The 54,382-nt window shown below is 65.6% G+C and carries 53 protein-coding genes and 1 rRNA gene; 23 read left to right on the top strand and 31 right to left on the bottom strand.

Translation table 11 applies throughout. The features are described from left to right. The 6 genes from AC3FKH_RS32610 to AC3FKH_RS32635 all read right to left on the bottom strand — a co-directional run. Positions 1-1,511 (bottom strand): methyl-accepting chemotaxis protein (locus AC3FKH_RS32610; protein ID WP_488679733.1); only part of this gene is annotated, 1,511 nt, incomplete at its 3' end. 51 nt (positions 1,512-1,562) lie between these two features. Then, complete coding sequence (locus AC3FKH_RS32615) at positions 1,563-3,209, bottom strand: methyl-accepting chemotaxis protein (RefSeq protein WP_488679775.1); 1,647 nt, start codon at positions 3,207-3,209, stop codon at positions 1,563-1,565. A 156-nt stretch (positions 3,210-3,365) separates the two neighbouring features. After that, positions 3,366-3,842, bottom strand: a complete 477-nt coding sequence (locus AC3FKH_RS32620; protein ID WP_488679734.1) for a chemotaxis protein CheW — start codon at positions 3,840-3,842, stop codon at positions 3,366-3,368. A gap of 166 nt (positions 3,843-4,008) precedes the next feature. Continuing rightward, on the bottom strand, positions 4,009-4,377 hold the full coding sequence (locus tag AC3FKH_RS32625; protein WP_488679776.1) for a response regulator: 369 nt from the start codon (positions 4,375-4,377) through the stop codon (positions 4,009-4,011). Between the two features lie 227 nt (positions 4,378-4,604). After that, entirely contained in the window at positions 4,605-6,584 is a 1,980-nt protein-coding gene (locus tag AC3FKH_RS32630) for a putative bifunctional diguanylate cyclase/phosphodiesterase (protein WP_488679735.1), read from the bottom strand. Between the two features lie 110 nt (positions 6,585-6,694). After that, positions 6,695-8,395, bottom strand: coding sequence for a methyl-accepting chemotaxis protein (locus AC3FKH_RS32635; RefSeq protein WP_488679777.1), 1,701 nt, complete (start codon positions 8,393-8,395; stop codon positions 6,695-6,697). Positions 8,396-8,920: 525 nt separating this feature from the next. Between AC3FKH_RS32635 and AC3FKH_RS32640 the strand changes: the two genes are divergently transcribed. Further along, a complete protein-coding gene (locus AC3FKH_RS32640; protein ID WP_488679736.1) occupies positions 8,921-9,229 on the top strand; it encodes an H-NS histone family protein in 309 nt (102 codons plus the stop codon). Positions 9,230-9,346: 117 nt separating this feature from the next. On the opposite strand, the gene galE is transcribed toward AC3FKH_RS32640, so the two are convergent. Together galE and AC3FKH_RS32650 are read right to left on the bottom strand one after the other, a co-directional pair. Continuing rightward, positions 9,347-10,366 carry a UDP-glucose 4-epimerase GalE gene (gene galE, locus AC3FKH_RS32645; RefSeq protein WP_488679737.1) on the bottom strand — a complete coding sequence of 340 codons (1,020 nt, stop codon included), beginning with the start codon at positions 10,364-10,366 and terminating at the stop codon, positions 9,347-9,349. Positions 10,367-10,512: 146 nt separating this feature from the next. Further along, positions 10,513-11,535 (bottom strand): tyrosine-type recombinase/integrase, encoded by a 1,023-nt coding sequence (locus AC3FKH_RS32650; protein WP_488679738.1) that lies wholly within the window; start codon positions 11,533-11,535, stop codon positions 10,513-10,515. A 198-nt stretch (positions 11,536-11,733) separates the two neighbouring features. On the opposite strand from AC3FKH_RS32650, the gene AC3FKH_RS32655 reads away from it, so the two are divergent. Further along, positions 11,734-12,168 carry a nuclear transport factor 2 family protein gene (locus AC3FKH_RS32655; protein WP_488679739.1) on the top strand — a complete coding sequence of 145 codons (435 nt, stop codon included), beginning with the start codon at positions 11,734-11,736 and terminating at the stop codon, positions 12,166-12,168. 37 nt (positions 12,169-12,205) lie between these two features. Then, positions 12,206-13,204 (top strand): NAD(P)H-dependent flavin oxidoreductase, encoded by a 999-nt coding sequence (locus AC3FKH_RS32660; protein WP_483712561.1) that lies wholly within the window; start codon positions 12,206-12,208, stop codon positions 13,202-13,204. Between the two features lie 28 nt (positions 13,205-13,232). On the opposite strand, the gene AC3FKH_RS32665 is transcribed toward AC3FKH_RS32660, so the two are convergent. Continuing rightward, positions 13,233-13,823: a PadR family transcriptional regulator gene (locus AC3FKH_RS32665; protein ID WP_488679740.1), complete on the bottom strand. Its 591-nt coding sequence runs from the start codon at positions 13,821-13,823 to the stop codon at positions 13,233-13,235. A 326-nt stretch (positions 13,824-14,149) separates the two neighbouring features. Between AC3FKH_RS32665 and AC3FKH_RS32670 the strand changes: the two genes are divergently transcribed. Then, on the top strand, positions 14,150-14,374 hold the full coding sequence (locus AC3FKH_RS32670; RefSeq protein WP_488679741.1) for a hypothetical protein: 225 nt from the start codon (positions 14,150-14,152) through the stop codon (positions 14,372-14,374). Between the two features lie 140 nt (positions 14,375-14,514). Here the strand turns inward: AC3FKH_RS32670 and AC3FKH_RS32675 are convergent, their stop codons facing one another. Further along, positions 14,515-15,000, bottom strand: a complete 486-nt coding sequence (locus tag AC3FKH_RS32675; protein WP_488679742.1) for a SixA phosphatase family protein — start codon at positions 14,998-15,000, stop codon at positions 14,515-14,517. Positions 15,001-15,181: 181 nt separating this feature from the next. On the opposite strand from AC3FKH_RS32675, the gene AC3FKH_RS32680 reads away from it, so the two are divergent. After that, complete coding sequence (locus AC3FKH_RS32680; protein WP_488679743.1) at positions 15,182-15,838, top strand: dienelactone hydrolase family protein; 657 nt, start codon at positions 15,182-15,184, stop codon at positions 15,836-15,838. 377 nt (positions 15,839-16,215) lie between these two features. On the opposite strand, the gene AC3FKH_RS32685 is transcribed toward AC3FKH_RS32680, so the two are convergent. Continuing rightward, the gene (locus AC3FKH_RS32685) at positions 16,216-16,827 is read right to left on the bottom strand and encodes a LysR family transcriptional regulator (RefSeq protein ID WP_488679744.1); all 612 of its coding nucleotides are present in this window, start codon (positions 16,825-16,827) and stop codon (positions 16,216-16,218) included. A gap of 257 nt (positions 16,828-17,084) precedes the next feature. On the opposite strand from AC3FKH_RS32685, the gene AC3FKH_RS32690 reads away from it, so the two are divergent. Further along, on the top strand, positions 17,085-17,276 hold the full coding sequence (locus AC3FKH_RS32690; protein ID WP_488679745.1) for a hypothetical protein: 192 nt from the start codon (positions 17,085-17,087) through the stop codon (positions 17,274-17,276). A gap of 14 nt (positions 17,277-17,290) precedes the next feature. Here the strand turns inward: AC3FKH_RS32690 and AC3FKH_RS32695 are convergent, their stop codons facing one another. The 3 genes from AC3FKH_RS32695 to AC3FKH_RS32705 form a co-directional block, all read right to left on the bottom strand. Beyond that, the gene (locus tag AC3FKH_RS32695) at positions 17,291-18,526 is read right to left on the bottom strand and encodes an MFS transporter (RefSeq protein WP_488679746.1); all 1,236 of its coding nucleotides are present in this window, start codon (positions 18,524-18,526) and stop codon (positions 17,291-17,293) included. Continuing rightward, entirely contained in the window at positions 18,523-19,785 is a 1,263-nt protein-coding gene (locus AC3FKH_RS32700; RefSeq protein WP_488679747.1) for a radical SAM protein, read from the bottom strand. Before AC3FKH_RS32700 ends, AC3FKH_RS32695 begins: the two co-directional genes overlap by 4 nt. 62 nt (positions 19,786-19,847) lie before the next feature. Further along, positions 19,848-19,988: a hypothetical protein gene (locus AC3FKH_RS32705; protein ID WP_483712575.1), complete on the bottom strand. Its 141-nt coding sequence runs from the start codon at positions 19,986-19,988 to the stop codon at positions 19,848-19,850. 403 nt (positions 19,989-20,391) lie between these two features. Here AC3FKH_RS32705 and AC3FKH_RS32710 point away from each other — a divergent pair. Next, a protein-coding gene (locus AC3FKH_RS32710) for an IS3 family transposase (protein ID WP_488679748.1) occupies positions 20,392-21,761 on the top strand; the annotation gives its coding sequence in 2 pieces (ribosomal slippage) (positions 20,392-20,869 and positions 20,869-21,761; 1,371 coding nt in all). Between the two features lie 82 nt (positions 21,762-21,843). Here AC3FKH_RS32710 and AC3FKH_RS32715 read toward each other — a convergent pair. The 5 genes from AC3FKH_RS32715 to AC3FKH_RS32735 all read right to left on the bottom strand — a co-directional run bounded on the left by AC3FKH_RS32715 (position 21,844) and on the right by AC3FKH_RS32735 (position 26,397). After that, complete coding sequence (locus tag AC3FKH_RS32715; protein ID WP_488679749.1) at positions 21,844-22,851, bottom strand: Bug family tripartite tricarboxylate transporter substrate binding protein; 1,008 nt, start codon at positions 22,849-22,851, stop codon at positions 21,844-21,846. Positions 22,852-23,047: 196 nt separating this feature from the next. Continuing rightward, on the bottom strand, positions 23,048-23,779 hold the full coding sequence (locus AC3FKH_RS32720; protein ID WP_488679750.1) for an SDR family NAD(P)-dependent oxidoreductase: 732 nt from the start codon (positions 23,777-23,779) through the stop codon (positions 23,048-23,050). A 70-nt stretch (positions 23,780-23,849) separates the two neighbouring features. Then, on the bottom strand, positions 23,850-25,052 hold the full coding sequence (gene pcaF, locus AC3FKH_RS32725; protein WP_488679751.1) for a 3-oxoadipyl-CoA thiolase: 1,203 nt from the start codon (positions 25,050-25,052) through the stop codon (positions 23,850-23,852). A gap of 28 nt (positions 25,053-25,080) precedes the next feature. Continuing rightward, on the bottom strand, positions 25,081-25,719 hold the full coding sequence (locus AC3FKH_RS32730) for a 3-oxoacid CoA-transferase subunit B (protein ID WP_488679752.1): 639 nt from the start codon (positions 25,717-25,719) through the stop codon (positions 25,081-25,083). Between the two features lie 18 nt (positions 25,720-25,737). Further along, entirely contained in the window at positions 25,738-26,397 is a 660-nt protein-coding gene (locus tag AC3FKH_RS32735; RefSeq protein ID WP_488679753.1) for a 3-oxoacid CoA-transferase subunit A, read from the bottom strand. 508 nt (positions 26,398-26,905) lie between these two features. Between AC3FKH_RS32735 and AC3FKH_RS32740 the strand changes: the two genes are divergently transcribed. Then, positions 26,906-27,133 carry a hypothetical protein gene (locus AC3FKH_RS32740; protein ID WP_488679754.1) on the top strand — a complete coding sequence of 76 codons (228 nt, stop codon included), beginning with the start codon at positions 26,906-26,908 and terminating at the stop codon, positions 27,131-27,133. Positions 27,134-27,163: 30 nt separating this feature from the next. Here the strand turns inward: AC3FKH_RS32740 and AC3FKH_RS32745 are convergent, their stop codons facing one another. The 3 genes from AC3FKH_RS32745 to AC3FKH_RS32755 all read right to left on the bottom strand — a co-directional run bounded on the left by AC3FKH_RS32745 (position 27,164) and on the right by AC3FKH_RS32755 (position 32,665). After that, on the bottom strand, positions 27,164-30,226 hold the full coding sequence (locus tag AC3FKH_RS32745) for an AAA family ATPase (protein ID WP_488679755.1): 3,063 nt from the start codon (positions 30,224-30,226) through the stop codon (positions 27,164-27,166). Then, a complete protein-coding gene (locus tag AC3FKH_RS32750; RefSeq protein ID WP_488679756.1) occupies positions 30,223-31,368 on the bottom strand; it encodes an exonuclease SbcCD subunit D in 1,146 nt (381 codons plus the stop codon). The genes AC3FKH_RS32745 and AC3FKH_RS32750 overlap by 4 nt, the downstream gene beginning before the upstream one ends. Before the next feature lie 106 nt (positions 31,369-31,474). After that, positions 31,475-32,665: an FIST signal transduction protein gene (locus AC3FKH_RS32755; protein ID WP_488679757.1), complete on the bottom strand. Its 1,191-nt coding sequence runs from the start codon at positions 32,663-32,665 to the stop codon at positions 31,475-31,477. A gap of 168 nt (positions 32,666-32,833) precedes the next feature. Here AC3FKH_RS32755 and AC3FKH_RS32760 point away from each other — a divergent pair, with 168 nt between their 5' ends. Beyond that, complete coding sequence (locus tag AC3FKH_RS32760) at positions 32,834-33,178, top strand: YgiW/YdeI family stress tolerance OB fold protein (RefSeq protein WP_488679758.1); 345 nt, start codon at positions 32,834-32,836, stop codon at positions 33,176-33,178. Positions 33,179-33,220: 42 nt separating this feature from the next. Here AC3FKH_RS32760 and AC3FKH_RS32765 read toward each other — a convergent pair whose 3' ends face one another. Beyond that, positions 33,221-33,427 carry a dodecin gene (locus tag AC3FKH_RS32765; RefSeq protein WP_483733197.1) on the bottom strand — a complete coding sequence of 69 codons (207 nt, stop codon included), beginning with the start codon at positions 33,425-33,427 and terminating at the stop codon, positions 33,221-33,223. A gap of 203 nt (positions 33,428-33,630) precedes the next feature. Between AC3FKH_RS32765 and AC3FKH_RS32770 the strand changes: the two genes are divergently transcribed. From AC3FKH_RS32770 to AC3FKH_RS32780, 3 genes are all read left to right on the top strand, one after another. Then, positions 33,631-34,299 (top strand): phospholipase D family nuclease, encoded by a 669-nt coding sequence (locus AC3FKH_RS32770; protein ID WP_483712592.1) that lies wholly within the window; start codon positions 33,631-33,633, stop codon positions 34,297-34,299. A gap of 76 nt (positions 34,300-34,375) precedes the next feature. Beyond that, on the top strand, positions 34,376-35,089 hold the full coding sequence (locus tag AC3FKH_RS32775; RefSeq protein ID WP_488679759.1) for a dienelactone hydrolase family protein: 714 nt from the start codon (positions 34,376-34,378) through the stop codon (positions 35,087-35,089). A 115-nt stretch (positions 35,090-35,204) separates the two neighbouring features. Beyond that, positions 35,205-36,749, top strand: a complete 1,545-nt coding sequence (locus tag AC3FKH_RS32780) for an acyl-CoA synthetase (RefSeq protein ID WP_488679760.1) — start codon at positions 35,205-35,207, stop codon at positions 36,747-36,749. Positions 36,750-37,311: 562 nt separating this feature from the next. Here AC3FKH_RS32780 and AC3FKH_RS32785 read toward each other — a convergent pair. After that, positions 37,312-37,962: an outer membrane lipoprotein gene (locus AC3FKH_RS32785; RefSeq protein ID WP_488679761.1), complete on the bottom strand. Its 651-nt coding sequence runs from the start codon at positions 37,960-37,962 to the stop codon at positions 37,312-37,314. A 134-nt stretch (positions 37,963-38,096) separates the two neighbouring features. Further along, positions 38,097-38,552, bottom strand: coding sequence for a MarR family winged helix-turn-helix transcriptional regulator (locus AC3FKH_RS32790; protein ID WP_488679762.1), 456 nt, complete (start codon positions 38,550-38,552; stop codon positions 38,097-38,099). Positions 38,553-38,773: 221 nt separating this feature from the next. On the opposite strand from AC3FKH_RS32790, the gene AC3FKH_RS32795 reads away from it, so the two are divergent. Together AC3FKH_RS32795 and AC3FKH_RS32800 are read left to right on the top strand one after the other, a co-directional pair. Then, positions 38,774-39,337 (top strand): YggT family protein, encoded by a 564-nt coding sequence (locus tag AC3FKH_RS32795; protein ID WP_483733202.1) that lies wholly within the window; start codon positions 38,774-38,776, stop codon positions 39,335-39,337. A gap of 159 nt (positions 39,338-39,496) precedes the next feature. Further along, a complete protein-coding gene (locus AC3FKH_RS32800) occupies positions 39,497-39,820 on the top strand; it encodes a hypothetical protein (RefSeq protein ID WP_488679763.1) in 324 nt (107 codons plus the stop codon). 40 nt (positions 39,821-39,860) lie between these two features. Here the strand turns inward: AC3FKH_RS32800 and AC3FKH_RS32805 are convergent, their stop codons facing one another. After that, on the bottom strand, positions 39,861-40,787 hold the full coding sequence (locus tag AC3FKH_RS32805; RefSeq protein WP_483733204.1) for a LysR family transcriptional regulator: 927 nt from the start codon (positions 40,785-40,787) through the stop codon (positions 39,861-39,863). 120 nt (positions 40,788-40,907) lie between these two features. Between AC3FKH_RS32805 and AC3FKH_RS32810 the strand changes: the two genes are divergently transcribed. Continuing rightward, on the top strand, positions 40,908-42,443 hold the full coding sequence (locus tag AC3FKH_RS32810; RefSeq protein ID WP_488679764.1) for an MFS transporter: 1,536 nt from the start codon (positions 40,908-40,910) through the stop codon (positions 42,441-42,443). 157 nt (positions 42,444-42,600) lie between these two features. Beyond that, positions 42,601-43,431: an IclR family transcriptional regulator gene (locus AC3FKH_RS32815; RefSeq protein WP_488679765.1), complete on the top strand. Its 831-nt coding sequence runs from the start codon at positions 42,601-42,603 to the stop codon at positions 43,429-43,431. A gap of 28 nt (positions 43,432-43,459) precedes the next feature. Here AC3FKH_RS32815 and AC3FKH_RS32820 read toward each other — a convergent pair whose 3' ends face one another. After that, positions 43,460-44,272, bottom strand: a complete 813-nt coding sequence (locus tag AC3FKH_RS32820) for a phytanoyl-CoA dioxygenase family protein (protein WP_488679766.1) — start codon at positions 44,270-44,272, stop codon at positions 43,460-43,462. 188 nt (positions 44,273-44,460) lie between these two features. On the opposite strand from AC3FKH_RS32820, the gene AC3FKH_RS32825 reads away from it, so the two are divergent. From AC3FKH_RS32825 to AC3FKH_RS32845, 5 genes are all read left to right on the top strand, one after another. Continuing rightward, positions 44,461-45,378, top strand: a complete 918-nt coding sequence (locus tag AC3FKH_RS32825) for an AAA family ATPase (RefSeq protein ID WP_488679767.1) — start codon at positions 44,461-44,463, stop codon at positions 45,376-45,378. 5 nt (positions 45,379-45,383) lie between these two features. Further along, positions 45,384-46,424 carry a DUF58 domain-containing protein gene (locus AC3FKH_RS32830; protein WP_488679768.1) on the top strand — a complete coding sequence of 347 codons (1,041 nt, stop codon included), beginning with the start codon at positions 45,384-45,386 and terminating at the stop codon, positions 46,422-46,424. Continuing rightward, on the top strand, positions 46,421-48,451 hold the full coding sequence (locus AC3FKH_RS32835) for a transglutaminase TgpA family protein (RefSeq protein ID WP_488679769.1): 2,031 nt from the start codon (positions 46,421-46,423) through the stop codon (positions 48,449-48,451). The genes AC3FKH_RS32830 and AC3FKH_RS32835 overlap by 4 nt, the downstream gene beginning before the upstream one ends. A 73-nt stretch (positions 48,452-48,524) precedes the next feature. Then, the gene (locus tag AC3FKH_RS32840; protein WP_488679770.1) at positions 48,525-49,013 is read left to right on the top strand and encodes a MarR family winged helix-turn-helix transcriptional regulator; all 489 of its coding nucleotides are present in this window, start codon (positions 48,525-48,527) and stop codon (positions 49,011-49,013) included. Next, complete coding sequence (locus tag AC3FKH_RS32845) at positions 49,010-50,593, top strand: MFS transporter (protein ID WP_488679771.1); 1,584 nt, start codon at positions 49,010-49,012, stop codon at positions 50,591-50,593. Before AC3FKH_RS32840 ends, AC3FKH_RS32845 begins: the two co-directional genes overlap by 4 nt. 52 nt (positions 50,594-50,645) lie before the next feature. Here AC3FKH_RS32845 and AC3FKH_RS32850 read toward each other — a convergent pair whose 3' ends face one another. Beyond that, the gene (locus tag AC3FKH_RS32850; protein WP_483712613.1) at positions 50,646-50,969 is read right to left on the bottom strand and encodes a hypothetical protein; all 324 of its coding nucleotides are present in this window, start codon (positions 50,967-50,969) and stop codon (positions 50,646-50,648) included. A gap of 266 nt (positions 50,970-51,235) precedes the next feature. Further along, complete coding sequence (locus AC3FKH_RS32855; protein WP_488679772.1) at positions 51,236-52,702, bottom strand: DegQ family serine endoprotease; 1,467 nt, start codon at positions 52,700-52,702, stop codon at positions 51,236-51,238. 177 nt (positions 52,703-52,879) lie between these two features. On the opposite strand from AC3FKH_RS32855, the gene AC3FKH_RS32860 reads away from it, so the two are divergent. Beyond that, positions 52,880-53,416, top strand: a complete 537-nt coding sequence (locus AC3FKH_RS32860) for a MarR family winged helix-turn-helix transcriptional regulator (protein ID WP_488679773.1) — start codon at positions 52,880-52,882, stop codon at positions 53,414-53,416. After that, positions 53,413-53,835: an organic hydroperoxide resistance protein gene (locus AC3FKH_RS32865; protein ID WP_011301667.1), complete on the top strand. Its 423-nt coding sequence runs from the start codon at positions 53,413-53,415 to the stop codon at positions 53,833-53,835. The genes AC3FKH_RS32860 and AC3FKH_RS32865 overlap by 4 nt, the downstream gene beginning before the upstream one ends. Before the next feature lie 54 nt (positions 53,836-53,889). Here AC3FKH_RS32865 and AC3FKH_RS32870 read toward each other — a convergent pair whose 3' ends face one another. Both AC3FKH_RS32870 and rrf read right to left on the bottom strand, forming a co-directional pair. Beyond that, a complete protein-coding gene (locus AC3FKH_RS32870) occupies positions 53,890-54,162 on the bottom strand; it encodes a GIY-YIG nuclease family protein (RefSeq protein WP_488679774.1) in 273 nt (90 codons plus the stop codon). Positions 54,163-54,282: 120 nt separating this feature from the next. Beyond that, positions 54,283-54,382: ribosomal RNA gene (rrf, locus tag AC3FKH_RS32875) — 5S ribosomal RNA — on the bottom strand; the annotation flags it as partial.

The following is a 54,382-nucleotide window of genomic DNA, read 5'->3' on the forward strand; positions in this document are numbered from 1 at the left end:
CCTGCCGCGGCGGCGGCCTGTTCCACCAATGCCGCGTTCTGCTGCGTCACCTCGTCCATCTGCGCCACGGCCTGGTTCACCTGCTCGATGCCCGAACTCTGTTCGGCCGACGCCGCGCTGATCTCGCCCATGATGTCGGTCACGCGCTTCACCGCCTGCACGATCTCGTTCATCGTCGTGCCCGCCTGGCCCACCAGCGCCGTGCCGTTGTCCACGCGCGCCACGGTGTCGCCGATCAGGCCCTTGATTTCCTTCGCCGCGTTCGCGCTGCGCTGCGCCAGGCTGCGCACCTCGCCCGCCACCACCGCGAAGCCGCGGCCCTGCTCGCCGGCCCGCGCCGCTTCCACGGCGGCATTCAGCGCCAGGATGTTGGTCTGGAACGCAATGCCTTCGATCACGCCGATGATGTCGACGATCTTGCGCGACGCATCGTTGATCTCTTCCATCGTGTTGACCACGCGCCCGACCACTTCGCCGCCGCGCACTGCGGTTTCCGACGCGTTCGCCGCCAGCCCGCTCGCCTGCCGCGCGTTGTCCGCGTTCTGGCGCACCGTGCTGGTCAGCTCCTCCATGCTCGATGCCGTTTCTTCCAGCGACGCAGCCTGCTGCTCCGTGCGCTGCGACAGGTCGTTGTTGCCCGCGGCGATTTCGCGCGAGGCCGTGCCGATGGATTCGGCCGATTCCTTGAAGTCGCGCACCATGCCCGAAAGCTGCTGCTGCATCTGCTTCATCGCGTGGACCAGACTGTCGCTGTCGCCGGCGCGCGTCGTCACCTCGGCCGAGAAGTCCCCTTCGGCAATGCGCGAGGCAATGGCCACGGCATAGGCGGGCTCGCCGCCGAGCTGGCGCGACAGCGCGCGCGCCAGCAATGCGCCGAGCAGCACGGACAGCGCCAGTCCGCCAAGCACCAGCCCGAGCATCCACAGGCGGGTGCCGGTGTACACGCTGCGCGCTTCTTCCATGTTGTTGCGCGCGCGGTCATCGCGGCGCTTGACCATCTTCGCCATGACCTCTTCGAGCGCATGGCTGTCCTTGAGCAGGTCAGCGCTTTCGCTGAAGACGGTGCTTTCGAACTGCGAGGTATCGAGCGGCTGCTTGCTGACCAGTTCCGTATATTTGCCCATGCGTTCGCGGAACGCCGGCGTGAGGGTCCGGTACTGCTTGACCAGCGCCTGGCCCTCCGGTTGCTCGAACGTGTCGGCCACCTGCTTGATGCGCTCCTCCATGGTCGCGAGCGACTTGGCGATCTGCTCTTTCTCGATGCTGCGCTCGCCCATGGTCGACGCCGACAGCAGCGCGATCTGCGCGCGGCTGGCATAGACCAGGTTGATGTTGGCGTCCTGCACCGCCTTCAGCGCCTGCAAGTCGTTGTGATAGATCTTGCCCGTCCAGTCGGCCATGCGCCCCATGTTGACGACGCCCAGCAGCCCCATGAAAGCGCCGATCACGGCGACCACCAGGAACCCGCCTACCAGCCTGGTCGTGACCCGCAGTTGATTGAACCAATGCATAGAAACTCCCCCCTTAAAACGAATGATCTTGTACGCTCCAGGCTTCCAGTCTCAGCTGTGCGCCAGGGACATTGGCTGCGCCATGTCGGCGCGGCGCGGCCGTTGCGGACGCACCTCTGCCTGCATGCTGACGCGGAATGTCGCCACCGCGTCGCGCATGCGGCCGGCCTGCTCTTCGAGCGCACCTGCCGCGGCGGCGGCCTGTTCCACCAATGCCGCGTTCTGCTGCGTCACCTCGTCCATCTGCGCCACGGCCTGGTTCACCTGCTCGATGCCCGAACTCTGTTCGGCCGACGCCGCGCTGATCTCGCCCATGATGTCGGTCACGCGCTTCACCGCCTGCACGATCTCGTTCATCGTCGTGCCCGCCTGGCCCACCAGCGCCGTGCCGTTGTCCACGCGCGCCACGGTGTCGCCGATCAGGCCCTTGATTTCCTTCGCCGCGTTCGCGCTGCGCTGCGCCAGGCTGCGCACCTCGCCCGCCACCACCGCGAAGCCGCGGCCCTGCTCGCCGGCCCGCGCCGCTTCCACGGCGGCATTCAGCGCCAGGATGTTGGTCTGGAACGCAATGCCTTCGATCACGCCGATGATGTCGACGATCTTGCGCGACGCATCGTTGATCTCTTCCATCGTGTTGACCACGCGCCCGACCACTTCGCCGCCGCGCACTGCGGTTTCCGACGCGTTCGCCGCCAGCCCGCTCGCCTGCCGCGCGTTGTCCGCGTTCTGGCGCACCGTGCTGGTCAGCTCCTCCATGCTCGATGCCGTTTCTTCCAGCGACGCAGCCTGCTGCTCCGTGCGCTGCGACAGGTCGTTGTTGCCCGCGGCCACCTGATGCGTTGCCGACGAAATGCTGGCCATCCCTTCCTGGATCTCATGCACGACCGACAGCAGGCTGCGCTGCATGGTCTGCATGGCCTGCGCAAGCGCGCCCACTTCATCGCGCGCGCGGTGTTCGAAGCTGGTGGTGAGATCGCCCGCGCCCATGCGCAGCGCAAAGTCGAGCATCTGGCTCACCGGACGATGCACGCGCGACAACAGCATCGTGCCGGTGACAAAGGCGGTGGCCACGGCCAGCGCAAAGCCACCCCACAACCACGGGCGCACGGCGCCGATGGCGGCACCGCCAAAGGCTTCGGCGGCCAGCAGCGCGGCCAGGAACCAGACCAGTCCGCCGGCTTGCGACCACAGGATGCGCCGCCGCAGGTTCAGGCGCGTGGCGCGACCGAGGACGCCGGCCAGGCCGGTGCGTACCACGGCGCCTTCCCGAATGGCCAGGCCATTCGCGCGTCCCTCGCGAAAGCGTGCATAGGCAGCGCTGGCGGCTTCGATCTGCTCGCGCGTCGCCATCGAACGCACCGAGGTGTAGCCCGCCAGCCGGCCATCGATATGGGTCGGCGTCACCGTCGCGCTGACCCAGTAGTAGTCGCCATTCTTGCGGCGGTTCTTGACCACGCCCACCCACGAACGGCCAGCCTCGATGTTCTGCCACAGGTCGGCGAACGCTTCCGGCGGCATATCGGGATGTCGCACGAGGTTGTGCGCCGCGCCCAGCAGTTCCTGCGCGCTGAAGCCGCTGGCTTCGATGAACGTGCGGTTGGCAAAGGTGATGCGGCCCTTCAGGTCCGTGCGCGAAATCAGGTAATCGTCAGGAGAAAGCGCGTACTCGTGTTGCGTGACGGGTTGGTTGTTTCGCATGTATGACATTAACGGCTTGCTTCGGGCACTGCGGCTACGACGGCGGCACAACTCAAAGCGGTTTGGGGGCGACGGCACGTGGTACGTGCCGGTGACACTGGCCGGGCCAGGCGGGCTTGGCTCCCGCGGCCGGGGCAAGCAGGGCTTTTGGCGGGCTCAGGACAGCGCTTCGAGCGCGGCGAGCTCGTCGGTGTTGAGGAGCTTTTCGATGTTCACCAGGATCAGCATGCGCGAGTCGACCGAGCCGAGGCCGCGGATATAGTCGGTGGCAAGCTCGCTGGTGAAATGCGGCGTGGCCCGGATCTGGTCGGGCGCCAGCGTCAGCACGTCGGACACGCCGTCGACGACGATGCCGGTGGTGCGGTCGCTCAGGTCGACGATGATCACGACGGTGTACTGGTCGTAGCTGACTTTTTCCTGGCGGAACTTGATGCGCAGGTCGATGATCGGCACGATCTTGCCGCGCAGGTTGATCACGCCCTTGATGTAGTCCGGCGCATTGGCAATCTGCGTCACGGACTCGTAGCCACGGATCTCCTGGACCTTCAGGATGTCAAGGCCGTATTCCTCGCGGCCGAGCGTGAAGGTCAGGAATTCCTCGCCGGCGCCTTCCACCTTGTCGATATGCTTCATGGTTGCTTGCCCCCCGGTTGGCTGCTGTGACTCGTGCCGCCGACAGCATGCAGGCGGCAGCGGCACGGGGACTTTCACTTTGTCCCCCGTTATTTACGGCAGCGCGGCGAGTGCCTGAAGGGCGACTCGCGACAAACCATCCCCTTCGTTAGAGGGGGATGGCCATTCAGCCAGCCAACGCGGCCACGGCGGCCATCAGCTGATCGGGATCGAATGGCTTGGGCAGGAAGCCGGAAGCCCCCGCCTCGCGCGCCTGTTCGCGGATACGCTCGTCGGCTTCCGTGGTCAGCATCAGGATGGGAATGCCCGCATAGCGTTCGGTGGCGCGCAGGTTGCGGATCAGCGTCAATCCGTCCATGCCCGGCATGACCTGGTCGGTCAGCAGCATGTCGAAGCCGGTCTCCATGGCCAGTGCGCGCGCCTGGTCGCCGTCGGCGGCCTCGGTCACCGCATAGCCGCCGGCCCGCAGGCACGCGGCAATCATGCTGCGCAGGGACGGCGAATCATCGACGACGAGGATGCTGGGGACGGACATGGGAGGCATGGGTGCTCCGAAAGCGCATGGCGGCTGGATCCGACCAGGGGCATGGCGCTGCCGGCGGCGGACAAGGCCGGCGCGGACTGCGCGGATCGCCATCCGGGCGCCGGCAGCCTGCCGAAGTGATTATCGGCAGGCCGGTGCAGGGGCTTGAGGGGGACGGCGGGGGGGAGCGGCGGGGGGACGGCGGCTTCCCGGACAGACGGCCAGTGCGGCGCAGCGTCTCAGCGCACCGCCTGCACTTCCCTGGCGGAGGCCTTTTGCTCGAGCGCTTCGGCGAACCGCACCGCGTCCAGCGGCAGGGACAGCAGGAACCCCTGCACTTCATCGCAGCCCATCGCGTTGAGAATCTCGAGCTGCGACAACGATTCGACGCCTTCGGCCACCACCTTCATGCGCAACTCGTGGGCAAGCGCCACCATGGAGCCGACAATGGCCTGGCCCTGCGCGTCGGCATCGAGGCCGCCGATCAGCGTCCGGTCGATCTTCAGCGTGCCCACGCGCAGCCGCTTCAGGTAGCCGAGACTGGAATAGCCGCTGCCGAAGTCGTCGAGCGCCACCTGGATGCCAAGCGATTGCAGCTCGGCCAGCGTTTCGAGCGACTTGCCGATGTCCTTCATGGCCGCGGTCTCGGTGATTTCGAGCGTGATGGCCGAGGGCGGGATGTCATGCTGGTGAATCTGCTCGAGCAGGTATTGCGGGAAATTGCGGCTGGCAAAGCGCAACCCCGATACGTTAATGGCCACCGGCACCAGCGGGAGCCCGGCGTCCTGCCACTGACGTACATGCCGGCACACGCTCGAGATGACCCAGTCGTCGAGCTTGTCGATCTGGCTCGACTGCTCGGCCACCGCAATGAACTCGGCCGGACTGACCTGGCCGAGTGCCGGGTGACGCCAGCGGCAAAGCGCCTCGGCACCGACCAGCAGGCGCCGCCGCGCGTCGAACTTCGGCTGGAACTGCAGCGACAGCGCGTCGTCCTGGATCGCTGTCCACAGATCGCGCCGGATCACGCGCGTGCGGCGGGCGCGCTCGCCGGCCGCACTGTTGAACAGGCGCACCTGGTTGGAGCCGCTTTCGCGGGCCTCGGTCAGGCTCACGCGGGCCGCCTGCATCAGGGACTCGGAGGTCTGCGCATCGCGCGGATAGACGGCGATGCCGATGTTCACGCCGATCTGCATCTGCAGGCCGCGCGCCGCCACGAACTCGGCCAGCGACCCAAGGACGCGCGACCCCAGTTCCTGGGCGCGGCCATGGTGGACCATTTCAGGCACGCCGACCGCGAATTCGTCGCGCGCCAGCCTGGCCAGGAAATCGTGGGGCTCCAGCGCGGCCTGTGCGAGCGCGCCGGCGTCCTGCGCCAGGATGTCGTCCGCGCGCACTTCGAAAACTTCGTCGACTTCGCGGAAGTCCGCCACGTGGATCAGCAGGACGGCACAGCTGCCTTCGGACAGGCGCGCCTGCGCGACCGCCTGGTCCAGCCAGCGGCCGAAGGCCACGCGGTCCGGCATGGCGGTGGCCACGCTGTACTCGGCCACGGTGCCCTGACCACGTGCGCCGGGGCGAATGACAAGGCGTCCGGGTATGCGGCCGCTGCGCCGGATCTGCCCCGACTCGACCACCCGCAGCGCGCCCGCCGCGTCGTCCGACAGGTCATCGGCAACGCCGGCGCCATGGCGCCTGGGCCCGGCCATCCAGCCGCGCGACTGCGCCTGATGGAACGCGAACATCAACAGGCACAGCGCGGTCAGCCCACCCGCCAGCCAGGCCGGATGCGGCAACCCGGCGGCATCGATGCAGGCGCGCGCGGTCATTGAGCCCGCGCCGCAGACTCTCCCAAGCCGCGTGCCGGCTACGGCCACCAGCCCCGCACCAGCCAGCGCCGAGGCAATCGCCGCGCCGCGCCAGAGCCGGACGCCCTGCTTGAGCCAGCCGAACAGCATCTTGCCTGCCGACGTCGCCGCCGCCGCGACGGCGAAGGCGCCCGCCATCTGCGCCGTCTCGTTGGCCGCCGGCACGCCGCCGGAGCCGACAACCACCACGAAGGGCAAACCCACCGTCAGCTGCGACAACAACGTGGCAGACCAGGACAGCGCGCGCATTGGGCCGCCGCCGGCCGCTGGCCTCGCCTGGCGGCCGCCGAGAACGGCGGCCACGCCGAGCAGGGCGGCCAGCAGCAAAAGGGCGGTACTCAAGGCGATCATGCGATTGCGCTGTAATGAGAAAAATGCGCGAACGTTGGGACGATGCGGAACAAACCCGGCATCATGGCAGTTTGCGGTCGCGATGTGAACAGGGCAAGACCACAGCCATGCTAGAAAGCGCTCCAGTCATCGTCCGATCCACGCGATACGGCAACGGCAGGGGCCACCCGGGCCGGACCTGCCACCGCGGCCGCCGCACCTGGCCTGGCCGCGGCTGCCCGCAGTACGCGCGCGACGGGCTGCGAGACTGTACCGGTTACGCTGCCCAGATTGAAGACCGACACCACGTTTTTCAGCTTGCGGGCCTGTTCGTCCAGCGAGCCGGCCGCCGCGGCCGCTTCCTCCACCAGCGCGGCATTCTGCTGCGTGACCTGATCCATCTGGTTGACGGCTTGGTTCACCTGCTCGATGCCGCTGGTCTGCTCCTGCGAGGCGGCGCCGATCTCGTTCATGATGTCAGTGACCCGGCGCACGGCCTGCACGATCTCGCCCATGGTCTGGCCCGCCTCGGCCACCAGGCGCGTTCCGCTTTCGACGCGCTGTCCGGATTCGCTGATCAGCGACTCGATCTCCTTGGCCGCGGACGCCGAGCGCTGCGCCAGGCTGCGCACCTCGCCGGCCACCACCGCGAAGCCGCGGCCCTGCTCCCCCGCGCGCGCCGCTTCGACCGCGGCATTGAGCGCGAGGATGTTGGTCTGGAAGGCAATGCCTTCGATCACGCTGATGATCTCGACCACCTTGCGCGAGGCGCCGTTGATCTCGTTCATGGTGTCGACCACGCGGCCCACCACATCACCGCCCTTGAGGGCGATCTGCGAAGCCTCGCCGGCCAGCACCCCGGCCTGACGGGCATTGTCGGCGTTCTGGCGCACCACCGTGGTCAGTTCCTCCATGCTTGCCGCGGTTTGCTCGAGCGACGACGCCTGCTCCTCGGTGCGCTGGGACAGGTCCAGGTTGCCGCTGGAGATCTGCTCGGTGGCCGAAGCCATGGAATCCGCGCCCACGCGTACCTCGGACACGATCTTGTGCAGGCTGTCCTGCATGGCGGCCAGCGCTTGCATCATGCGGCCGACCTCATTGCGGGACACCGCGGTGATGCGCGAGGTCAGGTCGCCGCGCGCGATCCGCTCCATCACCTTCAGCGCTTCTTCCACCGGGCGGACGATGGCGCGGTTCAGCGTGACCGTGCACAAGCCCGCCAGCACGAGGCCGACGGCGATCAGCGCGACCGACAGCATGCGGGTGCGCGCGAAGCGCGTCTGCGAGTCTTCGAAACTGGCCTGGCCGGTCGTCATCTGGAATTTTTGCAGGGTCTCGTGCGCCGTAGTCATGGTGCGCTGCAGTTGGGGCATGACCTTGCTGGCCAGGCGCACTGCCTCTTCCTGGTTGCCAGCCAGGGCCGCCTGCTGCAGTGGTTCGATCCCCTTTGCCATGAAGTCGGCGCGCTTGCGTTCGAGGTCGGCGGCGAGCGCCTTTTCCTGCTCGTCTTGCGGCAGGCTCATATACCGCTTCCATGCGGCGTCCCCGGCCTCGACAAACACCTTAGAGCGGTCGACGCTGATTTTCGGATCATCCAGCTCGCCCTGCATTACGCTGCGGTCGAGCGCCAGGCGCATGCGCGTCGAGGCCAGCATGGCGTCGCTGAGCGCCACCGTCGAGGCCAGCTGGTTCGAGTAGGTTTCCTTGAGCGCGTCATTGCTTTGCGAGATGCCGTGCAGCCCCACGCCGCCCATAAGAATCAGCAACAGTGACAGCGCGGCCATGGCGCCCCTGAGCAGGGTCTTGATCTGAATATTGTTTTCGAATGACATGATGAATGCGACGGTAGCCAATCCACGGGACACACCCCTGGTCCCGGTACGGCGGATCGCCTCCTCCGACGACCCGCCCTGCCCCCGGATAACGGCCTGCCTATTCGGTTCTTGAGTCAGCGCCGGCATTCGCAGTGCAGCATAAAAAAATGTCGGATATACGCCACGCAATCCGTCGCTGGAGCCATCGAGCATGTGGAAAATGGCATTTTCGCCAGTTCTTCGGAGCCGGTTATCAATTATGTGTTTTTTCATGTCGGCAAAGATCGCCGGCACAGCCGGCAGCGTTGCGATCCAAAACAAATGATCGATTTGCCAGTTGGCTGCGCTCCATCGATGCCATTCGCCCGGTCGCCACGGTGCATAACCGCGCCGCGACACGGTGCGATCGCAAAAGTTCAGGGCAATATCGACAGAGAATCTTCCTAATTTGCCGTTCCGTTGCGCATGAAAGATTTGCAGCGGCGCGTTAGCCCGATATAATGCCCTTCGACATTCCGCACTCACCCGATACACGAGGATCAAATGGCGACTTATCAGGAAATCGTTCAGAAAATCAACGAACTGCAAAAGCAGGCCGAAGAAATCAAGGCACGCGAGCAGGCTGCCGTGATTGCGGATATTCGCGAAAAAATCGACCAATATGGGTTGACGGCGGAAGATCTCGGTTTTGGCGTGAAGGCCGTGGCCGGCAAGAAGGTCGCCAACCGCAAGGTGCCGGTGCGTTATCGCGACAGCGCCGGCAACACCTGGACGGGCCGCGGCAAGCGCCCGGGGTGGTTGACCCAGGCCCTGGCAGCCGGCAAATCGGTGGACGATTTCCTGATCCGCTGATGCAATCGCTGTAGTCGCAACAAAAACGCCACGGCAATCGCCGTGGCGTTTTTGCTTGCCGCGTCAGCCGCTCATCCGGTCATCGCGGCCACGCAGAAACGGGTACGCGCCAGCGTTTCAGGCGTCAAAACCGTTCGGATTGGTGGACTGCCAGCGCCACGAATCCTCGCACATGCGGTCAAGGTCATGGCGCGCCTGCCAGCCCAGCAACTGGTGCGCCAGCGTCGGATCGGCATAGCAAGATGCAATATCGCCCGGCCGGCGCGCCACGATCTCGTGGGGCACCGGGCGCCCGCTGGCCCGCTCGTAAGCGGCGGTTACCTCGAGCACGCTGTAGCCGCGGCCCGTTCCCAGGTTGACCGTCATGCTCTGTCCGCGATCACGCAGGCAGACCAGTGCGGCCAGGTGTCCGTCCGCAAGATCGCAGACGTGGATGTAATCGCGTACGCCGGTGCCATCCGGCGTCGGATAGTCGCCGCCGAATACCATCAGTTTTTCCCGACGGCCGCCGGCCACCTGGGCGACATAGGGCATAAGGTTATTCGGGATGCCGCGCGGGTCTTCGCCGATCAGGCCGCTTTCATGCGCCCCGACCGGGTTGAAATACCGGAGGTAGGCAATGCGCCACGCCGGATCCGATTTTTCCAGGTCACGCAGGATTTGCTCGCCCATCAGCTTGGTCTGTCCATACGGATTGGTTGCCGAAAGCGGAAAATCCTCGAGAATCGGAACCGTATGCGGATTGCCATACACCGTGGCCGACGAGCTGAACACCAGTTGCTTTACGCCCGCGTCACGCATGGCGGCACACAGGGTAACCAGGCCGTCCAGGTTGTTGCTGTAATACTCGAGCGGCTGGCTGACGGATTCACCGACCGCCTTGAGCGCCGCGAAATGGATGGCTCCGGCAATGCGATGCTCGGCGAACAGGCGATCCAGCAGCGCGCGGTCGCGGACATCGCCTTCAACAAAATTCGGTGTCTGTCCGGTAATGGTTGCGATCCGGTCCACCACCACCCGGCTGCTATTGCACAGATTATCGAGGCCGATCACCTGGTAGCCGGCATTGAGCAATGCCACCCAGGTATGTGAAGCGATATAGCCAGTGGCGCCGGTAAGAAGCAAAGTCTGGGACATTGGAATTCGGTAACTCATCGAAAAAAGATGGGCGAACATCGGCCATGGCATGCAGCCACGGACCGGTGCGAGAGGCGACGCTTACGCCGGAACACCGGCTATTATCGCCCACCGGCACAAAGACAGGCGTCCCGGCAGTGCCGGGTTCAGTCGTCCGAGCCGCCGCCCGGTGGCAAGCCAGCCCGGGCAACCCATGCCTCATGGGCGGCGCGCAGCCTCCAGCCCGACTCGAAATCGCGCATGCCGAGCCATTGCGACACCGTCGCCGGCGATGCGCCAGCCTCGAAATGCATGGCGCCGCAGGTATTGCGCAGCGTCTGCGGCGATGCCCGTTCGCTGCGCGCCGACAGCACGCCGGCCTGGTCGAGCAGCAGCTCCACGCGTCGATACACGGAGGCGGCATGCATGGGCCGCCCGCTCGGCATGGCCGGGAACACCAGTTCGCCCAGCGTGCCCGACGCCTCGCGCAGCGAAAGCCATGCGCTCAGCGGCCGGTGGGCAAAGGCAAAAAGCGGCGCTTCGTAGGTACGGCCGCTCTCGGGCTTGGCCATGCGCAGCACCACGCGTCCAGCGTGGCCGCTGTCGATGGCCCGGGTCCGCAATCCGCGCAATTCCCCCACCTTCAACCCTGCGCCCAGCAGCACCGCCACCATCGCGGCGTCGCGCGCGCGCTTCCATGCCGTGGGCGACGCCTCGGCCCCGTCCGTTGCGGTCTCGCCGGCCGGCCCAAGCACGCGCGCGATCAGCAGGTCGCGCTCGCCGGGCAGCAGGAAGGCGGTCGGATCGTTCTCGCCCTCGGCCAGATGGGCGCGCACCGCCTGGCTGGCCGGGTTGTGCAGGCCTTCGTCAAGATGGGCGAGATGGTTATAGATCCGCTCAATCAACCGGGTATATCGATAGCGATGTGACTTGTGGAGATCCTGTTCATCCAGGAATTCACCAATCTGGCCGGCCGACCACGATAGCGGCGCCAAGCCGCGTTCGGCCGACCAGCGCAGCAGTTTTCCCCACATGGCGCGATAGACCACGCTGGTGCCGTGACGGAAGCCGTTGCGCGCCAGCCAGCCATCGAAGGCGCGCTCGGGATGGCTGCGCCAGCTCGCCAGATCGGCATCGAACAGGGCTTCCTGCGGTCCGTCCGCGCTGGGCTTGCTGCGCTGAGTGGTCACTGACTCTCCGGCAAAAGGTAACGGCAATGCGCATATTGTAGACAAGGCGTCACTGGCCGGGCACTTGGCGCGGGCGTCATGCAGCCCGAGCTTGCGAACGCGTCTTCGGCATGCTACCTTTTGCTCGTTCATGCAACTGGTTGCATAGTGCAAATTGCCCGATAGCTTTGACCACGAAGAACGAGGAGACCACCATCCATGAATGCCGCTGCGCTGATTCCGAACGCCCGTGCCACGCTTGCCGCCTGGCACGAGATGCTTGCCACGCATGACTTCGAACGGCTCGGAGACATCATGGCCGACGACGTGGTGTTCCGCTCGCCCGTGGCCCACACGCCGTATCCGGGCCGCACCGCCATCGTGCTGGTGCTGACGACCGTGAACCAGGTCTTCCAGGACTTCCGCTATCACCGCAGCTTCGTCAGTGATGACGGACACAGCGTGGTGCTCGAGTTCAGTGCCGACGTGGATGGCAAGCAGTTGAAGGGCATCGACATGATCCGCTTCGACGCCGCCGGCAAGATCGCCGAGTTCGAAGTCATGATCCGCCCGCTGAGCGGCCTGCAGGCACTCGGCGCCGCCATGGGTGCACGCCTGTCCAGCCAGAAGCAAGTACTTACCGGGGCGGCCTGAAGCCGCACTCCCCCGATTCCACCGAGGAGCTTTTCGCATGTCCCTTCCCGCCCAGTTGAAGAACCGGCTTTCGCTGCCGGTCGTGTGCTCGCCGCTGTTCATCATCTCCAACCCCGACCTCGTCATTGCCCAGTGCAAGGCCGGCGTGGTCGGATCGTTCCCCGCGCTCAATGCGCGGCCGGCGCCGAAGCTGGAAGAGTGGCTGGACCGCATCACGACGGAACTGGCGGAACACGACGCCAGGCACCCGGACCGCCCGGCCGCGCCGTTCGCTGTCAACCAGATCGTGCACAAGTCCAACGACCGGCTCGAGCATGACCTGGAAATGTGCGTGCGCTACAAGGTGCCCATCGTGATCACGTCGCTGGGGGCGCGCACCGAAGTCAACGAGGCGGTGCATTCGTACGGCGGCATCGTCCTGCACGATGTCATCAACAACGCTTTTGCGCGCAAGGCGATCGAAAAGGGCGCCGACGGGCTGGTGGCCGTGGCGGCAGGCGCGGGCGGCCATGCCGGCACGTTGTCGCCGTTCGCGCTGCTGCATGAAATCCGCGAGTGGTTCGACGGCCCGCTGCTGCTGTCGGGCGCAATTTCGAGCGGCGACGCCATCCTGGCCGCGCAGGCCGCGGGCGCGGACCTGGCCTACATCGGCTCGGCCTTCATCGCCACGCAGGAAGCCAACGCCCAGGACGGCTACAAGCAGATGATCGTGGACAGCAGCGCGAATGACATCGTCTACTCGAACCTGTTTACCGGCGTGCATGGCAACTACCTGCGCGGCAGCATCGAGCGCGCGGGCCTGGACCCGGCGGCCCTCCCGCAATCGGACCCGTCGAAGATGAATTTCGGCTCGGCCAGCGCCAAGGCGTGGAAGGATATCTGGGGTGCCGGCCAGGGCGTGGGTGCCATCAAGCGCGTGGTGCCTGCCGCCGAACTGGTGCGCCGCTTTGCCGAAGAGTATGCGCTCGCCCGCCGCCGCCTCGGCCTGCCCGATGCCGCCGGCGCGTCGCAGGCACAGGCTGCGGACATCGCCTGACGCAGCAGGAACGGGAAAGGGAACGGGCTCAGTCCTGGCGCTCGCCCGCAGGCGTCGCCAGCAGGGGCATCAGATCGTTGCCCCAGGCCACCCAGTCCTGTTCGAAACGAATGCCCCGGCGCAGCAATGCCAGGCGCAGTTGCTGCGCACGGTCCCGGCGGGCGTCGGCAAAGTCCCGGCGCTCGATGGCCTGGTAGGTTTCCAGCCTGGCCTGGTGCAGCGCGATCAGCCGGCGCATTTCATCGGCCAGGCCCAGTGGGCCGATCGCCGCATCCGCGCGCAGCTTGACCAGGATCTCCTCGCGCTGGTCCAGGCCCGCGCCGGGCTCCAGCACCCACCGCACCAGTTCGTCGCGCCCGGCTGGCAGCACGTGGTACACCTTCTTGCGGCTTTTCTTCTCTTCGCCATTGGGCGCGGCGTTGCCGTCGGCGTCGCTGCCCGGATCGGCTTCCTCGGCGGCAATCCAGCCGTGATCGGCCATGCGTCCAAGTTCGCGATAGATCTGCTGGTGCGTGGCGTGCCAGAAATAGCCGATGGAACGATCGAACCGGCGCGCCAGGTCATAACCGGACGACGGTTTCTCGATCAGGGAAATCAACAGGGCGTGCTGTGTCGACATTCGGCTGGAAGGGTAGCCAGGCTGGCGATTGAAGGCCGGAAAGCATGCGACGGCAAGCTCCTCGGGGACCGCGCTATGGTAGCGCAAGGCTTTGCGCGATAGCGGCAGGCTGCGCGCCAGCGCTTGCCGCCTGATGTTTCAGCGAGACGACCATCGCCAGCGAACCGCCAAAACCAACAATTTTGAAAACACATGCCTCTCAGAATTAAAAAATGCTGAATGGCATTTTTAGGGAGCATGACATACATTGCAAACAATACGATCTGTCTGCGCGAGACGGGCATCGCCCCCACCCTGCTCGTGCTTTATCACCGGAGCCAATGGAAATGAGAGGACACGATCTTGCAGAAGACCGTGACGTCGCCTGGGAGGCTGATGCCGGGCAGGACCCGGCGAGCGAAATCGCGGCGTTGCCGGCGCGCGCACCGGTCTACTACCGGCTGCCGGATACGCCGGACGGTCACCATGTCAAGGAATACGCCAGCGGCCTGCGCCAGCTCGTGCGCTTTGTCGGTGTCGAGGAGCAGGTCGTCAAATACTGCCTGGGCTGAGCACGTCGGGCCAGCAAGTTCTTCTGTGGTTGTCTCCTCCAGGCCCATCTGCGGCCATGGATTGAACCCGCGAGTTTCTTTGCGGGTTTTTTTCTGCCAGTTCAGCCAACCTGACTGCTCCGGCAGCGGTCAATATCGGACTATTTCCGTGGCGAGTTCAGCGAGACTTTAGCGGGAGTGATTTCGCCGACATCCTTCCACGTCTGCGTGTCGAAGCGGAACTTGGCGACCGCGCAGGTAGGCATGTTGGTGATCTCGGCCGACAGGCGATGCGCAAGGTCCGTGAACTCAGGGTTGTGACCGAACAGCATCACACTGCCAAGCGACTTGTCGAGTTCACGAACGACGGCCAGCAGGCTGGCGGCGCTACTGGCGTACAGCCGGTCATCGACCATGATGTCCTTGCGCTCATAGCCGAGTTCGTCGGCCATCAGCTGCGCCGTCGTCAGCGCGCGCAGGGCCGGACTCGACACGAGCAGGTCGGGCTTCACCTTGCGGTCGGCCAGGCGCTTGCCCATCTCCGGAGCGTCGTGCCTGCCACGGTCCTCCAGGGGGCGCTCACGGTCGGGCAAGGACGGGTCATCGTGACTTGCCTTGGCATGCCGCACCAGAAACAGAGTCTTCATAGTCCCTCCTGATCCCTCGGGATCGTTATGGGGTGTTTGTCGGGGTGTTTGTCGATGGCGCGCCTCGGCAGACCGGCACATGGACGCTGGCCTCGCCACCACGCCCACCCTATAGTGGACTGGGATGGGGCCGATTGCAACGCGATGCACCGCAAGGCGCCATCTGCTGGAGGGCAGCGGCATGCGAGACAGTTCAGATACCACCGAGGTGGTGATCCCAGCCGGCGGCGTGGCCCTGCAAGGCATCCTCACATTGCTGCCGGGCGCTGGCGCATTGGTCTTGTTTGCGCACGGTACGGGCAGTTCCCGGCTTAGCCCGCGCAATCGCCGTGTGGCCGCCGAACTCAATCGCTGCGGCATGGGAACGCTGCTGATGGACCTGCTGCTGCCGGAGGAAGACCAGGTGCAGTCCATCCGCTTCGACGTCGACCTTCTGGCTTCGCGGCTGGCACAGGCGACCAGCTGGGTGGCACGGCAGCCAGGCACGCCGCCACGGCTGGGCTATTTCGGCGCCAGCATTGGTGCGGCCGCATCGATCCGTGCGGCAAGCCGGTCGCAAATCCCGATCGGCGCCATCGTCTCGCGCGGCGGCAGGGTCGATCTGGCGGGCCCCGACGCGCTTACACAGCTGGCTGCGCCGACCATGCTGATCATCGGCGGGCTCGATGTCAGTGTCCTGGAACGGAATGAGTCGGCCTTTGCCCAGCTGACCTGCCAGAAGAAACTGGTGATCGTGCCCGGCGCCTCCCATTTGTTCGAGGAGCCCGGCGCGCTGGAATCGGTCGCTCGTCTGGCGGCGCAGTGGTTTGAGCGTTATCTGGGCAAGGCCTTGTCTTGAACTGGCGCCTGCGGGTTCCTTTCGCTACACGCGGAAGGAATCAATTCGGAGACTTACTTCCTGACAACGCACCCATGGCCCCCGTACCATGCGTAGCGCGTCCGCCTGCAGCAGTTTCCCGCCTGGCAATCGCCAAAAGCCGTTGCACGAGATCGGGAACAGGCTCCGCGACATGCACGGCGCCAAGGGGGGCGAGCCCGGCTGGCATTGCCACCTGCAACTGGCACACACGCCCGCCAGCCAGCATGCCTGTCGATATGCTTCGCGGTATCAACGCAACGGATCCCGGCAACTGCAGGAAAGTCTCTAGGACCGGCAGCGATACGGTTGCAAGCGGTAGTAACTTGGCGTCGGGCAGTGCGCCAAGCACGACGCTATCAAACATCTCCCGCAGATGAACACTGGCCACGGGCAATACCCAGTTCGCCCCCCCGAAGCGCCTGGATGGGAAGCGCGTCCCGCTTGCACAGTGGGTGCGAAGACGAAGCGACAATCATGGCTTCATCGTCCAGGACCGGCTCGAAGTGCAACACATCGGGTAATCGCCGCGGCATCCTGCAGAACACGACGTCCAGGCCGCCCGCACTTAGCAATGACATCAGGCGCACGCCGAAGTCTTCTTGAAGTTCGAGACGGACTTCCGGGTACGCCTGATGGAAAGTGCTTAGCACTGACGCCGTCAACGCATAGGAAGCAGCGGGAATGGACCCGATGCGCAGTGACCGGGTATCACCCTGCTGGCTCGCAGCCAGAAACTCCGCAGAGTGCTGAAGCCGTATCATGACTTCACGCGCATGAGAAATCATGCCTCGTCCGCATGCCGTTGGCCGTATTCCACGCGCGTGGCGCTCGAACAGCTTCATGCCGATCAACAATTCGAGCTGGGCGAGCGACTGAGTTGCGGCCGACTGGCTCATGCAAGCTTCCTTTGCCGCGCGCGCGATGCAGCCGCAATCGTCGACCATGACCAACAGTTGCAGCTGACGCAACCGACCCTGCTTGATCAGACGCCCAAATAGAATTTTTGCGAGCAGAGGCGCTGCGGCCCCCGAAAGTACAGACGCTCTGCCGTCAACTGGAACGGACTGATCTCTCGAGCGCTTCACGGAAAAGCGCTCGCTGTGCCGCCAGGCTTGCCAAGGGAGGGGACCGAAAACAGCAGGACCATACGCCAGGCTCCATCTACCGCAAGCGATACCAACAACAGTCTCTGTAGCCGCGATGCCATTGAGCGAGCTAGCATGGCATGCCCGAACTGCTGGAGTCGTTACAGTTCCAGTATGCGATACCAGTTGCAATGATCCATCTCAATCTTGCACACCATTCAGTCGGAGATAGTGCGCGCGACATGCCTTCGCGCCGCCCGGAAAAATCAGCGGCCGCAGGTGTGCGTGAGCAACGGGCTCGGGGCATCCCGATGGGCACTGTTTCGTTTTGACCTAAGCTGTTGTATCAGTCAGGCGCATTCTTGGCGCCGGATTTCACCAGTTTCAGATGAAGCAGCAAAGCCACAGTAATGCACAGCCCAGCGTTGTATGCGGCGATGATTTGAAAAGCGTCGGTAAACTGAAGAAACGTGCCAGCCGCAAATAGCCCCGCCGGAAAGGCAGACCCCACGATCAACGTTTGCACGCCCAAGATGCGGCCATATGAATCGCGCGACGCCAGCCTCATCAACAGCGCATCCGCCGCGCTTCCCGAAAACGCGACACAGGCTCCGATCAACAGCAAGGCAACGTTAAACACCGGATATCGCCACGCACTCGTCAACCCCGTTGAGACACAGATCAGCAAGAAGCCGCAACCGGTCATTACAGCCAATGACGGAAGATGGCACCGCCTCAGCTTTGCGTAACCTAAAGCACCGCCAACTGCGCCCACACCCAAGCAGGACTCCGAAAATCCGAGATACGCGCTGTTAGATCCGTCGATGCCTGTTATGAAAAGTGGCATGATAATGACCAGGGGGGACAGCACAAAATTAAGTATCGCAGTAAAACCAAGTGCACACATTAGCATGTGGTCGCTTTTGTAGAACACAAAGGCCGTTGCAATACGTTCGGTCAAAGGCAGTGCCTCCTTGGCGGCAGTACTGGAGGCCGGCGAATCTATATCCAACGTACAGATTACCCACGCGCTGATCAGCAGAGTGCCGCAGCACACCAGCGTCGAATAAACAGCCTCCAATGCTATCAACAGCAGACCACCAAACAGTGGAACTACCAGCTTGCTCAGGTAGCCCGTACTGCGGGAGAGACCCGCGGCCAGGCCTTTTCCCTGGCCGTGAAGCAGGTCCTTGATCAGAATCTGCCGCGAAATCGAATAGCCGGTTATTGCAATTCCCATCCCAATCTCAGCGGGTATCAATAGCCAAAGCGGCATTAACCGCGCAAGCACTGGAATCGTTCCGAGTAAGATGGCGGCACCAGACAGCAGGCATACAATGCAGGCGTTGCGTGCCCCTGATCTTTGGATCAGGTAGGTCAGTGGGATGCCACTGAAAATTCGCGCCACGGCACCGCCCCCGATGGCCAGCGGGAGCAGTGAGGCAAGCTCGGCGTGCTGCGCGAGGTACCACGTGATCGTGAAGGTTTGCAGAATTGTGGCACTTGGGACGAGAAACCCGACGACAGCCAGCCACAGAAATGGCTTGGGTAGGTCTTGCGTTTCTATATTCTGCAGTGTCATTTGGACTGCCCGAAGACGGCCCGCGTCAATGCAGCTCCGCGCTGCCCAAGTGACATCAAGTAGAAGACGTTGTCGCGAATATCATCACAAACAGAAAACTCCTTTGCGAATCCCAAGTCTCCTGACGCCAGATCCGCATAGTCTGCACGCGGGCAATAGTGAGAGACTGGGCACTCCTTGCACGCCATCGGCTCTTCCAGCATTGCCTGGTACTCGCATAGCTTGTCGAATGCGTAGTCGCCCGACAGGATGTCACCAAAATGGTACTCAGGGAATTCAAACAGATTGTCCTGAGGGCATACGCGACCATCGTGATTAATGTGGAACTGCACTCGTGGCAGAACCCCAGCATCGCGCATATAGATCAGTTTGAGATAACGAGCAATTGGTGACGATTGCACAAATGGACCCAGCCTTGCGTCACCTTCGATGGCAGCAACCATCTTTTCGGTGATCATCCTGGTCGTCACCTTGTTCAGCAATTTGATACGCGCCGCCGATCCCGTCAGGCTTAGGGGTGAGTACAGGAACTGTGTTGCCCCAAGTTCGCGTGCAAAATAGATGGTATCAATGAAAGACGAGAAATTATGCGCCCCCACTACAGCCTTGATAGAGATGAAGGCTCCCATATCCGCCATGTATCGCACATTGGACACGACCTGATCAAAGCTTCTGGGTCGGAACTGATCGTGCACCTCTCGCACATGGGAATCCAAGGAAATACGCCATTCAACCCCCTTGTCCTGATAAAAATCTGAGAACGCTCCCGATTGGAATTTTTTGATATTTGCCGCATTTGTTGACACGCGGACCATCAAGCCTCTTTCTCTGGCGTAACCGAGAATGTCTGCGAAGTCTTTATTTATTGTTGGTTCACCACCGAAGAGTTGAAGCGTCCTTGTAGGATTGTTCATTGCACCACCTCGCCCGATGACGTAATCGATGAAATCTTTAACCTCTCGGTATTCGAGGTCGAACTTTCCCCGGCGCATGCTGCTTGGAGCCTCAATGTAGCAGTGGGGGCACGATAAGTTGCAACGGTTGGTGAGCTTGACAACGGGATACAGTGCCAGATGTTCCTTGCCTGCCAACTTTGACGTTTTTGAAATGCCCTCTAGCGATCGCATAAGAGCTGGGTCATCATCCGCTAGCAAACTCTCGAGTTCTGCCGCCCTTCCGCTGCTTATTTTCATCCACGCTTGCGGGTTCTTTGTTGCGTATATCACCTCGCCATCGGCTTCTACTTTGAAGAATTCCATGTCGGGCCACCTATCCGGAAGGGTGAGATGGAGCCATTTCCATCTCACCTCACTCACCGCGCTCAATACTGAATGGCTTCTCCCCACATGGCGCGCTCCGGATCATGGCCAGAATCCCATTCAACCTCGAAGGTAAAGTCATCGAGACGGAAGCCGGCCTGCGACTCGATTCCGGCAGGGGTATTGCACGACTCATGGATCATTTCAAGACTCCTTGTTGACTGAGAAATGGGCTAGTCCACACTGCCCAACTTCAGCTTAGGGAGCGCAAGATCCTGGTACCAGTCGCTTTTAGCCCCGAGCTAACGGCGTTATCGATATCCCGTCCTGCAGTGTTTGCTTCCTTATGGAATTGATGGCGAAAGCTATCCCAGCTACATCGCGAAGAGAGACAGGCCGGGGCAGAGAAATTCCGGGTAGTGACAATGTCGAGGCTAGCATCCGAAGAGATCAGCAAAGCTCCGGCTTCACATCTTTTGATTGCGGACATTGCCGAGATATCTGCATCCTCGTCCGCAGTTTTGTCCTCCCCAGAAACAAAAAAGCCGGCCCCAATGAACTGCACCCCAAAAGTTGGACACCCATCCAACCTTTGGGGTGTTTTTCATGACGAAGTACGATGAGCAATTCAAGCTCAAGGTAGTAAGGCAGTACCTGGCCGGGCGAGCCGGCTTCAAGGCAATCGCAGCGGAGCATGGTGTCGGCCACAGGCTGGTGGAGCGTTGGGTGGCCAGCTACCAACAGCATGGCCGAGACGGGCTGCGCAAAAAGTTCAGTCACTACAGCGCAGAATTCAGACTGGCGGTGCTGCAGCGCATGTGGCGAGAAAGTTTGTCGATCGGGCAAACGGCCGCTGTGTTCGACATTCGCAGCCCTGGCTGCATTGGGGTATGGGAGCGCCGCTATCATAGTGGCGGTATGGATGCCCTGTCGCCCCGACCTCGCGGGCGCCCCAAGACGATGCCGCAAGCCACGCCTCGCAAGCCTGCAACCGACACCACAGTCCCCGACAACGAGCGCTCCCGCAAGGACTTGCTCAAGGAAATCGAGAACCTGCGCGCGGAGGTGGCGTATCTAAAAAAACTCGACGCCTTGGTTCAAGCGAACAAGACATCTGCGCAACCCAAAAAGCGCAAATAGTGCTTGAGCTGAGGCAGCAGTATCCATTGGCCGGCTTGCTGAAGGCGGCGGGGCTGGCGCGCAGCACGTTCTACTACCAGCAGGCCGTGCTCCAGGCCCAGGACAAGTATGCGGGCCTGAAAGCGCGCATTCGCGAACTCTTCGCCCGACACATGGGCCGTTATGGCTATCGCCGCATCACGGTGGCAATCCGGCAAGCCGGCACGATCATTAACCACAAGACGGTTCAGCGCCTCATGGGCGAGATGGGGCTGAAGTCGTTGGTCCGGCCCAAGAAATACCGATCCTACAAGGGCTCGGTAGGCCGTGTCGCGCCCAACGTTCTGCAACGGCAATTCCGGGCCGGGCGCCAGAATCAGAAGTGGGTAACCGACGTGACCGAATTCAACGTGGCCGGCGAGAAGCTGTACCTCTCCCCAGTGCTGGACCTGTACAACGGCGAGATCATCGCCTACGAGACTGCCCGTAGGCCCGTCTTCGAGATGGTAAGCAATATGCTGAAGAAGGCGTTCCGCCGCCTCAGCCCGAAGGACCGACCGGTGCTGCATTCCGACCAGGGCTGGCAGTACCAGATGCCGGCCTATCAGCGGATGCTCAAAGGGCGCAAGATCCGTCCCAGCATGTCCCGCAAGGGCAATTGCCTCGACAACGCCGCCATGGAAAGCTTCTTCGGCACCCTGAAGTCCGAGTTCTTCTACCTGAACAAGTTCGCCAGCATCGAGGAGCTACAGCAAGGCCTGCGCCAATACATTCACTACTACAATCACGACCGCATCAGGCTCAAACTGAAAGGGCTGAGTCCCGTGCAATACAGGACTCAGCCCTTGGCCGCCTAACTTACCCGTCCAACTTTACGGGGTCAGTTCACCAAAGGGACCGGCTTTCCACTACCGCAAAAGCAACAGAGGCAGACAGAAATCAATCCACCGTCGCGCCCGAAGCCTTCACCACCTTCGCCCACTTCGCGGTCTCGGACTTCATGAACGCGGCGAGCTGGGCCGGCTTTTCGGGATTGGGCTCGGCGCCCTGGTCGGCCATCTGCTTCTTCACCTCCGGCATGGCGAGGATCTTCACCACTTCGGCGTTCAGGCGGTCGATGATGGGTTGCGGGGTTCCGGCGGTGGCGTACAGTGCGAACCACGAGGTGGCTTCATAGCCGGGCACGCCCGATTCCGCCACGGTCGGCACGTTGGGCAGCGCCGGCGAGCGCTTGGCCGAGGTCACGGCGATGGCGCGCAGCTTGCCGGCCTTCACGTGCGGATACGACGACGGCATGTTGTCGAACATCAGCCCGATCTGGTTGCCCAGCAGGTCGTTCACGGCAGGCGCGCTGCCCTTGTACGGGATGTGCTGGATGTGCAGGCCGGTCATCGAATTGAACAGCTCGCCCGACAGGTGCATCGACGAACCGCTGCCCGACGAACCATAGGACAGCTTGTCCGGGTTGGCCTTCACGTAGGCGATCAGTTCCTTGATGTTGTTCACCGGCACCTTGGGGTTCACCACCACCAGGTTCGGCACCATCGCCACGCGGCTGATCGGCGCGAAGTCCTTGACCGGGTCATACGGCAGCTTGGAGTACAGCGACTGGTTGATGGCGTGCGTGCCGATGGTGCCCATGAACAGCGTATAGCCATCGCCCGGCGCCTTGGCGGCCAGCGATGCACCGATGTTGCCGCCCGCGCCCGGACGGTTGTCGATCACCACGGGCTGGCCGAGCGCCTTGCCCAGCTGCAGGCCGACGATACGAGCCAGGATGTCGGTGGTGCCACCGGCCGAGAACGGCACGATCATCGTGATCGGCTTGGTCGGATAGCCACCCTGCGCATGCGCGGCGCCGGCAAAGCCGGCAATGGTGGTGGCCAATGCAACGCCAGCAGCCAGCAGGCGGCGGCGGGTCGTGGAAGTCTGGGAATCGAGTCTCATCGGTTTACTCCGGTTGTCCTTGTGGCCCGCTCGCATTGTGGCGTTGGCGGGCGAATGCTGGATAGCGTGATTGCTGCCCTGGAAGAAGACAGCGCGGTGGCGCTGCCTTCGTGCAAGCTGCGACCGAAAGGATCACATCTTGATATGACGTTTGATTAACGCCTCTTCTTGTGAATGCTTGAGATGGCCCAGCTTCTCAGACGGGTGCCACGCCCAGCGTCGTGCCGCCGCAGACATAGAGGACCTGGCCCGTGACAAAGCCATTGTCGGGCGACAGGAAAAACAGCGCAGCACGCGCCACGTCTTCCGGCGTGCCCATGCGCTTCACGGCGATGCTCGCCAGGATGCGGCGCGTCTGCTCGCTGCCCTCGGGGTTGCTCTTGCGGAACAGTTCCGTAGCAATCGGGCCCGGCGCCACGGCATTCACGGTGATGCCGTCGCCGCCGAGCTCCATGGCCAGCGTGCGCGTCATGCCGATCAGCCCGGCCTTGGTGGCCGAGTACACCACGCGCTCGGGCTTGCCCAGCGCCGCGCGCGAAGCCATGTTGACCACGCGACCAAACCCTGCGGCGCGCATGGCCGGCAGGCAGGCCTGCGTGAGCAGCATCGCCGCTTGCAGGTGCAAGCCGACAACATAGTCGAGGTCGGCCACGGTGGCCGTGTCGGCGGTGCCTGGGCGCGTCGCGCCCGCATTGTTCACCAGCCGCGTCACCGCGAACTGCGAGGTGACCTGCTGCGCCACGGCGCGCGTCGCCTCGGCGTGGGTCAGGTCAGCCTGGAAAAACGTCATGTTGGGGTGCGACCAGCCCGGCTCTGTGTAGTCGATATTGACTACGCGGGTGGTGCCGTCTGCCAGCAGCATTTCGCTGATGGCGCGCCCGATACCGGAACTGGCGCCGGTGACGATCGTGGCGTTGGGGAGGGACATCTTTGACTCACTCAAGAAACTGCCGCTGTCCTACTCCCTCTCCCGCACGCGGGAGAGGGGAGCAAACCCATCAAACGCGTTCGATCACCATGGCGATGCCCTGGCCCACGCCGATGCACATCGTGCACAGCGCGAAGCGGCCGCCGGTGCGGTGCAGCTGGTACATCGCGGTGGTCACCAGGCGCGCGCCGCTCATGCCGAGCGGGTGGCCCAGCGCGATCGCGCCGCCATTCGGGTTGACGCGCTTGTCGTCGTCGGCGATGCCCAGTTCACGCAGCACGGCCAGCCCTTGCGCGGCGAACGCTTCGTTCAGTTCGATCACGTCGATCTGGTCCAGCGTCATGCCCAGTTGCTTCATCAGCTTCTGCGTAGCCGGTGCCGGGCCGATGCCCATCACGCGCGGCGCCACGCCGGCAGTTGCCATGCCGACGATGCGCGCACGCGGCGTCAGGCCATGTTGCTTGATGCCGGCTTCGCTCGCCAGCAGGATCGCGCAGGCGCCGTCGTTCACGCCCGAGGCGTTGCCGGCGGTGATGGTGCCGTCCGCGCGCACGATCGGGCGCAGCTTGGCCAGCGCTTCCATGCTGGTGGCGCGCGGGTGCTCGTCGCGGTCGACGACGATCGCATCGCCCTTCTTCTGCGCGATGCTGACCGGCGTGATTTCCTGCGCCAGCGTGCCGTCGGCCTGGGCGCGCGATGCGCGCTCCTGGCTGCGCAGCGCCATCAGGTCCTGGTCTTCACGGCCGATCTTGTAGTCGGTGGCCACGTTCTCGGCGGTCTCGGGCATCGAATCGACGCCATACGCCGCGCGCATCGCCGGGTTGATGAAGCGCCAGCCGATGGTGGTGTCGAAGATCTGCGCATCGCGCGAGAACGCGCTGGTGGCCTTGCCCATCACGAACGGGGCGCGGCTCATGCTTTCCACGCCGCCGGCGATCATCAGCGTGGCTTCGCCAGCCTTGATGGCGCGCGCGGCAGTACCGGTGGCGTCCATGCCCGAACCGCACAGGCGGTTCAGCGTCGCGCCCGGCACGTCCTGCGGCAGGCCGGCCAGCAGCGCCGACATGCGCGCCACGTTGCGGTTGTCTTCACCGGCCTGGTTGGCGTTGCCGTAGATCACGTCGTCGATGGCGGACCAGTCCAGGTTCGGGTTGCGCGCCATCAGCGCCTTCAGGGGCACCGCACCCAGGTCGTCCGCACGCACGGCGGACAGGCTGCCGCCGTAGCGGCCGATGGGGGTACGGATGGCGTCGCAGATAAAGGCTTCGTTCATGTCTCTCTCTCGGTCTTGATGTCAGTGGTCAGCCCTGGATCAGGGTCACGCCGGTCAGGCGCTGCAGCTCGTCGAAGCCCAGCCCCTCCACCAGGTCGCGCGCAACCAGCCCGTCGGCGGTCACGTCGATGGTGGCCAGATCAGTGTAGATGCGCGTCACGCAGCCGATGCCGGTCAGCGGATAGGTGCACTGCGGCACGATCTTGCTTTCGCCCTGCTTGGTCAGGTGCTCCATCATCACGAACACCTGCTTGGCGCCGATGGCCAGGTCCATCGCGCCGCCCACGGCGGGGATGGCGCCCGGTGCGCCGGTGTGCCAGTTGGCGAGGTCGCCCTTCTCGGAGACCTGGAACGCGCCCAGCACGCAGAAGTCGAGGTGGCCGCCGCGCATCATGGCGAACGAATCGGCATGATGGAAATACGAGCCGCCGGCCTTGATCGTCACGGGCTGCTTGCCGGCATTGATCAGGTCGCCGTCTTCCTCGCCCGGCGCCGGCGCGGGGCCCATGCCGAGCAGGCCGTTTTCACTGTGCAGCAGGATTTCCTTGTCGGCCGGCAGGTGGTTGCCCACCAGCGTGGGCAGGCCGATGCCGAGGTTCACCACGGCACCTTCGGGAATGTCCTTGGCCACACGGGCGGCCATCTGGTCGCGGGTCAGTTTTTGCATGTTCGCTCTCCTTCTCGCTCAGACCTTCACCACGCGCTTGACGAACAGGCCCGGCGTCACGATGTGCTCCGGATCCAGTTCGCCCAGCTCCACCAGGTGGCTCACCTGGACGATGGGGCACTTGGCAGCCATGGCCATGATCGGGCCGAAGTTGCGAGCGGTCTTGCGGTAGGTCAGGTTGCCCCAGCGGTCGGCCTTGTCGGCCTTGATCAGGGCGAAGTCGGCGTGGATGGGCTTTTCGAACACATAGCCCTGGCCGTCGATGATGCGGGTTTCCTTGCCTTCGGCCAGCGGCGTGCCGTAGGCCGTGCGCGTGAAGAACCCGCCGATGCCGGCGCCGGCGGCGCGGATGCGCTCGGCCAGGTTGCCCTGCGGCACCAGTTCCAGCTCGATCTCGCCGGCGTGGTACAGCGAATCGAACACATAGGAGTCCGTCTGGCGCGGGAACGAGCAGATGATCTTGCGCACGCGCTTGGTCTTGAGCAGCGCGGCGAGGCCGGTGTCGCCGTTGCCGGCGTTGTTGTTGACGATGGTGAGATCGCGCGCGCCCTGCGCGATCAGCGCGTCGATCAGTTCCGCCGGCATGCCAGCCATGCCGAAGCCGCCGATCAGGATCGTGGCGCCGTCGTGGATGCCGGCCACTGCCGCTTCCACCGAGTCAAATATCTTGTTGATCACTTGCGTTCCAGTCCGGGATGAGGGTCTGGCAGGTGCCGGGACCGGCCGCAATGTGCGGCACGCAAAAACTGTCTCCGGGCGATCCCTGCCGGACGGGCGTCTGGCGCAAGCACCGGAGGACGGCGCGCTAGCCATGACGGGTTCCAACAGAAATAAGTGTTTGAATTTGTTCTTATTACGAACTTGAATTCGCACTCTGAACAGAGTACACCCCGCGCCAAACACGGGTCAAGGCAACGGCAAAGAGCTTGTCCGGTAATCGGCCGCGCATGCAGGCATGCCTTGCACCGCGGGACTTCCGCCGCGGCTCGCGCCCCTGTGTAGGACTGAGCCGACGCCACAATCGGCCCGGTAGCGATACGGCGGCAGCCCGCGCCTGCCTATGCTTGTATCAAGACCAGCCACAAGACGACCGCCACCGGACCACCCGGCACGCCACGGCAAGTCTGCACCAGAAACAGCCTGGCACGACGTGGCCGGACCAGAACAGAAAGAGGAGTCGGAAATCATGGCACGCGCCTTCGCCAGCCCCAATCCTTCCCGGACAAGCAAGCATCAGGCCGCACTCGACCGGATCCTGCGCACCACGCGGCAAGACTGGATGCTGGATATTCCTTCCGAGCCCGCCCGGCAAGCACCCCCCGCCCGCCCGCGCTTGCCGCTGCCGCGCCTGGCCGCCCGGGCCTTCGAGGCGCAAATCATGGCCATCCGCTGCCAGAAGGTATTCGCGGCCTGAACCCTGAACACCCCCTCAAAAGCGCCGCGCTCAGGGCAGTTGCAGCACCGCGCGGCTACCCGCGGTGCCAGGCCGGACTTCCAGCCGCACGTCGATGCGTTCGCGCAGTTCCGCGACATGCGAGATGATCCCCACCAGCCGTCCCGCCTGCTGCAAGTCCAGCAGCGTGCGGATGGCAAAGTCCAGGCTTTCCGGATCGAGCGTGCCAAACCCCTCGTCGACGAACAGCGTATCGAGCTGGATGCCGCCCGCGCGCGACTGGACCACATCGGCCAGCCCGAGCGCCAGCGACAGCGAGGCCAGGAACCCTTCGCCGCCTGACAGCGTATTGGCCGGCCGCGCCGCGCCGGTGTCGTAGTCGAACACCTCCAGGTCGAGCCCGCCGGCCGAGCGCTGGTCGGCCTGCTCGCGCACGCGCTGCAAGGTGTAGCGGCCACGGCTCATGGCCAGCAGGCGCACGGAGGCGGCCTCCAGCACCTCGTCGAGCAGCGTGGCCAGTACGAAGCGCTGGAACGTCATGCGGCGCGGGTTGTTCCCGTTGGCGACTTCCGCGAGCCGTCCGAGGATGGCGTAGCGCGCTTCGATCTCGCTGTTGGCCGCGGCCAGGGCATCGAGCTGCCTTTGGCATTGCAGCAGGTTGTCGCGCATGCGCGCACGGTCGGCCTGCTGCCGGACGATGCCTTCCACCGCAGCGGCGGCCGTCGACGCGGCCTGTCGCACGCCATCCAGGTCCGGCACCGACAACCCCTCGGCCGCCGCGATGGCGCGCGACAGGCCATGCGTGGACACCGCAAGGGCTTCATCGTAGAGGCGTACCGCATCGTCCAGCGCCTCGATCGCCGCGGCGTCCAGCCGGGCCGAGCCAAAGGCCGCCATGTCGGCAAAGCCCGACGCGGCCAGCATGGCGTCCGCCGCGGTTCGCGCTTCCAGCAGGCGCTCGCCCGCGCGGGCCAGCACGGCCTGTGCCGACTGGCTGGCCGCTTCGGCCCGGGCCAGCGCCGCGCCGGCCTGCTTGTCGGCGTCTTGCGCCGCCTCCAGCGCGGCGCCAAGCGCGGTGAACCGGGCGCGGGCCTGTCGCAGGGCAGCTTCGATCGCCTCGGGATCGCGCGCGTCTTCGGGCAGTTGTGCGCACGCCGCCCGCCACTCCCCCTGCAACTGCGCGAGTGACTGGCCCGTGGATTCCATCGCGGCGCACGCCTTGCGGTGGGCATCGTCCGCGGCCGCAAGCGCGGCCCGCCGTTCTTCGATGACCGCCGGCATCCGGGCCAGCCGGTCAGACGATGCCTGCGCGGCAGCAAGCTCCCGCTCCAGCGCGGCGGTCTGTTCCGTCAATGCCTGTGCCGTGGCTGCCACGGCTTGCAACGCGTCATCGCCGAGATCCGTCGCGACCTCCGCAAGCTGAGCGGCCAGCCGCTCCACCTCTGCGTGCGCGGTGTGCCGGGCGTTGGCGGCACGCAGCGCGGCATCATCGGCCTCGCGCGAGGCGCCACGCGCCTGCTCGAGCGCATCGTCCGAAACCAGTTCCGCGGTGTGCTGCGCGAGCGCCGGATGATCGGTCCCGCCGCAGACCGGACACGACTCGCCCGTCGCCAGCACGGCGGCAAGTCGCGCAGCCTGCCCGGCCCGCCAGGCGGACTCCGTCGTCGTCAGGGCCGTGCGCAGCGTGTCACGGTGCGTGGTGGCACGGGCAGCCGCCGCGTCGCAGCGCGCCAGTGCCTCGCGCGCCTTCGCCGCGGCCTGTCCGGTCTGCCGGTATCGGGCGATCTGCTTCGCCCGCGCCTGGGCCGCTTGCAGCTGCAGGCCCAGGGTCTGCAGCTGCGCGGCCAGCACCTGTGCCTGGCGCTGGTCGGCTTCGGCAGTGGCCAGTTCCACCTGCCTCTGTGCCAGCGCTTGTGCGGCCCGGTCGCGCGCACCAACCGCATCGGCCTGCTGCCGTTCGGCGGCCTCCAGCGACTGGCGCAGGTTGCCAAGCTGGCGCGCGCGGGGCAGCAGCGCCTCGAACTCCATCACGCGGCGTTGAGCAGCCTCGCGCACGTCGCCGCGCCCAAGCTCGACCTGCAGCCGCTCAGACGCTTGCGCGGCCACCAGTTGCTGCTGCCGCAGCGCGCTGGCCGCCTGCTCCACCGCTGCCTGTGCGGCCTGCTGCTCGCGTGCCATTGTTTCCAGATGCTGGATGGCAGGCCACGCCTGGGTGGCACGTCGTGCCGCTTGCAGCCGCATGCGTTGTTCGTCGGTCGCCGCCTTGCGGGCCAGCAAGGCCTCATGGGCTGCGTGCGCGTCGGCACGTTCGCGCAGCCGTGCCGCTACCTGCTCCGCGCCTTGCAAGGCCGTTTGCGCGGCGGCGTGGCCGACGCGTGCGGATTGCTCCTGTTGCTGCAGGTCTTGCAGTGCCTGCTGGAGCTGCGCGATCCCGACGGCCAGTGCATCGGTCGACGCCATGTCGAACTGGCGCAGCAGCGCCTGGCGCTGGTCGACGATGCGCTCGGCGTCGCGCCGGATGCCGGCCGCCTCGCTTTTCAGCAGCTCTTCCACGCGCCGGTACAGCTCGGTGCGGAACAGGCGCTCCAGGATGCCTTGCCGCGCCTGCGAACTGGCGGTCAGCAATTCGCGGAAGCGTCCCTGCGGCAGCACGATGACCTGGCGGAACTGCGCGCTGTCGAACCCCAACAACTCACGGATGGCATCGCTGACCTTGGCTGGCTGCCCGGCCTTGCTGACCCAGCCCTCGCCCTCCCAGGCATCGAGCTGTGCCTTGGCGGTCTCGGTGACCATGCCTTCGCCGCGCTGCTTCGGCCGCTCCTGCGCGGGCGAACGCACGACGCGGTAGCGCTGCGCGCCAAGGCCGAATTCGAGCACGACTTCCGTGCGCAGCCCGGGCGCCGCATTGGCGCTGCGCATGGCCTGCGCGGAACGCTCGCCGCCCGAGGTGTCGCCATACAGCGCAAAGCAGATCGCGTCGAGCAGCGTGGTCTTGCCGGCACCGGTCGGGCCGTGGATCAGGAAGAAGGCCTGCTCGCCCAGTTGCGTGAAATCGATCGCCTCGGTGCCGGAAAACGGTCCGAAGGCCTGCATCGTCAGGTGCAATGGCCTCATGCCGACTCCCTCTGCGCGGCGGCCATGCCGGCCAGCACCTGCTCCAGCGCGGCGCGCTGGCCATCATCGAGTTCGGCATCGGCCACTTCGCGGAAGAAGCTCGCAAAAAGCTCGCCGGTACTTTGTTCGCGCAACCGCCGCGCGGCATCGCCAGCGGCCCCGGCACGGGACAGTACGGTGCGCTCGACCGCGAGCGCGTTGGGATAGACCTGGCGCAGCTTTGCCATCGGGTCCAGCAGCGCGCCGGTGTCGGTCAAGCGCGCATAGACATAGTCATCGCACTGCTCATCCCCTGCGGCAGCCGCGATCAGCGCCGCCAGTTCGCCTTCCACGATGCGCAGGTCGCGCAGCGGCCGCAGCGGCATCGGCGTGATATGCACGCTGCCGTCGGCGCCAAGCTCGATCATCGACACGGACTTTTCGTGGCTGCACTCCGACAGCGAATACTTCAGCAGCGAACCCGCATAGTGCACCCGCCCGTCGATCGTCTGCGGCCGGTGCAGGTGGCCCAGTGCCACCAGGTCGAAGCCGTCGAACGCCTGCGCCGCCACCGCGCCGCTGCCGCCGACCGACAAGGGCCGCTCCGACTCGCTGACCGCGCCGCCGACGACGAAGGCGTGACCCACCACTACCGAGCGCACGCCGGGCGGATGGGTTGCACGGATGGCGTCCAATTGCGCGCGCAGCGCCGCTTCATGCGTGGGCAGTTCGGCGCCCAGCGCGTCACGCACGACGGCCGGTTCGGCATAGGGCAGCGCATAGATGCGCACCTCGCCGTGCGCGTCGTGCAACGCCACGCTGGCGGGCGTGGCGGACGTGCAGCCGGCCACGTGCAGGCCTTGCGATTGCATCAGCCTGGCACCGAATTCCAGCCGCTGCGCGCTGTCATGGTTGCCAGCGATCAGCACCACGGGCACGCCCGCATCCAGGACGATCCGCGCCAGGACGTCGTCCAGCAGCGCGACCGCTTCCGGTGGCGGCACGGCCCGGTCGTAGACGTCGCCGGCGATCAGCACGGCATCGGGGCGCTCGTCGCGCACCAGCTCGACAAACTGGTCGAGGATATGCGCCTGGTCTTCGATCAGGCTGCGGGCATGGAAGAGCCGGCCGAGATGCCAGTCGGCGGTGTGCAGGAAGCGCAATGTGGATACCTGGTCTGCGGGATGAGGGTGGCGTGTCCGCCACGGCGGCACGCAGTACAGCCGGCATCATAACTGCGCGGACCGCCCACCGGTCCTGCTTGCCGCTTCAGGCCCCTGGCGCTCCGGTGAACACCGTCAGCACGCCCGTGTAGCCGTACAGGTGGTCGCGCGCGATCTCGCCGTTGGCAAAGAACCCGGCCAGTGGCAATTCGCCGAGCGCGCGGCGCAGCAGCAGCAGCTCGGCGCTCGGGCCGCCGAAATGCGGGCCGCCACGTCCGGAGCAGCTGATATAAAGACCGCCCAGCACCCGCCCGACCGTGCCGCTCTCGATCTCGGCGCGGATCTCCGTGGCGATGCGCATCAGGTCGGCGCGCGCCGCCCCAGGGTTCTGGGTGCAGAAGGCGAGACGCATGCCGGGCTCGGCCACGTCTGCCAGCGCCAGTACGCGATGCTGCACGTCCAGTCCCATCAGATGCCGCACCATGGTCTCGGCGCCGAACCTGCCCGGCAGCCGGGGCGCGTCGTCCGCCCCCGCGCTCAGGCCGGCCAGCGTTCCCGACAAGGCCTCGGCCATCTCCTGCGGGGGCGCGTCGCGCCCGAGCCCGAGGTCCTTCAGGACGCAATCGAGCGCCGGCTCGTCGTCCAGCGTGAACAGCAGGTTGCGGTCCACGCGTGTCACGGTGCGCGCGGGCCCGATCGGCTGGCATCCCTGCGTCACGCGCGAGATCAGGCCGACCCGCGGGCCGAACAAGACCCCCGACAAGCCGCCCGAGTAGATGCCGTCGGCCATCTGCAGCGTCCGGTTGCGTGCCGACGACAAGCCGCCGAACAGATAGCCGGTGGCGATGCGTTCGCTCAGTTCGTGCAGCAGTTCTTGCAGGTCGGGCGTCGAGGCTTCCGCATGCACCAGCGCGGCATAGGGGGTGAAGCCGGATGAGGCGGCCGGCAACGGCTTGCGGCCCGAGAACAGCCGGAAGGCGTCACGCGGCAGCGGCGCCGCCATCAGCACCATGGCGGGCTCGTCGATGTACTCGACGCCGCAGGCGCAAACCCCGACCGCGGAGGTTCCGACCCAGGCGACGCCAGGCCACTCCCGCTGCAGCGCATCGAGAATGCGCTCGGCCGCCGGGGCATAGTAATCGCTCAGGTAGCACCAGCCCAGCGTCAGCGCGACGGCATTGCCGTGCTGCGCCTGCTGCACGGCAAGCTGGGCTTCCAGTTGCGAGCCGCAGTCGCCCAGCGCTTCCTGCCAGCGGGCATTGGCGGCGTGGGCGTGTACGAAGGCCGCGTCGTGCATGATGGATCCTCCATTGGCAGCCCGCGCCGGCGGACCGGCGATCACTCACACGTCGCGTGCGCGCAGATGCAGTGCGAGGAAGGCAGCCTGTTCAGCGTCGGTTCAGCCATGCCGGCGCATCATCGTTTCCGTCGCCCCCAGAACTTCGAACATACAAGGACGAGCACCATGAAACGCATCCTGATCGCCACCGCCTTTGCCATGGCAGCCGCTGCCGCCCACGCCCAATACACCGGCCCTTCGGCGATCCCCGCCGCCACCGTCAAGTCCCTGCAGCAAAGCGGCAAGGACGACCAGCATGCCGTGCTGCGCGGCAAGATCGTCAGCCATGTCGGGCACGAGCGCTACGTGTTCGCGGACGGTACGGGACAGATGCAGGTGAAGATCAAGGCCTCGCGCTGGCCCGCGCAAAAGCCTGTCGACGCCAATACCACGGTCGAGCTGCTCGGCGAATACGACAAGGAGCTGATCGGCGAATCGCACTTCGACGTGAAGGAAATTCGCCTGCCCTGAACGGCGCGGCCTGCCAGCGTGCACGGGTGCGCCGCGGCGCGCTCAGCTCACGCGGAAGCCGATCTTCAGCGTCACCTGGAAATGCGCGACCTTGCCGTCCGCGATATGGCCGCGCGTTTCGACGACCTCGAACCAGTCGATATGCTTGATGGTCTCGCTGGCCTTGGTGATGGCATTGCGGATGGCAGCGTCGCAGCCGTCGGCCGACGAACCGACGATCTCGACGAGCTTGTAGGTATGGTCGCTCATATCCCTTCTCCTTGGCCGGCTGGCACCGACGCGGTTCCATCCATCATAGGCACGCCCACGGCGAAAACCCAGTAGACGCATGCGGCGAAAAGGACTGTTACACACGGGCCGCTTGTCCCGTGTGAAGCGGGCTGCTACGCTGCGGGCCCGCATTGCCGCGCGGCGTGGCATGCGGGGCCTCCGTCCCCGAACCGAATAGCAACGTGAACCATCGATTCAAGCGCGCGGCCCTGTCCGCCCTGCTGCTCGCCGCCTGCGCAACCGGCCTGGCCCAGGCCCGCTCCACTTCGGCACTCGACAGCATCACCGACTCCCTCAGCAATACTTTCAACGAGGCCATCGCGAAGCTGCCGGCCGCGCCTGGCCAGAACGCAAGGCCGGACGCTTCGGCACGGCCCGTCAACGCCCGGCCGTTTGCCTCGGGCAGCGGCTACACCCTGTGCTTCGTGCCGGACGGCGTAAGCTGCCAGGACCTGCTCGTCAACGCCATCCGCGGCACGCGCCAGCGGCTGCTGATCCAGGCCTATTCCTTCACCAGCAAGCCGATCGCCGAGGCCGTGGCGCAGGCGCACAAGCGCGGCGTGGACGTGCGCGTGATCCTCGACAAGAGCCAGGTAAGCGAGCGCTATACCAGCGCCACGTTCCTCAAGCACGCGGGCATCCCGGTCGTCATCGACACCAAGCCCGCCATCGCGCACAACAAGGTCATGGTGTTCGACGACCAGGCCGTGTTCACCGGCTCGTTCAACTTCACCAAGTCGGCCCAGGAACGCAACGCCGAGAACGGCATGCTGATCCGCGGCGACGCGGCCGTGGTCAAGGCCTATACCGACAACTGGAAAGCGCGCTACCAGCAGTCGTCGGCATACTGACGCGGCCGCGGCATGAATCGGCGAGCGGTGGCAAACTTGCGGTTTGCCCACCTCAATCCAATTGGAACCCGCCATCATGCCAGCCATTCCCGACAGCAAGTGGATCCGCGTCGACGCCGACACGGGCAGCTTCGACGCCTACCTGAGCCTCCCGCCCGCGGGCGTGCAGCCTGACGGCCCCGCCATCGTGCTGCTGCAGGAGATCTTCGGCGTCAACGAACATATCCGCGCCGTGGCGGACCAGTATGCGGCCGACGGCTACACCGTACTCGCCCCCGACGTGTTCTGGCGCGATGCCCCGCGCGTCGAACTCGGCTATGCCGGCGACGACATGAAGCGTGGCATGGACTTGCGCAAGTCGGTGGATGTCGAAGCCGCCGTGCGGGACATCGCCGCGACCGTACGCGCGCTGCGCGCGCATGCCGGTGCCGGCAGCAAGGTAGCCGCGGTGGGCTATTGCTTTGGCGGCCTGCTCGCCTATCTGAGCGCGGCGCGCGGCCTGGTCAATGCCGCCGTGCCGTACTACGGCGGCGGCATCCAGAACAACCTGCAGGAAGCCAGCACGCTGAACGTGCCGGTGCAGTTCCACTATGGCGCGCTCGACGCGCATATCACGCCCGATGCGGTCGCCAACGTGCGCGCCGCGGTGGCCGGCAAGCGCGGCACCGAAGTCTTTGTCTACGAAGGCGCCGACCACGGCTTCAACTGCTGGGCGCGCGCGAGCTACCACCAGCACAGCGCGGCCCTGGCACACGGCCGCGCACTGGCCTTCCTGGCCCAGTCGCTGTAAGCGATCCCGGCCCCTCGCCCGAGGGGCCTGCCTTGCCATGGGCGCGCCGCAACCGTATGCTGCGCTGCTGAGCTTCAAGACTTGCTGGATCCAAACCAAAACGACGGAGACCACCATGCAGTCAGAGCAGCAGCGCGCCCTGCGCAACACCATCCCCGATGCCGTGGCCCGTGCCGTGCGGCGCCACCCCGCCAAGACCGCCATCCGCTTCGGCGCACGCAGCTTGACTTACCAGCAGCTCGACGCCGCCGCCGCACGCGTGGCGGGCGCGCTGGCGCAGTGGGGCCTGCGGCCCGGCGATCGCGTCGCGGCCTTCGGCAAGAACTCCGACGCCTACGTGCTGCTGTGGCTGGCCTGCCTGCGTTCCGGCCTGATCCATGTGCCAGTGAATTTCTCGATGACGCGGGCCGAGGCGGAGTACATCGTCACGCAGTCGGGCGCGAGCGCGATCTTCGCCGATCCGTCGCTCGCCGAGCGCGTGCAAGGATTGCCTTGCCGCGTGAGCGGCACGCTGCATGGCGGCGGCGAGCGCGACATCCTGCTGGCGGCCTCGCACGGCCCGGCCGCACCGGTGCTGTCCGAACTCGCCGAGGAAATGCCAGCGCAGATCCTGTACACCTCCGGGACCACGTCGGCCCCCAAGGGCGCCGTGCTCACGCATCGTGCGCTGCTGGCCGAGTACGTGAGCACCATCGCGGCTTGCGACGTGCGGGCCGGCGACTATTCGCTGGCGGCGCTGCCGCTCTACCATTCGGCGCAGATGCATGTGTTCCTGATGCCGCTGCTGCTGTGCGGCGGCACCACGCTGATCGCCGACAGCCCCGAGGCGGGCTTCTGCCTGCGCACCATCCATGAAGAAGGGATCACCAGCTTCTTTGCGCCGCCCACGGTGTGGATCGCCTTGCTGCGCCACGTCGACTTCGAGCCCGCGCGGCTGGGTACGCTGACCAAGGCGTACTACGGCGCGTCGATCATGCCGGTGCCGGTGCTGCTGGAACTGCAGGCGAAGCTGCCCGCGCTGCGTTTCTACAATTGCTATGGGCAGAGCGAGATCGGTCCCCTCGCCACGGTGCTCGGCCCGGAGGAGCATGCCGCGCGGCCGGCCTCGGCAGGGCGGCCAGTCCTCAATGTGGAGACGCGTATCGTCGACGAGAAGATGAACGACGTCTCGCCTGGCACGCTCGGCGAGATCGTGCACCGCTCGCCGCAACTGCTGACCGAATACTGGGACAAGCCTGAGCAGACCACCGAAGCCTTTGCTGGCGGCTGGTTCCATTCCGGGGATCTCGGCTATATGGATGAAGCGGGCTACCTGTATGTCGTGGACCGCATCAAGGACGTGATCAACTCGGGCGGCGTGCTGGTATCGAGCCGGGAAGTCGAGGAATGCCTGTACACCCACCCCGCCGTTGCCGAAGTTGCGGTGTTCGCGCTGTCCCATCCCAAGTGGGTGGAAGCCGTGACCGCGTGCGTGGTGCTCAAGCGCGATGCCACGGCCAGCGAGGAAGCCCTGGTAGCCCACGCGCGCCATGCGCTGGCACCGTTCAAGGTGCCCAAGCGCGTCGTGTTCGTGGCGGACTTGCCGCGCAATACGGCCGGGAAGCTGCTCAAGCGGAAGTTGAGGGAAGACTATGCGGGGTTGTTTGGAGACGGGGATTAAATCTGGTTCGTCGCCGAATTGCGGGGCGGCGTTCTTGGCTCGCGTCGCTGTTTCGCCGGCGTAGCCGGAAGGGGCTTTTGGCGATGACTGGCTCGTCGTTCTTGGCAGGCGCGGCTGTTTCGCCGGCGTAGCCGGCGAGTTACTTCTTGTCCAAGCGACAAGAAGTAACCAAGAAACGCGTTTACTTGCCCTAACGGGCGAATATTGATCGTAGCGTGCGCAGAATTTCGTACGGGTATTCGCTTCAGAGTCTGCCCGGCTGCCTGCCGCGTGGAGCGCGTCCGTCTGCAGGCTCTCCGACAATGATTGAACCAGCCCCGAAACTGTCCGTGGCCCGACACTGCGAACGCCATCGCATCATCGCCTACGGCTGCTGCGCGGCTCAGTAGTTGGCAGGCGGGACGACATCAACGACACAGATGCCGGTGCTTCCGTTTCTTCCCGTCCCTCGGCTTTCACTGAGTGCGCGCAGCGCCGCCGTAGGCATCCTACCGATGGCGGTGTTAGGAGGAGCCACCAAGTAATCCGGGTGCGCTCATCTGCCCCAGTCCCTGGCCCGCCATCAATACGGCACCGCCACGCCGTTCTCGACCTTCACCCTGTCCCCGTTGCGAAGCTGGTAAGGATTGGCCTGCGTCACCGTCAGGTACCCATTGTCATTGGTCCTGACCCGCACCCGATAGGCCGGCGGCACGGCGCTACCGCGCTTTTCCACTTCGTTTCCGGCCAGCGCGCCGACGACCGCGCCGCCGATGGTGGCCACGGTGTTGCCGCGCCCGCCGCCAACCTGGTGCCCCAGCAGCCCGCCCACGACGCCGCCGACCACCGCGCCGGCGCCGCTCGTGGACGCTGCCTGCCCCTGCACGACTTCAATCGACTCCACCCAGCCATAACGCACACCATACTGTTCGGCGCCGTTGTTGCCATAGCCATTGTCGGCCGGATAGCCCTGCTGGTAGCCCGGTTGCGGATAGCCCTGCTGCTGCGGGTAACCTGCCTGCGGATAGCCCTGTTGCGGGTAAGACGTCTGCGGATAAGAACCCTGCGGGTAGGACGCTTGTGGATAGCCCGCCTGTGTGGCGGCGCTGCCGCCGTAGGAACCATAGCCTCCCGAATAACCGCCCGCGTAACCACCATAGGGCGCGGTCACGCAACCGGCCAGCGCGCCGGCACCAAGCACCGCAAGCACAACCGAACGAAAGGGGATGGACATGGAAACGACTCCTGCGAATTCGCGTGTTGGGAATGCGCGCGAGTCTAGGGCCAGCAGCGCCCGGCGGGTGTCACCACGAATTGTGATTGGTAACTGGCTGTAACCGCACGGCCAACCGCCGCGGCACGACGGCTTCAGTCGCGCTCGGCCTCGTCGTCGTTGAATGCGGTAATGCGCGCCACGCGGAAGGCCCCGCGCAACGATTCCAGTTCGGTCCGGTGCAGGACAGCCAACCGGTTCAGGCAGCGCTCGCCTTTCGCGAGCAGATGCACCTGAACCACGCGACGGTCTTCGCTATTGAGCTTGCGCTTGACAAGGCCTGCAGCCTCGCAGCGGTTCACCAGCGCCACCACGCCGTGCTGCTTGGCCTGCAGGCGCTCGGCCAGTTCGCCGATCGATGCCCAGTCCTTGCCGGCGCTGCCGCGGATATGGAGCATCAGCAGGTACTGCTGCACGGTCACGCCTTCATCGCGCGCCGCGTCTTCCGAGAAGCGGAGAAAGCGCCGGAGCTGGTAGCGGAAGTCGGAAAGCGCCTCGAAGTCCGGCTTGTTGAGCGGCGACGGTTTCGGGGAGGCGGACTTGCTGGGCATAGGCGGGTAAGACGGCGGATAAGACGGCGGATAAGACGGAATAACCGCGCGTTCGCGCACGGGACGGCCGGCGGCAGAAATCGGATCGACGCAATTATAGGGGCAAGTCACGGAGTGTCCCGCCACAACGCCTGATGCGAAGCCGCGCCGTCAGGGCATCCGGCTATGGCAGAATCTGTGCGGTTGCAGACACCTTTACCTCCGCCACGGAAACCTGACCGATGTTCACGGAAATCGCCCTCTTCCTGCTCGATACCGTCTTTACCCTGTTCGGCATGGCCCTGCTGCTGCGCGTGTGGATGCAGTTCACGCGCATGCCCACGCGCAACCCCGTCTCGCAAGGTGTCTTTCAGGTCACTGACTGGCTGGTGCGGCCGTTGCGACGGGTCATTCCCGGGCTGGGCGGCATCGACTGGGCCACGGTCATCAGCGCCTGGCTTACCGCGTTGGCGTTCCTGCTTCTGGTCGCCACGCTGACCGGCGGCGAGCTGCTTGCCTTCCTGCCGATGCTGCTGCTGGCCGCGCTGCTCTATGTGCTCAAGTGGGGCATCAGCCTGGTGATGTGGGTGACGCTGCTGATGGCGATCCTGTCGTGGGTGAACCCGCATTCGCCCGTGACGCCGGCCATCAACCACCTCACCGCGCCGTTGCTGCGCCCGATCCAGCGCGTCATGCCGCGCCTGGGCGGCTTCGACATGTCGCCACTGGTGCTGTTCCTGGTCGCGCAGATCCTGCTGATGATCATCGCCCGGCTGAGCGTGGGCGTGTTCGGCATGCGCTACTGAGCCAGGCCGCCCATAGGGCGTCCTCATGACGCCGTGATGACATTGTTCAGGCAGCAGGACAGTGTGTCGAGGATTGACCCTTTTTCCCCGGTCTTCGAGGTCCTACATTACAGGTCAACGTGGCGGACGCCACAAACCCTGACAAAGAAGGACACGATCATGAAGACCCTTGCACAACGCCGCAACCTTGCCACTTCGGTTCTTTGCGCGCTCGGCCTGACGCTGGCCGCCGCTGCCGGCGCACACGCCGCCGAGCCGGTTTCGGACCTGGCCCGCCTGGATGGCGGCGTCGCCCGCGTGGGCAACGTGGACCCGTTCCTGGACGGCGCCCACAACGGCAAGCGCGACCCGTACACCGACGGCGCGAAGCTGGGCAAGGTGGATCCGTTCACCGATGGCGCCAACCTCGGCAAGCGCGACCCGTACACGGACGGTGCCCGCGCGATCAATGAAGCCCGCAGCGCCTTCACCGACGGCGCCTGAGCCCCTCGCTGAACGGAAAGTCCCCCGCATCTCCGCCCGGTCAGAAGACCGGGCCGGCCATGGCGTCCTGGCCCAGTTCGGGCTCCAGCATCGACTCGATCGCCTCCATGAACGCCCGCACCTTGCGCGGCTGCAGACGCCGGTCTGGCAGCAGCGCAAACGCCCTCAGCGGCGGCAGCGGGAATTCGGGCAGCACGCGCACCAGCCTGCCCTGCGCCATTTCCGCCTCGCAGTAGTTCACCGACAACTTGGCAATGCCCAGCCCCGCCAGCGCGCCCTGCAGCCGCAGTTCCGCGTTGAAGGTCTGCATGCGCGGCCGGATCGGCACCGTGAAGCACTCGTCGTCGCGCTGGAATTCCCAGACGGTATCGCCCGGGGTGGTCAGCGTCGGCAGATTGGCCAGGTCCTCGGGGCGCATCAGCGGCGGCAGGCTGGCCGCCAGGGCCGGCGCCGCAAAGAGCCCGCGCTCCACGTGGTAGATGCGGCGCGCCACCGTGCCGGAATCCGGCAGGTCGGCGTCGACGATCACGAACGCCACGTCAAACCCGTCGCGGATCGGATCGACCAGGCCTTGCGTGATCTCCACTGAAACGTCCAGCGCCGGATGGGCCGCCAGCGTGCGGCAGATGATGCCACCCAGCTGCTGGGCGCCGAATTCGTAAGGCGTGGCAATGCGCAGCACGCCCTGCACGCGCTCTTCGCGCGCGAGCGTTTCCTGGCGGATTTCGCGCAGGCGCGCGAACAGCGGCGCCACGTCGCGATAGACCGCGCTGCCGGCGTCGGTCAGCCGCATGCGGCGCGTGGTGCGCTCCAGCAGCTTGGCGCCGATGGCGGTCTCCAGGCGCGCCACGGCCGCCGATACGCGCGACTTCGGGCAATCGAGCTGTTCCGCCGCTGCCGTAAATGTGCCCTGCTCGACTACGCAGCAGAACGCCTCCCAATCATTCCACTGGATTGTTTCATTCACCGGACAAAGTTTCCCTGACAAGCTGTAGTTCCAGACGGAAGGCAACATTATGCTTTAGCGATGCAACAAACGTCCGTCTCCGCAGTATCTGGCGCCCCTGACGCCAAAGGCCAGGTCACCATGGCTGCCGCCGCCCCCCAACGCCCTCGCATGCAGATCGCCAGCCACCCGGAAATGGGCCACTGGCGGCTGTCGCTGTTCGGGCTGACGCTGGGGCTGGTCACCGGCATCGACTTCTCTTCCACGCTCATGATGGGCGTCGCCAGCCAGCACATCCAGGGCGGCGTGGGCGCCGCGCCCGAAGACTACCTGTACGCCGTCTCGGCCTATGCGGCCACGGCGGTGCTGATGAACATGGTGCTCGACCAGATCGCGCGCCGGACCACGTACAAGCGCTTCACCATCGCATCGCTGCTGGTGTTCATCCTCGGCTCGCTGCTGTGCGCCGAAGTCTCCAGCCCCGGCGGGCTGATCGCCGGCAAGGCCGTGCAAGGCCTCGGCGCGGGCGGATTGTTCGCGGCGTCGCGCATCCTGGTGCAACTGGTGTCCACGCCGGCCGAGCGCGCGCCGCTGATGCTTCGCTTTGGCGGCGGCTCGTTTGCGATGCTGGCCATCACCCCCTGGCTGACCAGCATCTTCCTGGACGATATCGGCTGGCGCGCGGTGTTCCTGTTCCAGGCCGCGATCGCGCTGCCAGTACTGCTGTCGGTGATCGCCACCTACCCGACGCGCGCGCCGCGCGATCCGCATCCGCCGGTGTCCACGCTGGACTGGCCGGCCGCCATCGCCGCGGCGCTGGGCGCGCTGGTGTTCCTGCACACGCTGCAGGAGATGCGCTACACCCGCTTCTTCAGCTCGCCGGAGATGCCGCTGGCCGCGCTGCTCGGCGTGGGCCTGTTCGCGTTCAGCGGCTGGCGCCTGTACCGGCATCCGGACCCATGGATCGACTTTTCGCGCCTGGCCGGACGCCAGTACCTGTATGGGCTGGGGTTCTACGCGCTGTATTACCTGCTGTCGTCGGCCTGGGCGTTCCTGCTGCCGACGCTGACGCAAAGCGGCCTGGGCCTGACTTTCCGCTCCACCTGCATGCTGCTCTCGACGAGCGGCACCATCTCCACCATCGGCGCTGTGATCATCACGCTGGGCATGGCGCTGGTCTTCCGCAAGCGCCGCGTGATCGCCATCGGCTTCATCATCTATGCGTGCGCGGCCATGCTGCTGTCCTACCAGCTGATGCCGGGCGCGCCGGACTATGCGCTGGTGCCGGTGGTGCTGCTCGAAGGGCTGACACCGGTGTTGCTGATGGTCCAGGTCGCGTCGATGACGTATCTCGACCTCCCGGTCGAGGATTTCTCGCACGCGTACCAGTTCAAGAATGTCTGCAAGCAGATCGCCTCGGCCAGCGGCACGGGCCTGGCCAGCGTCTTCATGCAGGACGGCCTGGCCGCGCATCGGACGCACCTGGTCGAGCACGTCACGCGCTTCACCCCCGCGCTGCAGACGCCGGACGCGCTTTCCCTGTCCAGCCTGGCGAAAATCTCGCTTGAAATCGACCGGCAAGCCACGCTGCTGGCCGGCATGGACATGCTGCACGGCTTTGCGGCGCTGTGCGTGGCGATGGCCGTTTTCGTCCTGCTGCAGAAGAGCTTCCGCTGACACGGCCCACGGCATAGCGGTGCAGGAGACAGCATGGCGGCGGCGCTCCGGACGGGGCGCCGCCCGCGCGTGCATCGGCCTGCACTGGCGAAATCGCCGTATTTCCTCTACTCTTTCGGCCTTTGCGTGCCCATCCGGCCCTGCCGGTGCCTGACAGATGGCCAGTCCCGCCGACCCCCGACCTACCGCGGAAAGCGCCGCCACCTCCGCCACCACGCCCGAAAAGCCCAGCGACAGCTATGTGCAGTCCTTTGCACGCGGGCTGTCCGTGATCCGCGCCTTCAACGCCGAACACCCGGCACAGACCCTGACGGAAATCGCCCAGGCCAGCGGCCTGACGCGCGCCGGCGCGCGCCGCATCCTGCTGACACTGGTAGGTCTTGGCTATGTGCAGGCGGAAGGCCGGCTGTTCCGCCTGACGCCCAGGATCCTGGATCTCGGCTTCGCCTACCTGACCTCGATGCCGTTCTGGAACCTGGCCGAGCCGATCATGGAGACGCTCTCGCAGCAGGTCCATGAAAGCTGCTCGATCTCCGTGCTCGACGGCACCGAGATCGTCTACGTGCTGCGCGTGCCGGCCCGCAAGATCATGACCATCAACCTGTCGATCGGCAGCCGGCTGCCGGCCTATTGCACGTCCATGGGACGCGTGCTGCTGGCCGGCCTGGCCGATGACGAACTGGACCACGTGCTGCGCAATACCGAACTGCGCGCGCACACGAGCCGCACCGTCACCGATCCTGCCGCGCTCAAGGCCGTTGTCGCCGATATCGGCGCGCGTGGGTGGGCACTGAACGACCAGGAGCTTGAAGAGGGCTTGGTATCGCTGGCCGCACCCATCCGCAACCGCTCCGGCCACACCATCGCCGCCCTCAATATCAGCGGGCAGGCCAACCGCACCAGTGCCGCGGAAATGCTCGAGCGCTTCCTGCCTCCGCTGCTGGAAGCGGCCGGCAAGATCTCGGGACTGGTCGGCCTGCGCACCTGAGCGGCACAGGCTCGCCCCGCAGCCGGCGCTACAGTTCGACGCTGCCGAACTCCGCCGAGCGCGTGCCCTCTATCGGGCGATTGCTCGCGCCAAAGTAGGCGAACGCCACCGACAGCTTCACCGCATTCGAGCTGTTGCGCCCCGCGGCATGGAACAGCCGGCTGTCAAAGAACAGCACGTCGCCGCGATGCAGCGCCAGCGACGCGGCGCCCTGCAGCAAGGGCTCGCTGGCCGGATGCGCTTCGATCAGGAACTCGGCCGGGTCAAGCTGGCCCGGCTCCAGCCGCGCCTTGTGCGAGCCCGGGATGACGCGCAGGACGCCGTTGCGCTCGTCCTCGTCGCCCAGCGCCAGCCACACCGTCACAAGCTCCGGACTGATGAACGACCAGTAGCGGGTATCGCGGTGCCAGCCGGTCTGGCTGCCGTAGTGCGGATGCTTGGTCATCACGCAGTTATGGTGCGCCAGCGTGATGCGCGCGGGTTCGCCGAGCAGGGACTGCACCACGACCACCAGGCGCGGGTCGGTGGCCCAGTCGCGAAACACCTGGTCGCGGCCGTAGGCCTGCCGCAGGCGCCTGACCGTGCCGCCGCCGGCGGCATCGCGATGGGCCGGTGCCCCCGGATAGCCCAGATCGGCCTCGAACTCCACGGGCGGGATGGCCGCGTTCAGGTGGGTGCGCGTGACCGCCTCAAGCGCGGCGCAAGCCTCCTCGGGGGCAAAGCCGCGCAGGACGATGAAGCCATCCTGATGGAATGCCTCGGCCAGGCGCTGCAGCGCGGCGGGATCGGGTTCGTTGGAAGTGGCAGACGGAAAGGGGGAAGCGTCCAGCGGGGAGGTCATTGCGGCAGGGGGGAATTCAGGCCAGGACACGGCCGACACGACGATGATGCCAGAACCCGGCGGACCTCGCCCGGCCTGGCGGGCGCGTGCGACCGGGCAAATGCTGTCTTCGTGCGGAAACAGACTGTGCCGTGCAAGCCGCACGCCGCTACAATGCGCGAATTCCCTGTCTTCCAGCCGAGGCCAACGTGACTGCTCGCCCGCGCATCGTCGCTACGCTCGCCGAAGCCCAGACCCGGCTTGGCCGCATCGTGCTGGGCAAGCCGCGCCAGATCCGCCTGGCGCTGGCGTGCATGCTGGCGCGCGGCCACCTGCTGCTGGAAGACCTGCCCGGCGTGGGCAAGACCACGCTGGCGCACGCGCTGGCCCGCACGCTCGGGCTCCAGTACCAGCGCGTCCAGTTCACGAGCGACCTGCTGCCCGCCGACCTGATCGGCGTTTCGGTGTTCGTGCGCGACTCGGGAGATTTCCGCTTCCATCGCGGGCCGGTTTTCGCGCAGGTGGTGCTGGCCGACGAAATCAACCGGGCCCCGCCCAAGACGCAGAGCGCGCTGCTCGAAGCCATGGCCGAAGGCCAGGTCACGTATGACGGCGCCACGCACGCACTGCCATCGCCGTTCTTCGTGATCGCCACGCAGAATCCGCTCGAACAGCTCGGCACGCACGCACTGCCCGAATCGCAGCTGGACCGCTTCACCATGCGGCTGTCGCTGGGCTACCCCGACGCCGCGTTCGAACGCGTGCTGTACCTGGGCGGCTCCACGCCGCCGCAGGCCGAGCCGGCCATGGACGCTGCCCAGGTCCTGGCTTTCCAGGACGCCGCGGCACAGGTCTACGCCAGCCCCGCGCTGGTGGACTACGTGCTGGCGCTGGTGCAGGCCACGCGCACCAGCAGCGCGTTTGCGGCCGGATTGTCGCCGCGCGCGGGGCTGGCATTGCTGGCCTGTGCCCGGGCGTGGGCGTTGCTCGATCAACGTGAAATGGTGCTGCCCGAAGACGTGCAGGCAGTCTTTAGCGCTGTGGCCGCACACCGCCTGGCGCCCGCCGGCGCGCGGACCGGCACGGACAGCGTGGCCACGTTGCTGGCCGGCGTGCCCATCCCCTGACGGCCATGCCGCGCGACCGGTCCGCGGCCACCCGCCATGCCGCGTTGCCGCTGCCCGGCACCGCGCCATACCGGCGGCGCTGGTTCCGGCCTCCGCGAGTCCCCGAACAACGCGAGGTGCGGCTGGACCGCAGGCGCCTCTATATCCTGCCCACGCGCGGCGGCCTCGGCTTCGCCGTCCTGCTGCTGGCCATGCTGGTGACCTCGCTGAACTACAACATCAGCCTGGGCTTCGGGCTCACGTTCCTGCTGGCGGGCATCGGCATGGCATGCATGTGGACGGCGTATCGGAACCTGCTCGACCTGTGCGTAATGGCCGAACCCGGTGTGGCGGCCAGGGATGCCTTCGCCGGCCAGGACGCGGCATTCGCGCTGCGGCTGCCCAATACCGACACTCAGGCCCGCATCGGCATTGAAGGCCGCATCGCCGCCATGCCCGCGGCTGCGCCTTCCAGCGTCACGCTGGATGCGACCAGCGACCGCACGCTGACACTGCTGGTGCCGGCTACGCGACGCGGCTGGCTGCGCGTTCCCCGCGTCACCGTGTCCAGCCGCTTTCCGTTCGGGCTGTTCCGGGTCTGGGGATATGCGGACCTGGGCCTGTCGGTGCTGGTCTTTCCGGCGCCAGAGCCCGCCGCGCCGCCGCTGCCCCCGATGGCCGCGCTGGACGCGGGCGAGGACGCCAACGCCAACGGCCATGCCACCGACGAAGGCATCGATCAGTTGCGCAAGTACCGCAGCGGCGATCCGCTGCATCGCATTGCCTGGAAGCACAGCGCGCGCACCGGCCGCTGGATGAGCCGCGCCGGCGAGCCGCCCGCGCGGCCGATGCGCTGGCTGGACTGGCACGCCCTGCCGGCCGGCATGCCGGCCGAGGCCCGGCTGTCACGGCTGTGCGCGTGGCTGCTGGCGGCCGGCGACGAGGCGGAAGTCGGCCTGCGCCTGCCCGGCGTGGAGATCCGGCCCGCCCGCGGCACGGTTCATCGCCGCGCGTGCCTGGAGGCGCTGGCGCTGTGGCGCGCGCCAGACCACGGAGGTGCGGCATGAGCACGCCGGCACGTCCGCTGGCGCACCAGGATCACGGCATCCTGCTCGGCCAGCTCGCACTGGTACTCGCGCCGCAGGCGCGCATGCTGCCGGTGTCGATCAGCCTGCTGCTGCTCGCGCTGCTGGGCTGGCGCTGGCTGCTGTGGCGCAGGCGTGCGCCGCTGCCCTCGCGGGCGATCCTTGCCATGGCGGCCGTGCTGGTCCTTGGCATCGCCGCCGCGCTGATCTGGCAGGATGGCGGCGGCACCATGCGCGACCTTGCCGTCGCCATGCTGGGCGCCTTTGTCGTGCTCAAGCTGCTGGAGTGCCACAGCCTGGCGGACGCGACCCTGGTCACGCAGCTGTCGTTCTACCTGCTGCTGACGCTCTACCTGTCCGATCAGCCGTTCTGGCTGGCCCTGTATAGCGTGGCGATCGGTGCATGGGTGCTGCGCAACTGGCTATTGCTGCACCACCCGGAGGCGCGAGGCCAGTTGGCCATCTGGCCGCTGCTGGGCCGCATGGCGTTGATCGGCCTGCCCTGGGCGCTCGTGCTGTTCGTATTGTTCCCCCGCCTGGAACGTCCGTTGTGGCAACTACCGCCATCGGCGCCGATGTCCCGGACCGGCATCAGCGACGTGATGCGTCCGGGCAGCGTCGTGCAGCTCGTACGCTCGACGGAAGTCGCCTTGCGCGCCGAGATCGATGGCAATGCGCCGCCCTCCGGGGCGCTCTACTGGCGCGCCCTGGTGCTGTGGCAGTTCGACGGCGCAAGCTGGCTTCCGATGCCGCAGCGCCAGCAGTCCACGACGCCCGCGGAGCCTTCGCCATCGGTCGGCGCACGGCAAGCGGGCAACGTCGACTACACCGTCACGCTCGAGCCCAGCCAGCAGCGCTGGCTGTTCACGCTGGACCGCGGCGTGGCGGTGTCATTGAACGTCAATGCGCGGGTCTCCGCGGATGGCGAGTATTTCCTGGCTACGCCGGTCGACCAGCGCATCCGCTACCGGGCACGCTCCGCGCTGATGTCCGCGCCCGAAACCCTGTCGGCGCGCACGCGGTCACTGGCCCTGAGCCTGCCGCCGGGCAACTCGCGCGCACGCGAGCTGGCCGCGCGCTGGGCCGGCAGCTACGCCGACCCGGCACAGCGCGTGCAGGCCGCGTTGCGCCTGTTCGCCTCGGCGCCGTTCGGCTATACGCTGCGGCCACCGCCGCTCGGCACGGAACAGATCGACAGCTTCTTGTTCGACACGCATCGCGGCTTCTGCGAACACTACGCGAGCAGCTTCGTCTTCCTCATGCGTGCGGCGGGGGTGCCGGCACGCGTGGTGGCCGGCTACCTGGGCGGCGAGTACAACCCGATCGGACGCCACTACATCGTGCGGCAGGCCGACGCCCACGCCTGGGCCGAGGTCTGGCTGGATGGACGCGGCTGGGTACGCGTGGACCCGACCAGCGCGGTGGCCCCCAGCCGTGTCGAACAGGGTCTCGATGCCGCCCTGGGCGGGCAGGAATCCGGGGTCTGGTCGCCGGACCAGGAAGCCGGCTGGCTGCGCAACCTGCGCTGGGCCTACGACGGGCTGACCTACACATGGCAGCGCTGGGTCCTGCAGTACGATCGCAGCCAGCAGGAGCGGCTCTTCGGCGAATGGCTGCCTGGCATCAGCGTGGCACAAGGGCTCGCCTGCGGGCTGGCCGCCCTGAGCTTGCTGGCACTGGTGCCACTGTGGCTGCGCCGCCGCCGGCTCGACCCGGTCGAAGCGAGCTACGCGCAGGTCTGCCGCATGCTGGCGCGGCATGGTTGCGAGCGCGGTGCGGCAGAGGGTCCGCAGGCATTCGCCCAACGCGCGGCGGCCCGGCTGCCACACGCGGCGTCGGCCATTCATGCCTTCATCGGCACCTACATCGGTCTGCGGTACGGCGCGATGCCAGAAGCACGGCGGACGGCGGAACTCGCAAAGCTGCGCACGGGCGCGCGCCACTTGTCGGCCAGCCTTCGCATGCGGCACGGCCAGAACACGGTGACTGGCGAGATTGGTCCCGTCTGATATAATTTCATCCGTAACTATTACAGATGAAAGCACTCGCGCAGCCAAGCCGCGACTGTGTGCCCTCTCCGCCATGTCCTTCGAGCAACGTATCGAGCGCTTCAGCGCCGCCCATCCGGACGCACCCCGCGACCTGATCCTGGCGTCCCGCCTGCTGCTTCGCACCGCGCGCCTGCTGCGCGACCACATCAACCGGACGCTGGCCCCGTTCGACCTGGACATGAGTCAGTACCTGGTCCTCAGCATGCTTGCCGTCGACGAAGGACAGCCGAGCATGCCGTCCGAGCTTGGCGCAACCATCGACGCCACGCGCACGCAGATGACCCGGCTGCTCGACGGCCTGGAAGTGCGCGGCCTCGTTCGTCGCCAGGCTTCCGCGCAGGATCGCCGCGCGCTCGAGCTGACGCTCACACCGGCCGGCCGGCGGCTCCTGGAGCGAGCGCTACCGCTGGTTCACGCGGCCTATGGCGAAGCCTGGGCACCGGTGGGCGAAAGCAGCGTGGCCGCAAGCACGCGCGTACTGAACCGGCTGCACCAGAGCCTGCAGGCGCTGCAGCCATGAATCCGGGATCGCGCTGGCAACCGCTCTGGCAGCTGCGCCTGAGCTTGCGCTGGCTGCGGTGGCTCAGCCACCGGCAGCGCCAGACCCTGCTGATGATGCTGCTGGCCCTGGCCACCGGCGTGGAGTTTCTCGAGAACATCATGTTCGTGTTCGCATCGAGCCACATCATGGGCGGTGTCGACGCGGATCCTCGCAGCTTCGCGCTGGCGCAAGCCGCCTACGCCGTGGGCAGCATGCTCATGATCCTCAAGCAGCAATGGTTGTCGCGCCGCTTCGGCTACCGCTACTACGTGACCGGCGCGCTGCTGATCTTCATGGCGGGCACGCTCGCCGCGGCCACCAGCCACTCGCTCACGCAACTCGTTGGCGCGCGCTTCGTGCAGGGATTCGGCGGCGGCGCACTGTTCACGAGTTGCCGCATCCTGGTGGCCGTCCTGTTTGGCCCTGTTGACCGGCCGCGCGCCAGCCGCATCTTCATGACGGGCATCTTCGTGGCGAGCGCTCTCGGGCCTGCGCTCGCGGCCGAATTGGTCGATCGCGGCGTGTGGCAAGACGTGTTCTACGGCGCGCTGCCGTTTGCCGCGCTGGCCGCCCTAGGCGCCTGGGTACTGCTGCCGGATGCCGAGCCGCGCAAACCGTCCCCTAGCCCGGCCCTCGGCCCGCTACTGCTGTTCGGCGCTGCTATCGTCACGCTGCAGGCCGCCATGACCGAGGCCCGCTTCGACATCTTTTCCCATCCGATACGGCTCGCACTGATCGCCGCTGCCGGCCTGGGCTTGCTCGCTGTCTTCCTATGGCATCAGTGGCACCATGAGGCGCCGGTGCTGCACCTGCGGGCACTGCGCAACCCCGTCTACCTGGCCGGGATCGGGATGTACTTCGTGTACTACATGATCAACAACCTCAGCGCCTACGTGTTTCCGATCTACGCGGAGCAAGCGCTGCGGATTCCTCTCGCCACGACCGGATGGCTCAACACGTTTGCAGCGCTGGTGAGCCTGACCGGGGTCATGGTCTACCTGCGGTACGCACCACGCATGACGCGCAAGAAGCCGCTGATGGTGACAGGCTTGCTGCTGATGGCCGCTACCGCGTGGTGGTTTTCGCGCATGCCGCCGGATGCCGGACCGCCCGCGCTCGCCTGGGGCCTGGTCGGCAAGGGACTGTTCGGTGTGCTGGTCATCATCCCGATCGCGGGTCTGACATTCCGCTCACTCAGCGGCGAAGAGTTTGCGCACGGCTACCGCAGCAAGAACCTGATGCGGCAGATTGCCAGTTCCTTTGCCTCGGCCATTGGCGCGGTGTTGCTGCAAAACCGGCAGTTCGCCGTGCATGACAGCCTGGTGCACGCGCTGGGGCAACGGACCGCGGAAGCCCAGCTCTGGATACAGTCGGTACAGGCCGCACTGGTGTCTCGAGGCCTGGATGAAGCGCAGGCTCGCCATGGCGCACTGGCTCAGCTTGGCGGGATAGTGGAACAACAGTCCCGTCTGATTGCTTGCGAGGATCTCTACCGCCTGATTGCGGTGCTGGCGCTGACCGCTGCGGTGTACATGCTGCTGCAGCGCCGCCTGGACTAAGGCGCTACGTGGGGCGGTGCCATCGACGTGGCGACCGGAGGAAAATCAGAACTCAGAACAGCGAAAGCTGGCGCATGCCAAAGCCGATCGTCTCTTCCACGCGCGCACGCGCATGGACCAGCGATCCTTCAGCGCCGGAATAGTTGCCCGCCGCCCAGTGATAGACCACCGGCACGTCGCCGCGGTCGGACAGGCGAACCTCGCCCAGCTTCTCGCCGCGCTCGTTGCGGTAAAAATGCGAACGGTAACCGCGCTCCCAGTGCGGGGGCGCTTCCTTCTTGCGCCGCCGGGGGCTCGGCGCAGATTGAGCGGTGGGCGCAAGGCGCCGCGCTCTCTCGGGACCCGGTGTAATGGCTCGGGTGAAATCCAACTGCATAGACTTCCTTGTTCTGTCGAATGAGCAGGAACCAAGGTCGGCGGACCGTGCCGCCGCATGCTTCGTGCATCGCAGTCGAGATCATACCTGCTGCCGCGCTTTCTGTAAGCCCTTCCTTGCGCCGAAACCCGCTTCCGGCAAGGGTTCGCGGGTGGTATACCCGGTTCGTATACGGTGCGTATACCGCCCGTAAACGTCGCCGTATACCCCCGGTATACGGCGACCGAAAGACCCGGAAGCCTTATCGGTAAACGCTTGCGTGGATGTCAGCCAAGGTCGAGCGGAATGAAGATACGTGCTTCGTCGCGTTGAACCAGCAGTGCCACCTGCTTGCCGGACTTGGCCACCAGCGCGCGCAACTGGTCGGCCGAACCGATCGGCGTACCGTTGAGCGACAGGATCACGTCGCCGGGCTGGATGCCCACGCGCGCGGCGGGACCGGCAACGTCTTCCACCACGAGGCCGCCCTCGATCCCGCTTTGGCGCTTCTCCGCAGGCGTCAACTGACGCACGGCCAGCCCGAGCCGGCCGCCCGCCTGGTTGTCGCCGCCCTTCTGCGCGACGGACTCCTCCTTGGCGGCGCCCACCTTCACCGACAGCGTCATGGGCTGGCCCTTGCGGATGATCTTCAGCGACGTGTCGGTGCCCGGCTTGATATCCGCGACGTGTTCGGGCAGGTCGCCCGAATGGTCGATGACCTCATTGTCGAGTTGCACGATCACGTCGCCAGGCTTGAGACCGGCCTTCGCCGCCGGGCTGTCCGCCTCGACCGAATTGACCAGCGCACCGGACGGCTTGGGCAGGCCGAAGGACTGCGCCAGGGCCTGGTTGACTTCCTGCACCGAGATGCCAAGCCGGCCACGCGTGACCTTGCCATGCGCCACCAGTTGCTGCTCGACCTTCGTTGCCACGTTGATCGGAATGGCGAACGAAAGCCCCTGGTAGCCGCCGGTCTGGCTATAGATCTGCGAGTTGATGCCGATCACCTCGCCACGCTGGTTGAACAGCGGGCCGCCCGAGTTGCCCGGGTTCACGGCAACGTCGGTCTGGATGAACGGGACGTAGGTATCGTCAGGCAGCGAGCGCGATTTCGCGCTGACAATGCCCGCGGTCACGGTGTTCTCGAATCCATAGGGCGAGCCGATGGCCAGCACTGGCTCGCCAACCCTCACGCGCGACGGATCGCCCAGACGGACTACCGGCAGGTCCTTGGCATCAATGCGGATCACCGCGACGTCGGTCTGCGGGTCGGTGCCCAGCACCTTGGCCTTGAACTCGCGACGATCAGTCAGCTTCACGGTGACCTCCTGCGCGCCGTCAACGACGTGCGCATTGGTCAGGATCAGGCCGTCAGGGCTGACGATAAAGCCCGAGCCCAGGCCCTTTACCAGTTGCTGGCCGCTTTGCGGACCCTGGAACTGCGGGCCGAACCGCTTGAAAAACTGGAACAGCGGATCGTCAGGATCCATTCCAGATGGCGCCTGCATGGCCGTGCGCTGCGCGCGCGCGGTCACGCTGATGTTGACGACGGCGGGTCCGTACTGATCGACAATGCCGGAAAAATCCATCGGCGAGGCCACGGCGACGGACTGCCCCGGCGCGGCGACCGTGGCAGGCGCGGACGCGGCGTACCCCGGTGTGATGACTTCCTTCTGCAGGTAAGCATAGCCACCACCGATCGCGGCAAGCGCGGCAAAACCAATGGCGGTACGTGCAATGGTCTGGCGAATCATGGAATCTCCTTTCGCAGCAATACGCGGGCGCCGGTGCGGGTAAGCAAGGTGGCGCGACGGTTGGATACTAACCAGCGAGACTTAAGACACCCTTAAAGCGGCGGCCGCACCATGCGTCACCTTTCGTAATTTTCAACTTTATCTTGCGCACAATCTAATTGCGTATAAGATATCGACATGGACGACGCGATCAACCAACGCAAGGAAGACTGGCTGCTGCTCGACCAGCAGCTATGTTTCGCTCTCTATTCGACATCGCTTGCGATGACCAAGGCGTACAAGCCGATGCTGGATGAGCTCGGACTCACTTATCCGCAATATCTGGTCATGCTGGTGCTGTGGGAGCACGAGCAGCAGACGGTATCTGAACTCGGAAGCCGCCTGGCACTGGACTCCGGCACGCTGACGCCGCTGTTGAAACGGCTGGAAGGCGCAGGACTCCTGAGTCGCAGGCGGGACGCCGACGATGAGCGCCGCGTGCTGGTGGCATTGACGGATGCAGGCCGCACGCTGCGACAGTCCGCGGTCGGCATCCCGGAAAAATTGCTATGCGCGACGCAGTGTCCGATCACTGAAATTCAGGCACTGACGCAGCGCCTGCATGCATTACGGTCGACGCTGGAACATGCGCGAACGATCCCTGAGCAGCCGCCTGAAGATCAGAGCGTCGGCTCACTTGCCCTGATGGGCCACACTACCCTGGAGCTTCCATGAAACTCGAAAAAGTCCTGTACACCGCCCATGCCACCGCCACCGGAGGCCGCGATGGCCGAGCAGTGACGTCCGACGGCCAGCTTGATGCAAAGCTGGCACTGCCAAAGGAAATGGGCGGCAAGGGCGATGGCCTGAATCCGGAGCAACTGTTCGCGGCTGGCTATTCGGCCTGCTTTATCGGCGCCATGCGCCACGTTGCTGCCCAGCAGAAGATCGTGCTGCCGGCGGATACGTCAATCGAAGGCTCGGTCGGAATTGGTCCGATCCCTCAGGGTTTTGGCATCCAGGCTGAGCTGAAGATCTCCGTTCCGGGCTTCGAGCGCGAAGCCGTGGAAAAGCTGGTCGAGCAGGCGCACCAGGTGTGCCCGTACTCGAATGCGACGCGTGGCAATATTGAAGTGACGTTGACGGTAGTCTGACCTGCCAGAAGTGGCAAAAAGGCGTATGCCCTTGCGGCATACGCCTTTTTTCTTTCAGGAGCCGTGCTGCTCCAGCGTCGCGCAAAAGGCCATCTTTTCCTCCGGACTCATGCGCTTCGTCGCCAATTCCGCTTTCAACGCTTCGGATTTCGATGGAAATGAAATCTGTCCCAGTACCCGTAACGGTTTGCGCGAACGCGTGTATTTCGCGCCTTTGCCGGCCTGATGCTGCGCGAAGCGGCGCGCCACGTCCGTGGTAATGCCGGTGTAGATCGAACCGCCCGTGCATTCGAGCAGATAGAGGTACCACGGGCGCTCAATCGCCATGAGATTTTGATTCGAAAAACACGATCATGCGATATTAAGCCGCTTCGCCATGCGCGAACGCAGCCACCAAAGCAAAAACCCCTCGCAGCACATGCTGTCGAGGGGTTTTGCATTGTAAGAGCCTGGCGATGACCTACTTTCACACGGGTAATCCGCACTATCATCGGCGCGGAGTCGTTTCACGGACCTGTTCGGGATGGGAAGGGGTGGTTCCAACTCG

The organism is Cupriavidus sp. 21MJTG02-4 (assembly GCF_057798975.1).

Bases quoted from the DNA above. Each gene is read 5' to 3' on its own strand.
- pcaF (WP_488679751.1), bottom strand. From the start codon at position 25,052: ATGAACGAAGCCTTTATCTGCGACGCCATCCGTACCCCCATCGGCCGC.
- AC3FKH_RS32835 (WP_488679769.1), top strand. From the start codon at position 46,421: ATGAGCACGCCGGCACGTCCGCTGGCGCACCAGGATCACGGCATCCTG.
- AC3FKH_RS32615 (WP_488679775.1), bottom strand. From the start codon at position 3,209: ATGCGAAACAACCAACCCGTCACGCAACACGAGTACGCGCTTTCTCCT.
- AC3FKH_RS32855 (WP_488679772.1), bottom strand. From the start codon at position 52,702: ATGATTCGCCAGACCATTGCACGTACCGCCATTGGTTTTGCCGCGCTT.
- AC3FKH_RS32745 (WP_488679755.1), bottom strand. From the start codon at position 30,226: ATGAGGCCATTGCACCTGACGATGCAGGCCTTCGGACCGTTTTCCGGC.
- AC3FKH_RS32795 (WP_483733202.1), top strand. From the start codon at position 38,774: ATGTTCACGGAAATCGCCCTCTTCCTGCTCGATACCGTCTTTACCCTG.
- AC3FKH_RS32675 (WP_488679742.1), bottom strand. From the start codon at position 15,000: ATGAAGACTCTGTTTCTGGTGCGGCATGCCAAGGCAAGTCACGATGAC.
- AC3FKH_RS32790 (WP_488679762.1), bottom strand. From the start codon at position 38,552: ATGCCCAGCAAGTCCGCCTCCCCGAAACCGTCGCCGCTCAACAAGCCG.
- galE (WP_488679737.1), bottom strand. From the start codon at position 10,366: ATGTCCCAGACTTTGCTTCTTACCGGCGCCACTGGCTATATCGCTTCA.
- AC3FKH_RS32760 (WP_488679758.1), top strand. From the start codon at position 32,834: ATGAAACGCATCCTGATCGCCACCGCCTTTGCCATGGCAGCCGCTGCC.
- AC3FKH_RS32800 (WP_488679763.1), top strand. From the start codon at position 39,497: ATGAAGACCCTTGCACAACGCCGCAACCTTGCCACTTCGGTTCTTTGC.
- AC3FKH_RS32665 (WP_488679740.1), bottom strand. From the start codon at position 13,823: ATGTCGACACAGCACGCCCTGTTGATTTCCCTGATCGAGAAACCGTCG.
- AC3FKH_RS32715 (WP_488679749.1), bottom strand. From the start codon at position 22,851: ATGAGACTCGATTCCCAGACTTCCACGACCCGCCGCCGCCTGCTGGCT.
- AC3FKH_RS32815 (WP_488679765.1), top strand. From the start codon at position 42,601: ATGGCCAGTCCCGCCGACCCCCGACCTACCGCGGAAAGCGCCGCCACC.
- AC3FKH_RS32755 (WP_488679757.1), bottom strand. From the start codon at position 32,665: ATGCACGACGCGGCCTTCGTACACGCCCACGCCGCCAATGCCCGCTGG.
- AC3FKH_RS32700 (WP_488679747.1), bottom strand. From the start codon at position 19,785: ATGGAATTCTTCAAAGTAGAAGCCGATGGCGAGGTGATATACGCAACA.
- AC3FKH_RS32695 (WP_488679746.1), bottom strand. From the start codon at position 18,526: ATGACACTGCAGAATATAGAAACGCAAGACCTACCCAAGCCATTTCTG.
- AC3FKH_RS32720 (WP_488679750.1), bottom strand. From the start codon at position 23,779: ATGTCCCTCCCCAACGCCACGATCGTCACCGGCGCCAGTTCCGGTATC.
- AC3FKH_RS32705 (WP_483712575.1), bottom strand. From the start codon at position 19,988: ATGATCCATGAGTCGTGCAATACCCCTGCCGGAATCGAGTCGCAGGCC.
- AC3FKH_RS32680 (WP_488679743.1), top strand. From the start codon at position 15,182: ATGCGAGACAGTTCAGATACCACCGAGGTGGTGATCCCAGCCGGCGGC.
- AC3FKH_RS32810 (WP_488679764.1), top strand. From the start codon at position 40,908: ATGGCTGCCGCCGCCCCCCAACGCCCTCGCATGCAGATCGCCAGCCAC.
- AC3FKH_RS32830 (WP_488679768.1), top strand. From the start codon at position 45,384: ATGCCGCGCGACCGGTCCGCGGCCACCCGCCATGCCGCGTTGCCGCTG.
- AC3FKH_RS32740 (WP_488679754.1), top strand. From the start codon at position 26,906: ATGGCACGCGCCTTCGCCAGCCCCAATCCTTCCCGGACAAGCAAGCAT.
- AC3FKH_RS32690 (WP_488679745.1), top strand. From the start codon at position 17,085: ATGCCCGAACTGCTGGAGTCGTTACAGTTCCAGTATGCGATACCAGTT.
- AC3FKH_RS32660 (WP_483712561.1), top strand. From the start codon at position 12,206: ATGTCCCTTCCCGCCCAGTTGAAGAACCGGCTTTCGCTGCCGGTCGTG.
- AC3FKH_RS32765 (WP_483733197.1), bottom strand. From the start codon at position 33,427: ATGAGCGACCATACCTACAAGCTCGTCGAGATCGTCGGTTCGTCGGCC.
- AC3FKH_RS32780 (WP_488679760.1), top strand. From the start codon at position 35,205: ATGCAGTCAGAGCAGCAGCGCGCCCTGCGCAACACCATCCCCGATGCC.
- AC3FKH_RS32620 (WP_488679734.1), bottom strand. From the start codon at position 3,842: ATGAAGCATATCGACAAGGTGGAAGGCGCCGGCGAGGAATTCCTGACC.
- AC3FKH_RS32670 (WP_488679741.1), top strand. From the start codon at position 14,150: ATGAGAGGACACGATCTTGCAGAAGACCGTGACGTCGCCTGGGAGGCT.
- AC3FKH_RS32840 (WP_488679770.1), top strand. From the start codon at position 48,525: ATGTCCTTCGAGCAACGTATCGAGCGCTTCAGCGCCGCCCATCCGGAC.
- AC3FKH_RS32820 (WP_488679766.1), bottom strand. From the start codon at position 44,272: ATGACCTCCCCGCTGGACGCTTCCCCCTTTCCGTCTGCCACTTCCAAC.
- AC3FKH_RS32655 (WP_488679739.1), top strand. From the start codon at position 11,734: ATGAATGCCGCTGCGCTGATTCCGAACGCCCGTGCCACGCTTGCCGCC.
- AC3FKH_RS32730 (WP_488679752.1), bottom strand. From the start codon at position 25,719: ATGCAAAAACTGACCCGCGACCAGATGGCCGCCCGTGTGGCCAAGGAC.
- AC3FKH_RS32630 (WP_488679735.1), bottom strand. From the start codon at position 6,584: ATGATCGCCTTGAGTACCGCCCTTTTGCTGCTGGCCGCCCTGCTCGGC.
- AC3FKH_RS32870 (WP_488679774.1), bottom strand. From the start codon at position 54,162: ATGGCGATTGAGCGCCCGTGGTACCTCTATCTGCTCGAATGCACGGGC.
- AC3FKH_RS32850 (WP_483712613.1), bottom strand. From the start codon at position 50,969: ATGCAGTTGGATTTCACCCGAGCCATTACACCGGGTCCCGAGAGAGCG.
- AC3FKH_RS32785 (WP_488679761.1), bottom strand. From the start codon at position 37,962: ATGTCCATCCCCTTTCGTTCGGTTGTGCTTGCGGTGCTTGGTGCCGGC.
- AC3FKH_RS32640 (WP_488679736.1), top strand. From the start codon at position 8,921: ATGGCGACTTATCAGGAAATCGTTCAGAAAATCAACGAACTGCAAAAG.
- AC3FKH_RS32860 (WP_488679773.1), top strand. From the start codon at position 52,880: ATGGACGACGCGATCAACCAACGCAAGGAAGACTGGCTGCTGCTCGAC.
- AC3FKH_RS32775 (WP_488679759.1), top strand. From the start codon at position 34,376: ATGCCAGCCATTCCCGACAGCAAGTGGATCCGCGTCGACGCCGACACG.
- AC3FKH_RS32625 (WP_488679776.1), bottom strand. From the start codon at position 4,377: ATGTCCGTCCCCAGCATCCTCGTCGTCGATGATTCGCCGTCCCTGCGC.
- AC3FKH_RS32865 (WP_011301667.1), top strand. From the start codon at position 53,413: ATGAAACTCGAAAAAGTCCTGTACACCGCCCATGCCACCGCCACCGGA.
- AC3FKH_RS32635 (WP_488679777.1), bottom strand. From the start codon at position 8,395: ATGTCATTCGAAAACAATATTCAGATCAAGACCCTGCTCAGGGGCGCC.
- AC3FKH_RS32845 (WP_488679771.1), top strand. From the start codon at position 49,010: ATGAATCCGGGATCGCGCTGGCAACCGCTCTGGCAGCTGCGCCTGAGC.